This is a genomic window from Agromyces sp. NPDC052230 (assembly GCF_040679595.1).
GTDB lineage: Bacteria > Actinomycetota > Actinomycetes > Actinomycetales > Microbacteriaceae > Agromyces.
On sequence record NZ_JBFAVC010000007.1, the window covers coordinates 57,320 to 111,825 of the forward strand.

The following is a 54,506-nucleotide window of genomic DNA, read 5'->3' on the forward strand; positions in this document are numbered from 1 at the left end:
TGAAGTCGTGGATCACGCTCGAGACGTACAGGCCCGAACCGCCGACGAGGAGCGCGACCCCGTCGCGGGCGAGGATGTCATCGACGGCGGCACGCGCGTCACGCTGGTAGGCGGCGACCGAGGCCTCCTCGGTGACGTCGAGCACGTCGAGCAGATGGTGCGGCACGCCGCGCCGCTCGGCGACGGTGAGCTTCGCGGTGCCGATGTCCATGCCGCGGTAGAGCTGCATGGCGTCGGCGTTCACGACCTCGGCCGCGCGGCCGAGGCGACCGAACGCCTCGGCGAGGTCGAGCGCGAAGTCGGACTTGCCGGTGCCCGTCGCCCCGACGATCGCGATGAGCGTCACGTCAGCGCTGGGCGTCGCTCGGGTCGTAGATCGGCATGGTGCCGACGCCGGGTGCCACGAGCGGTTCGGTGCCGTGTGCGCGGAGCGTCGGCAGTCCGAGCGAGACCCGGCCGGCAGATGCCCCGGACGCCGCCGGAACCGCGCAGCTCTCGGCCTCGGCGCGCTCCCACGCATCGCCCGCCCGGGTGCGGCGGATCTGCAGCGGGGCGTCGTCGAGCGAATCGGCGAGCAGGTGGAACGGCGCGGCCTGCGTGATCGTGACCGAGATGACATCGCCGGGGCGCGGCAGTTGGGAACCGGCCGGCACCTCGAAGTGCACGAGTCGGCTGTCTTCGGCGCGCCCGCTCAGCCGGTGCGTTTCGGCGTCCTTCTTGCCCTCGCCCGTGGAGACGAGCACCTCGACGGTCCGACCGATGAGCTTCTGGTTCTCCTCCCAGGAGATGCGCTCCTGCAGGGCGATGAGACGCTCGTAGCGCTCCTGCACGACCTCCTTGGGCACCTGCTCCTCCATCGTTGCGGCAGGAGTCCCCGGGCGGATGGAGTACTGGAACGTGAAGGCGGACGCGAACCGCGCAGCCTCGACCACTCGAAGGGTCTCCTGGAAGTCCTCCTCGGTCTCGCCGGGGAACCCGACGATGATGTCGGTCGAGATGGCGGCCTGCGGGATGCGCGCGCGAACGCGGTCGAGGATGCCGAGGAACTTCTCGGACCGGTACGAGCGACGCATGGCTCGCAGGATGCGGTCGGAGCCCGACTGCAGCGGCATGTGCAGCTGGGGCATGACCGCCGGCGTCTCGGCCATCGCGTCGATGACGTCGTCGGTGAAGGCCGCGGGGTGCGGGCTCGTGAAGCGGATGCGCTCGAGCCCCTCGATCTCGCCGGCGGCTCGCAGCAGCTTGCCGAATGCCTCACGGTCGCCGAACTCGACGCCGTAGGAGTTCACGTTCTGGCCGAGGAGGGTGACCTCGACGGCGCCGTCGTCGACGAGGGCCTGGATCTCGGCGAGGACCTCGCCGGGACGGCGGTCCTTCTCCTTGCCGCGGAGGGCCGGCACGATGCAGAAGGTGCACGTGTTGTTGCAGCCGACGGAGATCGACACCCAGCCGCTGTAGGTGGAGTCGCGCTTGGTCGGCAGCGTCGACGGGAAGACCTCGAGTGCGTCGAGGATCTCGAGCTGGGCCTCGTCGTTGTGGCGGGCCCGCTCGAGCAGGCTCGGGAGCGAACCCATGTTGTGCGTGCCGAACACCACGTCGACCCACGGCGCCCTCTCGAGGATGACGTTCTTGTCCTTCTGGGCGAGGCATCCGCCGACGGCGATCTGCATGCCGGCGTGGCGGCGCTTGACGCCCGCAAGGTGGCCGAGGTTGCCGTAGAGCTTGTTGTCGGCGTTCTCACGCACCGCGCACGTGTTGATGACGACGATGTCGGGCTCGGCGCCGTTGGCGGGGATGTATCCGGCCGCCTCGAGCGAGCCGCTGAGGCGCTCGGAGTCGTGCACGTTCATCTGGCACCCGAAGGTGCGGACCTCGTAGGTCCGCGCCACGGGCGCGGTCTCGGTGGCCTCGACGGGCGAGACCTCGTGAAGGGTGCTCATGATCGCACCAGTTTACGAGCCCTCGGCTGTGAGCGCGGCCGTCACCGCCTCACGGATGACGTCGGACGGATACCCCCTGCGCTGCAGGAACGCCGACAGCCGTCGTTCGGCCGTCTGCCGATCGAGCCCGCTGAGCTGCCGTGCGCGTCGTTCGGCGACGGTGAGGGCGTTCTGACGCTCGAGGTCTGGGTCGAGCGAGTCGATGGCGGACCGCGCGGCCGAGTCGTCGACGCCACGACGACTGAGCTCCTGGAGGATCGCACCGCTCCCGCGCCCGCGGCGGGACCCACTGACGTGCACGAGCTGCTCGGCGAGGCGGGCATCGTCGAGGTAGCCGAGGCGCTCGTAGCGCTCGATCCACTCCTCGATCTCGGCGTCGTCGAGCCCGTGCTCGGCGAGGACCGCGCGTACCTCGGCGACCGACAGTGCCGAGCGGCGGAGCCGCGAGACGACGAGTCGGTCGATGCGCGCGTCTCGTTCGGGCCCCGTCTCATCGGGATCGTCGTCGACGATCGTGATTCGCCCACGGCGCCGCAACGAACCGGCGGGATGACGGCTGAGGGCGCTCCGCTCGCCGCGCTGCCACTCCCCGGCGCGAGACGTGGACCGGCGGGCGCGCTCAGTGGCCGGGTCGGGCTCGTCATCGAGGCCGGGCTCGAGTTCCGGCTCGAGCTCGGACACCGCATCGAGCTCGGGCTCGACGGCGCCTTCGGACGAGATGGCCGGATCGGCGACCGGTTCGCTCGGCACCACCCACGGCAGGTACGAGACCGGGGCGAGGTGTTCGGCTGCGTCGGTCATCTCACTCCCCTCCCGGTCTCGTCGCTGCATGAGTTCAGGCGCCCTTGCGCCCGAGCTTGGGTTCGATCGATTCGACGTTCGACAGCACCGGCGCGGCGCCCGCGGGCTGACCGATGCCGAGCTTCACGAGGATCTTCTTCTCGATGTCGGCGGCGATGTCGGGGTTCTGGATGAGGAAGTTGCGGGCGTTCTCCTTGCCCTGACCCAGCTGGTCGCCGTCGTAGGTGTACCAGGCACCCGACTTCTTGACGATGGCCTGATCGACGCCGTAATCGATGAGGCTGCCCTCGCGCGAGATGCCGACACCGTAGAGGATGTCGAACTCGGCCTGCTTGAAGGGCGGCGCCATCTTGTTCTTCACGACCTTGACGCGCGTGCGGTTACCCACCGCCTCGGTGCCGTCTTTGAGCGTCTCGATGCGGCGGATGTCGAGGCGGACCGACGCGTAGAACTTCAGCGCCTTGCCGCCCGCCGTGGTCTCGGGACTGCCGAAGAACACGCCGATCTTCTCGCGCAACTGGTTGATGAAGATCATCGTGGTGTTCGTCTGGTTGAGACCGCCCGTGAGCTTGCGCAGCGCCTGCGACATGAGGCGAGCCTGCAGGCCGACGTGCGAGTCGCCCATCTCGCCCTCGATCTCGGCCCGCGGCACGAGCGCGGCGACGGAGTCGATGACGACGAGGTCGATCGACCCGGAGCGCACGAGCATGTCGGCGATCTCGAGTGCCTGCTCGCCCGTATCGGGCTGCGACACGAGGAGCGAGTCGATGTCGACCCCGAGCTTCTTCGCGTAGTCGGGATCGAGCGCGTGCTCGGCGTCGATGAACGCGGCGATGCCGCCGGCTCGCTGGGCGTTCGCGATGGCGTGCAGGGTGAGCGTGGTCTTGCCCGACGACTCGGGACCGTAGATCTCGATGATGCGGCCGCGGGGAAGCCCGCCGACGCCGAGCGCGACATCGAGCGCGATGGACCCGGTGGGAATGACTTCGACCGGGGCGCGATCTTCGCTGCCGAGCCGCATGACCGACCCCTTGCCGAACTGTCGGTCGATCTGGGCGAGTGCCGTCTCGAGTGCTTTCTCGCGGTCTGCGGGTGATGGCATGTGCTGGCTCCTTCGATGCTCGATGCTGCTGCCTGTAGGCTGTCGTTCCACGTTGCGGGCCCCGACTCTTCGGTGCTGACCCGCGGCGTCTCGCGACAAGGCGTTTGCGGTGTGTTCCGACGCATCGACCGTATGGCCGACCTCCGACATCCGTCGCCCCGCGGGGCTGGATGTGGAGGGATGCGTCATTCCTCCTGCTGTCGAGGACGAGCCTAGCCGAGCATCCGAACGCATGTTCGAAGCGACACGCGCGTGTCGAACACGTCTTCGGGCCGCATGCGGGGGTCAGTGCGTGCCGCGTCGCCCGGGCTCGCGACGGCCCGCGCCGTGCCGGCGGGCGGGCGGGACATCCGTCGCCTCGCAGAGGGCGAGCCAGACGTCACGAGGCGGCACCCCGGCCGCCAGCGCCTCACGAGCGGTGCGGTCGCCCATCGCCGCCAGGACGAGGTCGTTCACGACCACGCTGCCGTAGCCCGCGCCGAACTCCTGGTCGACGGCCACCTGGAACTCGCTCAGCTTCATCGATCGTCTCCGGAAACGACATCGGCCGGTCCGAAGACCGGCCGATGCACAACGACGTACTGGGTCAGCGGACCATCATGTCCGCGTCGAACTCGGCGACGAGCTCGTCGGGAACGCTCTCGGGAACCACGGTCATGCCCTCGAGCACCGCGATGCGGTCGCCGACTTCGTGCATGATCACCGAGATGGGCGTGTCGAGTGCCTCGGCGACGGACGCGAGGATCTCTGACGAGGCCTCCTTCTGGCCGCGCTCCACCTCGCTGAGATAACCGAGGGCGACACTCGCCTTGGACGCCACCTGGCGAAGGGTGCGCCCCTTCTGCAGACGGAAGTCCCTGAGAACGTCGCCGATCTCCTGTCGGACCAGAACCATCGGGAACCTCCTTCATTCTGCCTGCGACTCCGCCGGAGTCGGAAACGGGAGCGCCAGTCTAGCTGACTCTCAGTGCTTCCAATCTAGCGTTGCACACTGGGGCTTTCGTGTGAACCTGCCACGTGTAACAGGGTGTTCACGATCCTTATTCCACCCGCTCGGCGTCTCGGGCGGGCTGATCGACCGGAATCGGGGCGGATGCCTCGAGCCGCGCCTTCCTCCGTTTCAGCCACACGCCCAGCCCGATGATGACCCCCAGCGTCGTGTAGGCGATGATCGCGAAGGGGCTGTGCACGAGGTACGACAGGTCTCCCTGGCTGATCGCCATCGACTTGCGGAGCTGCTCCTCGGCCATCGGCCCGAGGATGCCGCCGACGACCATGGGCGCGACAGGATACCCGTAGCGACGCATCATGAAGCCGACGATCCCGATCACGAGCAGGCTCAGCGTGTCGAGCACGTTGAAGTGCAGCGCGTACGCCCCGAGCCCGGCGAAGGCGAGGATGCCGGCGTAGAGGTACGGCCGCGGAATCCGGAGCACCTTGACCCACATGCCCACGAGCGGCAGGTTCAGCACGAGCAGCATGACGTTGCCGAGGTAGAGGCTCGCGATGAGCGCCCAGACGAGCCCCGACTGGTTCTCGAAGAGCATCGGACCCGGCCTGATGCCGTACGACTGGAATGCCGAGATGATGATCGCCGCCGTCGCGGTCGTCGGGAGCCCGAGGGTCAGGAGCGGCACGAGCACGCCCGCGGCCGCCGCGTTGTTCGCGGCCTCCGGGCCGGCGACGCCCTCGATGGCGCCGCGACCGAACTCGCCCTTGGCCTCGCCGCGCGCGAGCTTCCGCTCGGCGGCGTACGACAGGAAGGTCGCGACATCCGCCCCGCCCGCCGGAATGGTGCCGATCGGGAAGCCGATGGCCGTGCCGCGCAGCCAAGGGCGCCACGACCTGGCCCAGTCGCGCCGGGTCATCCACGTGCGCCAGCCGCGCGTCACGGGGATGACGCGCACGGGTCCGTGCCGGAGCCTCGAGGCCACGTACAGCGTCTCGCCGAGCGCGAAGAGCCCCACCGCGATGATGACGACGTCGATGCCGTCGGCCAGGCTCGGGATGCCGAACGTGTACCGCTGCTGCCCCGAGAGCACCTCGGTGCCGATGAGTCCGACGAGGAGCCCCAGTCCGAGCGAGACGAGCCCGCGCGGCACGCTCGATCCGAGCAGGGCACCGACGGTGAGGAACGCGACCACGATGAGCGCGAAGTAGTCGGCGGGGCCGAGCTGCACCGCGAGCTTCGCGATGCCCGGGGCGAGGAAGGTGAGCGCGAGCGTCGCCGCGGTCCCGGCGACGAATGAGCCGATCGCGGCGGTCGCCAGCGCGGCGGCGCCGCGACCGGCCTTGGCCATGCGATTGCCCTCGAGTGCGGTCACGATCGACGCGGACTCTCCCGGCGTGTTCAGCAGGATGGAGGTCGTCGACCCGCCGTACATGCCGCCGTAGTAGATGCCGGCGAACACGATGAGCGCACCCGTGGGGTCGAGCGAGTAGGTGAGCGGCAGGAGCAGCGCCACGGTCATGGCGGGTCCGATGCCGGGCAGCACGCCGACGGCGGTGCCGATGAACACGCCGAACAGCGCGTAGAGGAGGTATTGGGGCTGCAGCGCGGTGGCGAAGCCCTCGAGGAGTGCGGTGAGGCTATCCATGGAAGATCGGGATCCAGTCGAGGAGCGGGCCGGCGGGCAGCGAGAGCCCGAGCCAGGCGCCGAAGACGAGTTGCGTCACGAGCCCGAGCCCGAGCCCGACGAGCACGGCGACCCACCAGCGCTTGGCGCCGAGCGACCACGCCGCGCCGGCGAAGAGCACGGCCACGGCGATGGGCCAGCCCGTCCACTCGATGAGCACGAGCTGCGAGAGGAAGCACACGATGAGCTTCGCCACCGTGAGCCAGTCGGTCGGCGCATCGGGATCGATGTCCTCGCCGTCGTCGGGCACGCCGCGACGACCTCGGACCACCTGCACGATGACGGCGACGGATGCCGCGACGAGCAGCACCCCGACGGCGTACGGGAAGACCCGGGGCCCGAGCACGCTCGCCGATCCCGGCGGAACGCGGATGAACCCGGCCCCCACGATGGCGTAGACGCCGAGCGCCGCGCACACGGCGGCGAAGGCGAACTCGCCGATGGGCCGGCGGGCCGCCCCGGGCACGGGTGCTCCCCCCGACGCCTGCGCGTCGAGGGGAGCCGGTGCGGCCTCGGTCACTTCGCCACCAGGCCGATGGACTGGAGCGTCTGCGTCACCTCGGCGATGTCGTCGTCGAGGAAGGAACGGAAGTCGTCGCCCGTCAGGAATGCGTCGGCCCAGCCCTTCTCCTCGAGCGTGGCGGTCCACGCCCCGGAGTCGTGCAGGTCGGTCACGAGGCTCGTGAGCGCCTCGACGTCGGCGTCGGAGATGCCGCCGGGAGCGAGCAGGCCGCGCCAGTTCGTGAGCTCGACGTCGTACCCCTCGTCGATGAGCGTCGGCGTGTCGCGAAGGAGTTCGACGGGCTCAGGCGACGACACGGCGAGCGCGCGCAGCTCCCCCGCCTCGATCTGCTCGACGAACTCGCCGACGCCCGAGATGCCCGCCTGCACGGTGTTGCCGAGCAGCATCGTGACGGCCTCGCCGCCACCCGAGTTCGGGATGTAGTTCAGCGTCGACGGGATGTCGGCCGGGTCGACGCCGGCCTCGGTGAGCAGCATGCCGGCCAGGATGTGGTCGGCACCGCCCGCCGAGCCGCCCGTGACCGAGATCGCGGCGCCCTCGTCGATGATCGCGTCGACGAGGTCCTCCGTGGTCTCGTACGGCGACGACGCCGGCACGACGAGGACGAGCGCCTCCTCGGTGAGCCTCGCGATCGGGGTCATGTCCTCGATGCGCACCTCCGACGCGTTCGTCTCGACGGCGCCGACCATGACGAGCCCCGTGACCATGAGCGTCGCCGGGTCCTTCTCGTTGGCGAGCGACGCGAGTCCGACGGTGCCGCCCGCGCCGCCGATGTTCTCCACCGGAGCCGAGCCGACGAGTCCCTCGTCGGTGAGCACCTGGGACAGGGCGCGCGCGGTCTGGTCCCAGCCGCCGCCCGGGTCGGCGGGGGCGATGAGGTGCACGGTGTCGAGGGATGCCGCGGCGGCATCCGTCTCGGCATTCGCACCGCCGGCGGGTGTGCTGCAGGCTGCGAGGCCGAGCATCGCGACGACACCGGCGGCGGCGAGGGTGCCGCGCGTGGCCATTCGGATCGGGCTGTGGATTCCGGCCGACGTGCGCGGCCTGCGGTGTGATCGCAACGTTCTCCTCCTTGAGCGCCCGGCGGCATCGCCGGGCGACGATCGATGTGCGGACGACGCTACGGACGCCCCGGGGGCCAGGGAATGCTGCGTTCGTAAGGGTCGTAATGGTCGTTTCGGTCGATTCGGTCGTATTGGTCACGGGCCCGGATGCCCCGTCGACGACCCGGTGCGTCACACTTGACGGGTGGGCCGGTCGATGACGCTTGGCATGCAGCTGTTGCTGCTGCAGGTCGCCATCGTGCTCACGACCGTCGTCGGAACCGGGCTCACGGCCGTGTGGCTGCAGGAGCAGCAGCTCCGCGACGCCTACCAGGACCGCATGATCGCGGTCGCCCAGTCCGTCGCCGGTCTCCCGGTCATCACGGAGGCGTTCGACGACGCCGACCCGTCGGCCACGATCCAGCCGGTGGCCGAGGTGATCCGCAAGGCGTCGGATGTCACGTACGTCGTCGTGGCGAACGACCGCGGCATCCGCTATTCGCACCCGAACCCCGACCGGATCGGCGAGAAGGTGTCGACCGACCCGGCGATCCCGCTCTCGGGCGAGGTCTACGTCGGCACCCAGACCGGCACGCTCGGCGAGTCCTGGCGCGTGAAGGTGCCGATCTTCGCCGCCGACGGCGAGGTCATGGGCCAGGTGTCCGTGGGCATCCTGGAGTCAGAGCTCCGCGCCGACTTCGTCGGCGGCCTCAGCGGCCTGCTCGCGGCACTCATCGTGGCGGCGATCGTCGGCGTCGTGGGATCGGCGTGGATCGGACGGGTCATCCGCCGCCGCATCTACGGCCTCGAACCCGACGAGATCCGGGCCATGCTCGAGACGCGCGAAGCCATGCTGCACGGCATCCGCGAGGGGCTCGTCGCGGTCGACGACTCCGGGCGGATCGTGCTCATCAACGACGCGGCCGCTCGTCTCCTCGGCATCGCGGATGCGCACGCGGTGCTCGGCAGCGACGTCGGCGCCGTGCTCGACCGCGAGCTGGCGACTTTCATCGCCTCGGGCGAGAACCGGGAGACGCCCGTGCTGTCGGGCGAACGGGTACTGCTCGTGCACGGCGACCGCGTGCGCGTCGACGGGCGCGAGGTCGGCTCGATCGCGATCCTGCGCGACCGCACCGAGCTCGAGACCATGCTGCGCGAGCTGCAGGGCGCGCAGGGCCTCGCGGAGGGGCTGCGCGCCCAATCGCACGAGTTCTCGAACAAGCTGCACGTCGTGAGCGGTCTCCTCGAGCTCGGTCACGTCGACGCGGCGATCTCGTTCATCGAACGGGTCGGCAGCGGCGGCGCACTGTCGTCGCTCGACGAGCACGACGGCCTCGCCGATGTGGAGACGGCGGCGCTGGTGCTGGCCAAGCGCTCGCGCGCGCAGGAGCTCGGCATCGCCCTCGACCTCGACCCCGCCTCGCACCTCGATGTCGTGACCGGCGACCTGCCGCGCACCGACCTGCTCACGGTCGTCGGCAACCTGCTCGACAACGCGATCGAGGCCTGCATGCTCGGCGGTCGGGTCACGCTGACGATCCGCGACGACCTCGAGCCCGGTGCTGTGGTCGTTCGCGTGGACGACGACGGACCCGGCGTGCCGTCCGAGCTCCGCGACGCGATCTTCGAACCCGACGTGAGCGGCAAGACCGCGGTGCCCGGCAAGGCGAGGCGCGGCATCGGGCTCACCATCGTGCAGCGCGTCGCCGCCCGGCTGGGCGGCAGCACCACCGTCGGCGGCTCCCCCACGGGCGGCGCGCGATTCACCGTGGTGCTGCCGTGGGCGCCGCCACCGGCACGCCCCGCCGAGCCGAGTCCGATCGGGGTGCGCCGGTGAGCGACATCCGTGCCGTGATCGTCGACGACGACTTCGCCGTCGCGCACGTCAACCGCGCCTTCGTCGACGCGCAGCCCGGCTTCACGGTGGTGGCGGAGGCGCACACGGGCGCCGCCGCCCTGGCGGCCATCGAGCTGCACCGCCCGCAACTCGTGCTGCTCGACGTGTACCTGCCCGACCTCGGCGGCCTCGACGTGCTGCGGCGGCTCCGAGCTATCGGCGACGACGTGGAGGTCATCGCCGTCACCGCGGCACGCGACCTCGACACCGTGCGACGCGCGCGCCTCCTCGGCGTGCGGCACTACCTCGTCAAGCCGTTCTCGGGTGCGAGCCTCGGCGAGCGGCTCGAGGACGTGCGCCGCGGCATCGCCGCCGACCGGCTCGCCCCCGGCACCGCGCTCGACCAGCGAGCGGTCGACCAGGTGCTCGGCGGCGTCGTCTCGGCACGTCGCGCGACGCTGCCGAAGGGGCTGTCAGCGGTGAGCCTCGCGCGGGTCGCGGACCGGCTCGGTGAGTGCCGCACGGATGCCTCGGCAGCTGAGATCGCCGAATCGCTCGGCATGAGCCGCGTGAGCGCGCGCCGCTACCTCGAGCACCTCGTCGCCACGGGCGCCGCGGAGGTGGCACCGCGGTACGGTTCGGCCGGACGGCCGGAGCACCGGTACCGCGCGCCCGGGCGCTGAGGTCGGACCCACCGACCGACGGTTCGGCGGATGTGCGCGTATCCGGGTCAGCCCGGACCGTCGGGATGCGCGAGATCGTAGGCACGCGAGAGCTTGGCGGGGACGACCATGCGCCACGCGTCGACGACGAGCTCGCGTGCCTCGGACGGTTCCAGTGACGCAAGAACTGCGTGGACCCAGTTGAAGCGCAGGTCCGACGCGGATGGCATCTGGAACGTGTGTGGATAGCTCGCGACCAGCGCCGCCCGCTCCTCCTTCGGGAACGCGAAACCCATCACGGTCTCGTCGAGGGAGAACGCCACGTACACCAGCTGACCGACGCGGAATTTCAACCTCCCGCGCACGTACACCGGGTAGGAGCGCTCCAACTCCGCGCCCAGCGCTCGAACATCCTCGACCTCCGCCATGATTCAGAGCCGATCCAGCAGCGCCCCGATGGCGGCCCGCACGGTCGCGGAACGGATCTCGGCGCGATCCCCGGGCAGGTCGAGGGGGATCGCCTCGATCTCGTCGCCCATCGCGACGCCGAGGAAGACCGTGCCGACGGGCTTGCCGTCCTGCGGATCGGGCCCTGCGACTCCGGTGGTCGCGATGCCGAGGTCGGCCGGGCGCCCGTCGACCGCGAGCACGCCTCGCACCCGATCCGCCATCTGCCGCGCGACTTCGGGGTGCACGGCCCCCTCGCGCTCGAGGAGCTCCGCCGAGACGCCGAGGACCGTGTGCTTCACGCCAGTGTCGTACGCGACCACGCCGCCGTTCACCACGAGCGAGGCGCCGGGGATCCGGGTCAGCTCGGCGACCACGAGGCCGCCCGTGAGCGATTCGGCGACGGCGATGCGGAGCCCGCGGCGGGTGAGTTCGGCGACGACGGCCGCCGCCCGATCAGCGGGCTGGGGCATCCGCTCGGCCACGTCAGCCCTCGTGCTGCTCGTGACGCTCGCGCGCCAGCCGGACCGCGTCGCGCACGTAGAGCAGGCCCGACCAGACCGTGAGAATGACCGCCGCGGTCATGAGGATGCCGTTCACCCAGTGGATCCAGGCGTCGCCCACGATCGTCCAGAACGGAAGGAGCGCGAACGAGATGGCGAACGACTGCACGAGGGTCTTCAGCTTGCCGCCCGACGACGCGGGCACGACATTGCCGCGGCCGAGCTCGACGAATCGCCAGATCGTGATGCCGACCTCGCGCACCACGATGATCGCGGTGACCCACCACGGCAGCTCGCCGAGGATCGAGAGGCACACGAGGGCGCCGCTCGTGAGGAGCTTGTCGGCGATCGGGTCGAGGATCTTGCCGAGATCGGTGACGAGGCCGCGCGACCGGGCGAGGTACCCGTCGAGGCTGTCGGTCGAGATGCCCACGATGAAGACCACGGCGGCCACCCACCGGAGCCAGCCGTCCTGCCCGGCATCGGCGAGCAGCATCCAGAAGAAGATCGGAGCGACGATGATGCGGACGACGGTGATGGCGTTCGGAAGATTCCAGTTCGCCGATCGCTCGGAACCGCCGGCGGGAGAGGTCATGGGACCAAGGATAGCGGGCGCGGATGCCGCGTCACCGACCACGCGCGACGGGTCGCGCCGCGCGCGTCACTCCCGCCCCGTGAGCCCCCACGCGTCCTCGTCGGCGTCGCCCTCGACCTCGGGAAGGCCGTGGGTGCGCCGCTCGACGGGATCGTCGTCGTAGCGGTCATCGGGGTCGTCGGGCACCTGCGTCGGCGCGGGCGCGGGCGCGTTGCGCGGTGGTGCGGCGGAGGCGGCGGCGGTCGAGGACCCGGCCGGCTCCTCCCCACGGAGGCGCGCCAGCACCCCGGGCAGCTGCTCGGCGGTCACGAGCACGTCGCGCGCCTTCGAGCCCTCGGAAGGCCCGACGATCTCGCGGGACTCGAGCAGGTCCATCAGTCGTCCGGCCTTGGCGAAGCCCACGCGGAGCTTGCGTTGGAGCATCGACGTGGATCCGAACTGCGTCGACACCACGAGCTCGGCGGCCGCGAGGAGCAGCTCGAGATCGTCGCCGATGTCCGCGTCGATCTCCTTGCGCTCGACGGCGGCCGCGACATCCTGCCGGTATTCGGGCCGCGCCTGACGGGTGACGTGCTTCACGACCCGCTCGATCTCGGCCTCGGTCACCCACGCGCCCTGCACCCGGATGGGCTTCGAGGCGCCCATCGGCAGGAAGAGCGCGTCGCCCTGCCCGATGAGCTTGTCGGCGCCCGGCTGGTCGAGGATGACGCGCGAGTCCGTGACGCTCGTGACGGCGAAGGCGAGCCGGCTCGGCACGTTCGCCTTGATGAGGCCCGTGACGACGTCGACCGACGGACGCTGGGTCGCCAGCACGAGGTGGATGCCCGAGGCGCGCGCCAGCTGCGTGATGCGCACGATCGAGTCCTCGACGTCGCGCGGGGCGACCATCATGAGGTCGGCGAGCTCGTCGACCACGACGAGGAGGTACGGATACGGCTTGAGGCGGCGCTCGCTGCCGGCGGGCAGCACGATCTCATCGTTCACGACGGCCTTGTTGAAGTCGTCGATGTGACGGAAGCCGAACGACGCGAGGTCGTCGTAGCGCATGTCCATCTCCTTCACGACCCACTGCAGCGCCTCGGCGGCCTTCTTGGGGTTCGTGATGATGGGCGTGATGAGGTGCGGGACACCCGCGTACGGGGCGAGCTCGACGCGCTTCGGGTCGACGAGCACCATGCGCACCTCGCTGGGCTTGGCGCGCATGAGGAGGCTCGTGATCATGGAGTTCACGAAGCTCGACTTGCCCGAGCCGGTGGAACCGGCGACGAGGAGGTGGGGCATCTTCGCGAGGTTGGCGACGACGTAGCCACCGCCGACATCCTTGCCGACGCCGATCGTCATGGGGTGCTTCGCATTCACGGCCGCACCCGAGCGCAGCACGTCGCCCAGGGTCACCGTCTCACGGTCGGCATTCGGGATCTCGACGCCGATGGCGCTCTTGCCCGGGATCGGCGAGAGGATGCGCACCTCGTTCGACGCGACCGCATACGCGAGGTTCTTCGACAGCGCCGTGACACGCTCGACCTTCACGCCGGGACCGAGTTCGATCTCGTACTGCGTCACCGTCGGGCCGCGCGAGAAGCCGGTGACCTTGGCGTCGACCTGGAACTGGTCGAGCACCGCCGTGATCTGGCGCACGACGTCGTCGTTCACGGCCGACCTGGCCTTCGCCGGCGGACCCGCGGCGAGGGTCGACGCCGCCGGCAGGTGGTAGGGGCGCTCGGGCACGGATGCCTCGGGCTCGTCGCCGCCCGCGAGGCTCGCGCCGGCCGCACCGGCGTGACCTGGCGCACCCGACTCGCCGTCGCCCGGCTCGTCGAACACCGAGAGCACGCTCGTGGCACCGCCGTCGTCGCCGCGGAGCCCGGTGCCGCCGCGCGGCACGTCACCCGTGAAGCGCTGCAACGCCGTCTCGGCGCGCTCGAGATCGCCGATCACCTCGCTGCCGTACGACGTGACCACGCCCTCGATGGGCGACTCGAAGCTGCCCGCCGCCGAGCCCGCACCGAACACCTCGGTGATGCCGTCGACGCCGGGCGCCTCGTACGCCGGATCCTCCTCGCGGTTCGACGCGTTCCGCCGCCACCACGGCACGAGGCCGCTGCGTTCGCCGTCGTCGCCCGCCCCGTCGATGCCGTCGAGTTCGGTCGGCACGGACCTGCGTCGGTCGCGCCGTGACGGCTTCGAGGCATCCGTCGCCTGCTCGTCGGGCTCGGGCGCGCCGAACAGCCACACGTAGAGCTCGCGGAACCGCGCCGGGACGCGGTTCGGCGGGGTCTTCGTGATGATGAGCAGCGACAGCAGGAGCAGCACGATCAGCACGACCGCGGCGCCCACCTCGGTGATCAGCAGGATGAGCGGCTGGGCGAGCATCCAGCCGAGGATGCCGCCGGCGCGCGCCAGCACGGCCATGCCCTCGCGCGGCTCGGGCTGGCCGCCGAACAGGTGGCTGAGCCCCGAGACGGCGAGGAGCAGCAGCCCCATGCCGATGCCGATACGCGTGTTGTCGTGCACCGAGCTCGGATGCCGGAACAGCCACACGGCGAAGCCCAGCATGATGACGGGCAGCGCGAACGCCAGCCGGCCGAACAGGCCGCCGAAGGTCCACGAGTCGAGCACCTGCGCCCACGAGTCGTTGATGAAGAACCACTCGACGACGGCGCCCGCGATGGCCAGCAGCACGAGGAAGAACGGCAGGCCGTCGCGGCGCTCCTCTTTCGCGAGCGTCTCAGGGCCGAGCGCGCGGGCCGCGCCGCCGGTGACGTGCGCGAGGCCCATCCAGGCCCGCACGAGCACATTGGGACGCTCGGATGCCGCGGGCCGCCGCTTCGGCACGCCCGCCGAGCCGCGCGCGGTGGCCGCCGGGAGCTTCTTGGTCGGAGCCGTCTTGGCGGTCGTCTTCGCGCTCGAGCCGCGCGCGGGCGTGCCCGAGGCACGCCCGTTCGACCTGGTGCGCGTAGCCATGCCCCCAACGTTACGGCCGACCACCCGCTCGGGCCGACAGGACGCGGCGAGTGTTCGCGATCGGCGCTACGCCTCGATGACGAGCGGCACCAGCATCGGGCGACGGCGCAGGCGGCGGTTCACCCATGTGCCCATCGTGCGCCGCACGATCTGCTGCAGCCCATGCTGATCGCGCACGCCGTTCTGGGCGGCCTCGAGGAGCGCCGCCGAGATCTTCGGCTTGACCTCCTCGAACACCGCGTCGTCCTCGGCGAACCCGCGGGCGTGGATCTCTGGTCCGACGATGATGCGGCCCGTCGAGGCATCCACCACGATGATGACCGAGATGAAGCCCTCCTCGGCGAGGATCCGGCGATCCTTCAGGTCGGCGTCGGTGATCTCGCCCACGGTCGTGCCGTCGACGTAGACGAAGCCGAGGTCGAGCTGCCCGGTCACCCGCACCTGGCCGTCGTGCAGGTCGTAGACCGTGCCGTTCTCGCCGATGAACGTGTTGCTCTCGGGGATGCCCGTGTCCTGCGCGAGCTTCGCATTGGCGAACAGGTGCCGGTACTCGCCGTGGATCGGCAGCACGTTCTTCGGCTTCAGGATGTTGTAGCAGTAGAGCAGCTCCCCCGCCGCCGCGTGGCCCGACACGTGCACCTTCGCGTTGCCCTTGTGCACCACGTTCGCGCCGAGCTTCGTGAGCCCGTCGATCACGCGGTAGACCGCGTTCTCGTTGCCCGGGATGAGGCTCGAGGCGAGGATGACGGTGTCGCCCTCGCCGACCTCGATCTGGTGATCGCGGTTCGCCATGCGGCTGAGCACCGCCATCGGCTCGCCCTGCGACCCCGTCGACATGTAGACGATGCGGTCGTCGGGCAGGTCGCCCGCCTTCTTGAAGTCGATGAGCACGCCCTCGGGCACCTTCAGGTAGCCGAGATCGGCGGCGATGGTCATGTTGCGCACCATGCTGCGGCCGATGAGCGCGACCCGCCGGCCGTTCGCGTGCGCGGCATGCAGCACCTGCTGGACCCGGTGCACGTGGCTGGAGAAGCTCGCCACGATGACCCGACGGGGGGCACGGGCGATGACCTCGTCGAGCACGGGGCCGATCGAACGCTCGAGCGGCGTGAAGCCCGGGACATCCGCGTTGGTGGAATCGACCATGAAGAGGTCGACGCCCTCCTCGCCGAGCCGCGCGAACTCGCGGAGGTCGGTGAGTCGCCCGTCGAGGGGCAGCTGGTCCATCTTGAAGTCGCCCGTGGCGAGCACAGTCCCCGCGCGCGTCTTGACCGCGACGGCCAGCGCATCGGGGATCGAGTGGTTCACCGCGATGAACTCGAGGTCGAACGGGCCGATCCGCTCGCTCTGGCCTTCGCTGACGGTGAGGCTGTACGGCTGGATGCGGTGCTCCTTGAGCTTCGCCTCCACGAGCGCGAGCGTCAGGGTCGAGCCGATCAGCGGGATGTCGGAGCGCATGCGCAGGAGATACGGCACCGACCCGATGTGGTCCTCGTGGCCGTGTGTCAACACCACGCCGACGATGTCGTCGAGGCGCTCCCGCAGGAACCCGAAGTCGGGCAGGATCAGGTCGACGCCGGGCTGGTGCTCCTCGGGGAAGAGCACGCCGCAGTCGATGATGAGGATCTTGCCGTCGATCTCGTAGCTCGTCATGTTGCGGCCGACCTCGCCGAGGCCGCCGATGGGGATGATGCGGAGCGTTCCGGGTTCGAGCGGGGTGGGATCGATGACGACGTCGGGCATGGGCCCTCCTCACGTTGCGGTGTTCAGTTCGGTTCGGCCGGTCGGGCGGATGCCCCGGCCCGCGCGTTCAGCGCGTGGTGCCCGCGATCTTCGGCAACGCGCCACCTGCTGCGGCGTTGCGGTCGGGGCGGAAGTAGTGGAAGTCGACGCCGGGGATGCCCTGCACGAGGTCGATCTCGTCCTCGATGAGTGCGGCCTCCCACTCCTCGGGGCCGACGAGGGGCAGCCGCACGCGCGGGCTTCCGATGCGGCCGAGGCCGTGCAGGATGTACTTCGTCGAGACGGTGCCCGGCACGTGGGTCATCACGGCGCGCACGAGCGGTTCGAGGCGCCGATGCTCGGCGGTCGCGGCCTTCAGGTCGCCGCGGTTCACGGCGTCGACCATGGCGCGGTACGGTGCCGGGGCGATGTTCGCGGTGACGCCGATGAGGCCCGTCGCGCCGATCGACAGGTGCGGCAGCACGTTCGCGTCGTCGCCCGAGAAGTACATGAGGTCGGTCTGGTTGAGCACCCGGCTCACCTCGGAGAAGTCGCCCTTCGCATCCTTGATGGCGAGGATGTTCGGATGCTTCGCGAGCCGCAGGATGGTCTCGTACTTGATGGGCACGCCCGTGCGGCCCGGGATGTCGTAGAGGATGACCGGCAGGTCGGTGGCGTCGGCCACGAGCCGGAAGTGCGTGAGGATGCCGGCCTGGGTCGGCTTGTTGTAGTACGGCGTCACGATCATGATGCCGTCGGCGCCGGCCTCCGCCGAGTGACGGTACAGCTCGATCGCGTGGGCGGTCTCGTTGGAGCCGCCGCCTGTGATGATCTTCGCGCGCCCCGCGGCGACATCCTTGCCGACCTCGACGAGCTTGATCTTCTCGGGGTCGGTGAGCGTCGAGGTCTCACCGGTGGTGCCCGTGACGACGATGCCGTCGGCGCCGGCCTGGATCACGTCGTCGATGTGCTTCTCGACCCCGGCCCAATCGACCTCGCCGTCTGCCGTCATCGGCGTGACGAGCGCGACGAGCACCTGTCCGAAGGGGTTTTCCTGAGCCACGCCCTCCAGCGTATCGGTTCGCGCGCCGCGCCCCGCGCGCTGCCCGCCCTCGCTCCGGTCACGCAAGCTCATGTCCATTCCTGCGGATATACGATCCGCCACCCCGCGTTTGCGGCCGTCGGCTCGGTGTGGCGGATCGTATATCCGCAGATTCGTACACGAGGGCTGGTTCAACCCGCACCCGGAAGACGGACGTCAGGCGGAGCGGAGGCGCTCTGCCCAAGGGTCGAGATGCAGCGCCCGCGCGACCTTCGCCAGGATGGCCGCCTCCACGATGGGCCAGTCGTTCACGACCATGTCGTAGTCGAACCGGAGCGTGTCGAAGCCGTGGGTCGCCGCGACCACGTCGCGCAGGAGGTCTTTGTGGCGGCTCTCAGGGCCCTCGTGCCCGGGTCCGCCATCGACCTCGAGGATGAGCCGGTCGCCGAGCACGAAGTCGACGCGGCCGACCCCGGGGATCTCGACCTGCGTGCGAAGTGAGATGCCGAGCCGGTGCAGGCGGACTCTGAGAAGGGATTCGAGCCCGCTCTCGGAGTCCGATCGGGCGAAATCGACCAGCCAGCGCGCCGACTCCGTGATCCGCCCACGCAACTCCGCGCGACCGGCCCGGGTGAGCACCCGCTTGTGCAGGGCGGACTCGAGTGTGGCGAAGAACGCGTCGTCACCGTGGCATCCGCGAATCTGCAGGAGGGCGTCCACGAGGGACACCTCGGTCGAGGTGAACTGCAGGGCATTCCAGTGCTGTACGCACGTGCAGTCGTCATGCGGATGCGAGTGCCCGTTCGGCGGTAGCGACACGTGCACGATGTGGTCGAGCGGCAGCACCCAGAGCCCGCGTGACCTCGCCACGGAGACGCAGGCGAGCGCGCCGCCATGGCGGAGCGCGATCCGAACCGGACTGGGAAGGCCGGGGTCGGCATAGTGGCCCGATCGAACGCGGATGAGGCGTCCAGCCGCCACCGCCCGCCGAACTGACCGCGCATCGACACCGAGCGCCGCGAACTCGCGGGCGCGGATGGCGCCGCCGCTGCCGCGACAGACCGCGGCCACGTCGTCAGGGGTCCATCGCATGCTGCGCACGCGGCCATGCTGTGCCGCCCGACGATCAGTCGCCTCGACGCGAGCCGGGATGTGCAACCCGGCTCCGGTCGGCCGCACGTGGAGGACGAGTCATCCGTCCGTATCTGCGGAGATACGATCCGGCACGCCGTCTCCCGGCCGAGATTGGCGGCGCGCCGGATCGTATCTCCGCAGAAGCGTGCAGTCACGGGCGCGCGCGGGCGGCGCGTGCGGGCGCGCGAGGGATCAGGCGCGGGTGCAGCGGAGGAAGCGGTACCGGATGCCGCTCGTCGACGTGTGCCAGCCCTCGGCCGGGTCGACGTCGGCGACCTGCCACGAGCCGTCGACGGCGGGCCCGAACGTGTCGCCATCGACGGCGAGGTCGAGCTCGGTGACCTCGAGGCGGTCGGCTCGATCCATCACGGCGGCGAAGATCTCGGCGCCGCCGATCACCCACACAGTGTCGGACGGCGTCGTGTCGGATGCCGCGAGCGCGAGCGCCTCGTCGACGGATCCGGCGACGTCGGCGCCCTCGTCCGACCAGCCGGTCTGCCGGGTCACGACGATGTTGCGCCGTCCGGGCAGCGGACGGAACCGCGGCGGCAGCCCGTCCCACGTCTTGCGTCCCATGACCACGGGCGCGTCGCCGGTGAGCTCCTTGAAGTGCGCGAGATCCTCGGGCACGTGCCACGGCATGCCGCCGCCGGCCCCGATCACACCGCCGCGCGCCTCGGCCCAGATCAGCCCGACCTCGGGCCCGGCGGCATCCGTCTCATCCGCGAGATCGGCGCCGCTCATACGGCGACGGCCGCGCGGATCGCCGGGTGGTGCCGGTAGTCCTCGACGACGAAGTCCTGGAACGCGTAGTCGAGGATCGAGTCGGGCCGTCGGGCGAAGCGCAGCGTCGGCGCCGGATACGGCGAGCGCGACAGCTGCTCGGTCACCTGCTCCAGGTGGTTGTCGTAGATGTGGCAGTCGCCGCCGGTCCACACGAAGTCGCCGACCTCGAGCCCGGTCTGCTGCGCCACCATGTGCGTGAGCAGGGCGTACGAGGCGATGTTGAACGGCACGCCGAGGAAGAGGTCGGCGCTGCGCTGGTACAGCTGGCACGACAGGCGCCCGTCGGCGACGTAGAACTGGAAGAACGCGTGGCACGGCGCGAGCGCCATGCGCGGGATGTCGGCCGGATTCCACGCCGAGACGATGAGCCGCCGCGAGTCGGGGTTGCGCCGGATCTCGTCGACCACCTGCGTGATCTGGTCGATCGTCTCGCCCGAGGGCGTCGGCCAGGAGCGCCACTGCACGCCGTAGACGGGCCCGAGCTCGCCCGAGGCATCCGCCCACTCGTCCCAGATGGTCACGCCGTGCTCCTGCAGCCAGCGAACGTTCGACTCGCCGCGCAGGAACCAGAGCAGCTCGTATGCGACCGACGGGAAGTGCACGCGCTTGGTCGTGACGAGCGGGAAGCCCTGTGAGAGGTCGAACCGCAGCTGGCGCCCGAAGACGCTTCGGGTGCCCGTGCCCGTGCGGTCGGACTTGGGGGTGCCGTGCTCGAGCACGTCGCACAGGAGGTCCTCGTAGGGCGTGGGAATCGTCTCGGCCATCGCGTCGATGCTACTCGCGCGAGGCGTTGGGTGGGCGGATGCCTCGGGCGCGCCGCGCACGTCACGCACCGTCACACGCGGCCGGCCGCAGGCGGTGCGCCGTAGCATCGCGACATGGACTGGCTCACGGCGATCATCGCGGGCCTCGGCCTGCCCGCCCTGGCCACGGCCATCGGCCTCGCCTGGCGGGCACGCACGGGTCGACTGCACGAGACGCGCGAGACTCGGAGCGTCGGCGGCGGCGACGGCGACGGCGGCGGTACCCGCAACGGCTCGGGCGTTGGCCCGACGGATGCCGCTGCGCTCGACCTCTCCCCCACGGCGCTCGGGTCGTCGGCGACGCTCGTGCAGTTCTCGACCGAGTACTGCAGCCGGTGCCCCGCGACCGCGCAGCAGCTCGCGGGCGTGGCGGCCCGATACGACGGCGTGCGGCACGTGGAGGTCGACCTCACCCACCGCGCCGACCTCGCCGACCGGTTCCGCGTGCTGCAGACGCCGACGACGCTCATCCTCGACGCACGGGGTCTCGCGAGCGCCCGCATCGGCGGCGTCCCGCGCCTCGACGCGGTGCACGAGCACCTCGAACGACTCACCCGGAGGACCCATGTCGCATCCTGAACGCACGGGCATCGACGCCGGCATCGATCCTCGCGGTCCCCGCTTCACGGCGAGCGTCACGGCGGTGCTGCTGCTCGCCACGGTGGTGCTCGGCGTCGGCGGCGCCACCCTTGCCGCCTGGATCCTGCTCACGGTGATCAGCCTCGTGTTCGCGTGGAGCGCCGTGGCCGGCATCCGCCGGAACCCGTTCGCGCTCGTGTTCCGCTCGCTCGTGCGGCCCCGGCTCCGCCCGCCCGCCGAGCTCGAGGACCCACGTCCGCCGACGTTCGCGCAGGGCGTCGGATTCGTGGTCACGATCGTGGGCGTCATCCTCGGGCCGCTCGGCGTGGCAGCAGCAGTGCCGATCGCGGCGGCCGCGGCGTTCATCGCCGCGTTCCTCAACGCGGTGTTCGGGTACTGCCTCGGCTGCCAGCTCTACCTGCTGCTCGTGCGTGCGCGCGTCATCGCCAGGACCTGAACCGGACGCGGCAAGGACCTGACCGCGGCGGCATCCTCCGGGCTAGGCTGGGAGCCCGGCTCGAGGAGGAGGACCACCATCATGGCACTGACCAGCGAAGCGACCGCCATCTGGAAGGGCACGTTGTTCGAGGGATCCGGGGATGTCGCCCTCGACTCCTCGGGGCTCGCCACGTTCCCCGTGAACTGGAAGGCCCGCACCGAGGGCGTCGCCAACACGACCAACCCCGAGGAACTGCTCGCAGCGGCGCACTCGTCGTGCTTCTGCATGGCCCTCTCCCTTGCGCTCGCGCAGGCCGGCCACCCGGCCGAGAGCATCCAGACGACCGCCGCGGTGACATTCGAGGCCGGAAAGGGCGTGCTCGGCAGCCACCTGCTCGTGAGCGCGCGGGTCCCCGGCATCACCGAGGAGGAGTTCGAGGCCTTCGCCGAGGACGCGAAGGAGAACTGCCCGATCTCGCAGGCGCTGTCCATCCCGATCACGATCGAAGCCGAGCTCGCCTGACCGTGCGGGTGCTCATCGCCGGTGCGTCCGGCTTCATCGGGACCGCACTCGTCGACCTGCTGACGGCCGACGGTCACGAGGTCGTGCGGCTGGTGCGGCGCCGAGCCCATGGTCCCGACGAAGCGTCGTGGTCGCCGGCCTCTGGCATCATCGACTTCGGGGTCATGGATCGGGTCGACGCGGTCGTGAACCTCTCGGGGGCGTCGCTGTCGCGGCTGCCGTGGACCAAGGGCTACCAGGGCGAGATCCTGGATTCCCGTGTCACGGCGACGCGCACCCTCACCGAGGCGATGCACAAGGCGAAGCGCCCGCCGACCGTGTTCCTCAGCGCCTCGGCCGTCGGCTTCTACGGCAACCGGCCCGGCGAGCTGCTCACGGAGTACTGCGCCGCCGGCTCGGGCTTCCTCCCCGAGGTGGTGCAGCGGTGGGAGGCCGCGGGGATGCTCGCCCCGAGCGAGACCCGCACCGCGATCTTCCGCACCGGCATCGTCATCGGTCATGGCGGGGCCATGCAGCGCGTCAGCACGCTCACGCGGCTCGGGCTCTCCAGCCGGCTCGGCACCGGTGGCCAGCACTGGCCGTGGATCTCGCTGCACGACGAGGTGGCGGCCATCGCGCACCTGCTCTCGTCGAACCTCGCGGGCCCCGTGAACCTCGTGGGACCCACGCCGGCGACCGCCGACCGCATCATGAACGCGATGGCCGAGCGGATGAACCGGCCCTACGCGTTCGCGGTGCCCGAGCGCATGCTCGGCCTCGCCCTCGGGCGTGCGGCCGACGAGCTCCTGCTCTCGAGCCAGAAGGTGCGTCCGCAGCGGCTGATCGATGACGGATTCCGCTTCACCCACGTGACCGTCGAGTCAGCGCTCGACGACATGCTCAGCGCTCCGCGCGCTCGAGCGTGATCGCCTGGCGCACGGCGCCCCGCGCCCGTCGACGATCGCCCGCCGCGTCGTAGGCGAGCCCGAGGCGCAGCCACGCCCGCCAGGATTCGGGCTCGGCCTCGGCCGCCGCCCGGAACGCATGGAACGCGGCATCCGCCGGCGCCCGCTCGGGCCGCCCGCTCGGGGTCAGGGGGATGCCCAGGTCGAGCCCATCCTCGGCCTCGAGCCGCCGCACGAGCGCCTGCGAGCGCACGCCGAACATGATCTCGCGCCAGAGCGCCCACGCCGCGATGACCGGGAGCACGATGAGCGCGACGCCCATGGCGACCGCGATCGGTTCGCCCGTGCCGAGGAACTGCATGGCCCGCCAACCGACCAGCACGATGTAGAGGGCGAGGAGCACGGCCATGATGATGGCCCCGACCTTGGCGCTCATGCGGTGGTGCCGGGGATGCCCAGGTCGAGCAGGGCGTCGAGCCCGACCGTCACGCCGGTCGCCCGGGGTGCGTGGCGGAGCGCCAGGAGGATGCCCTGCTCGTAGGCCGACGGCGATGCGGTGGAGTGCGAGATGGTGAGCGTCTCGCCGTCACCGCCCAGGATCACGCGCTGCTCGGCGGTCACACCGGCGAGGCGCAGGCTGTGCACCGGCACTCCCGACACCAGTTGCCCGCGCGCCCGCTGGTCGGCGTGTGGTGCGGCAACGGGGCCCGCGTCGCCGCGCGCCTCGCCGATGAGCTCGGCCGTGCGCACCGCGGTGCCCGACGGCGAGTCCACCTTGCCGGCGTGGTGCGCCTCGACGATCTCGATCGAGTCGAAGTAGGGGGCGGCGAGTGCCGCGAACGCGGTGCCGAGCACGCTGCCGATGGAGAAGTTCGGGATGAAGAGCACGGGCCCGGCGTCGTCGTGCCCGCGCACGAATGCGGAGATCTCCGCGATGCGATCGCGCGACCAGCCCGAGGTGCCCACGACGACGGGGATACCGGCGCCCGTGGCGAACTCCACGATGGCGGCGCTGGCGGCCGGATGGGTGACGTCGAATGCGACATCCGCGCCGAGCATCTCGTCGAGGCTCGACCGGGAGGTGAGCGCCGCGTGCAGTTCGAGGTCGTCGGCCTCCTCGATGAGCCGAATCGCCAACCGCCCCATCCTGCCCGTGGCCCCGGCCACGGCGACCCGTATCGTCACCGCTTCACCCTAGCAAGACCGCGGTCGTAGGCTGTCGGGATGCGGTTCCGTGAAGTCGACGTGGCAAGCGACGAGGCGCACACGCTGCTGGATGCGTACTTCGCCGAACGCGCAGCCGGGTTCCCGGCGGCGCAGGGCGAGTACCGGCCCACCTACCCGACCGCCGAGCAGTTCACGCCCCCTGCGGGTGCGTTCCTCGTCGTGGAAGACGACGACGGCGGCGTCATCGGATGCGGCGGGGTGCGCCGCATCCAGCGCCGGCCCGAGACGCTCGAGGTGCGTTTCGAGATCAAGCACCTGTGGCTCCGACCCGAGGCGCGCGGTCGCGGTTTCGGCCGACGCATCCTCGACGAACTGGAGCGTCGCGCCACCGGATTCGGCGCCGAGGAGCTCGTGCTCGATACCAACGCGAGCCTGGAGGCGGCGGGCGGCCTCTACCGGTCGAGCGGCTACGCCGAGGTCGCGCCGTACAACGAGAACCCCAACGCCACGCACTGGTACGCGAAACGCGTGCAGCCTCAGACCAGGTAGGGCTCGGGCATCCCGGTGCGGAGCTCGGGCGGCAGGTGAGCGAGGTCGTTGTGCGTGACGAGGCTCCACGGCCGACCCGACTTCTGGGTGAGCACCGTGAGGCCGCAGTTCGCCTGGTTGATCGAGAGCCAGCGCCAGTCGGGGGCTCCGAGTGCTTCGCGCACGAGCCATGCGATCACGAAGTTGTGGGTGATCAGCAGGTCGTGGCGGTCCTCGCGGTGCGAGCGCAGGAATTCGGCCGCGGCATCCGCCATCTGGGCGCTGCCCGCCTCGATCTCGGCCTCGGTGACCGATCCGAAGAACGGGTCGTAGACCTTCGGGGTCTCCGGCGCGGGACCCGACGGGATGCAGTCGAAGAGCAGTGCCGAGGGCTCCGGCGTCAGCGCCGGCATCTTCGCCGCGATGATGGCAGCCGTCTCGGCGGCCCGCTGCAGCGGCGAGTGCCACGCGTGGTCGAACGGCACACCGCCGAGCCGTTCGGAGAGCAGCTCCGCCTGACGCCGCCCACGGGGTGAGAGCGGTCCGTCGGGCATGCCGTGCTGGGCGTCGAGCTGTTCCCCATGGCGGACGAGGTAGAGGTGATGGGGCACGTTCCTGCTTCCTGGTGCGACGTCGTTGTCGGGCGTCAGGCGACGCCGAGGGACGGCGCGGCCCGATCGACCGCTCCGTTGAAGGCAGATTCCTCGGTCGCGCCGACGGCGACCAGGGAGAACGGCCTGGCGACGAGGTCCTGCGCGAGCGCCTGCACGTCGTCAGCGGTGACGAGCGCGATGCGTCGGAGGGACTCGTCGAGGTCGATGAACTCGCCGAGGGTCAGCTCGGCTCGTCCGAGTCGGGACATCCGGGTATCGGAGTCCTCGAGGGCGAGGGCGGATGCCCCGCCGAGTTGCCCCGCGGCCCGGTGGAGCTCATCGGGGGTGATGCCGTGTTCGGCGACGCGTTCGAGCTCGCTGCGCATGAGCGCGGCGACGGTGCTCGCCTTCGCGGGGGCGCAGCCGGCGTACATGCCGAACAGCCCGGCGTCGGAGTAGGCGGGGGCGAACGAGTAGACCGAGTACGCAAGCCCACGGCGCTCGCGCACCTGCTGGAAGAGGCGCGACGACATGCCCGAGCCGAAGGCGGCGTTGAGCACGCTCATCGTGGAGCGGCGCTCGTCGGTGGCGACCAGCCCCGGAACGCCGAGCAGCAGGTTGACCTGCTCGATGGGGCGTGGCACGACCGTGACGGCCGGACCGGTCTCGAGCACGGCGGGAGCGCTGTCGCGCCGTTCGACCGGGGCGGACTCGACCGTGAGATCCCACCCGGCGCGCGTGAGCCCGCGCTCGAGTTCACCGACGAGCACGTCGTGGTCGACGGCGCCCGCGACCGTGACGACGAGGTCCTGCGGCCGGTAGCTCGAACGGTAGTGCGCCCACACCGCCTCGCGCGTGGCCGCACGGATGGTGGCAGGGTCGCCGCCGATGGGCCGTCCGAGCGGATGCCGCCCCAGCACGGCCTCGAAGAAGCGCTCGTTCGCGACATCCGCCGGGTCGTCGCCGGCCATCGAGAGCTCCTCGAGGATGACTCCGCGCTCGTTGTCGAACTCGACGGGATCCAGCAGCGACGACGTGAACATGTCGGCGAGTACGGCGACGGCCATCGGCAGGTCGCGGTCCTGCACCTTGGCGTAGTAGCAGGTGTACTCCTTCGCCGTGAGCGCGTTGTGCTCGCCGCCGACGGCATCGAAGGAGATGGCGATGTCGAGCGCCGTGCGCTCGGCCGTGCCCTTGAACAGCAGGTGCTCGAGGAAGTGGGTGGACCCGTAGGTCGCCGGCACCGTGCCATCGGCGTGCTGCTCGTCTCGTGAGCCGACGGCGACCCAGAACCCGACCGTGACGCTGCGGCTGCCGGGAACCTGTTCGCTCAGCACGCGCACGCCCGACGGGAGCACGCTACGCCGAACCACGGCGTCACCGGCGGCGGTGAAGGAGAGTTCGGCCTGGCCGAGGGGGAGGTCGACAGCGCCGTTCATCCAGTCCAGCCTATGCCACGGGGGCGGGAACGGCGCCCGGTGGTCGAGTGGCCCCGCCGCTCGGCTCAGGCGGAGGCGCGGTCGAGTTCGACGATCTCCGAACGCTGCAGGTCGACGGATGCCGCGGCCACGAGCGCCTCGACCTGCCCGGGCGTGGTTGCACTCGCGACGGGCGCCACGACGGTCGGCTTGGCGAGGAGCCACGCGAGCGCGACGGTCGCGGGCTCGACCCCGTGCGCGAACGCGATCTCATCGAGCGCGGCGAGCACGCGGTACCCGCGACGGCCGAGGTGGCGTGCGACGCGCTCGCCGCGGGCATCGCGGCGCACGTCGGCGCGGCGTCGCACGCGGCCGCCGAGGAAGCCGTTCGCGAGCGCGAAATACGGGAGGACGGCGAGGTCCTGGGCGTGCGCGACCAGTTCGGTGGCGCCCTCGAACGGACGCCGTTGCATGAGGTTGTAGGAGGTCGTGAGCACCTCGAACCGCGGCAACCCGTTCGCAGCAAGGACGCGTGCCTCGATGAGCCGCTCGGGCGGGAAGTCGGAGGCGCCGAGTGCGCGCACCTTGCCCTCGGCCACGAGCGCCCCGATGGTGCCGAGGCTCTCCTCGAGCGGCACGGCGGGGTCGTCGCCGTGGAAGAACAGCACGTCGATGCGGTCGGTACGAAGGCGCGTGAGCGAGTCGTCGACGGCGGCGCGGAGCTCCGACGGCGCGAGGCCGGGGTGGTCGGCGTGGCGTCCGACCTTGGTCATGACATGCACCCGGTCGCGGCAACGGCGTGAGGCCAGCCAGGAGCCGATGATCGATTCGCTGCGGCCGGCCGAATAGCTGTCGGCCGTGTCGATCAGGTTTCCGCCGATGCCGGCGAAGCGGTCGAGCACCTCGAACGCCGCGTCGGGGCCGAGGGTCCAGCCGAAGGTGCTGGCGCCGAGGGCGAGGGGATGCGTGGCGATGCCGGTGTCGCCGAGGCTCCGGCGCACGGGTACGGTGATGGGGCCCGAGAGCGGGTTCGACTCCACCGTCTCGAGCCGGACCACCGGCCCGCTCGCGGACGTGGCCGGCTTGGGATTCCACGCCGGGGCGTCGATCGCGACCGAACGCTCCTCATCGGCGAGCAATGCCCCCATGCCGCCCGCCACGTGCGCTCGGTAGCTGTGCCGTCGTGCCACGCGCTCCTCCTCCCCAGGATTGATTCGACGATACGGCCTCGGGGTACCTGTCCCCCGACGGCACGCGCGAACCGTTACCGAATCGTTTGCGTTGTGTGCGTGTATGTCCCCCGAATGGGCGTAGTTCACCGCTATGAGTCCCACAACGGAGGACCGCTTCTTGCGGATCGACTGAACGTGCGTTTAGGATGATGAACGTGCGTTCAGTTCCGCTCGAAGATGCCACCGCCGCGGCTCGTATTCGCGAGGCCGCGATCGTGCGCTTCGGACGGCAGGGATACGAGCGCACGAGCGTGCGTGAGATCGCCGCCGACGCCGGCGTCTCGCCCGCGCTCGTCATCCACCACTTCGGGTCGAAGGAGGGCCTGCGCACCGCCTGCGACGAGACCCTCGTGCGCGAGCTGATGACCGAGAAGGCGAAGACCCGGGCGCCGGCCATCGCGGAGACCATGCGCGAGTGGCTCGACCGGCCCGAGCGGTTCGGCGCCTACATCGACTACTTCGCCACGATGCTCTCCGAGGGCAGCGAGGGCGGCAACCGCCTCTTCGACCGATTGCTGCGCGAGACGGCGACGATGCTCGATGAGGGCGTCGCCGACGGCACCATGCAGCCGTCGGCCGACCCCGAGATGCGCGCGATCATGATCACCCTCAACGGCCTCGCTCCCCTGCTCCTGCGCGACCAGCTCGTACGGGTCCTCGGCGTGCCGCTCTCGAGCCCGGCGGCGGTGCAGCGGATGACCCTGCCGATCCTCGAGCTCTACACCCACGGGCTCTACGCCGACAGCCGCATCCTCGACGCCGTGCGCGCCGCGCTCGAGGGCGAGTCCCCCACTCAGGCACCCACCTCACCCGATTCCGAAGGACCGGCATGACCGAACATTCCGCCGCCGTCACGACGCGCGGCCTCACCAAGCGCTACGGATCGCACACCGCGCTCCACGGCATCGACCTCGACATCCGCCGCGGCAGCGTATTCGGGATGATCGGCCCGAACGGGGCCGGCAAGACCACGACCATGCGACTCCTCCTCGACATCATCCGCCCGACGGGCGGCGAACTCCGCGTGCTCGGCGAGAGCCCGGGCGCCGGCGGAGCGGGCCTGCGGCGCCGCGTGGGCTACCTGCCCGGCGAGCTCCACCTCCAGGCGCGGGTGCGCGCGCGCGAACTGCTCGCGCACTACGCCGAGATCTCTGGCGACGTGCGTCCCGGCACGGTCGAGTCGCTCGCCGAGCGCCTCGGCCTCGACCTCGGCCGCCCGGTGCGCAGCCTCTCGAAGGGCAACAAGCAGAAGGTCGGTCTCATCCAGGCCTTCATGCACGAGCCCGAACTCCTCGTGCTCGACGAGCCGACGAGCGGCCTCGACCCGCTCGTGCAGCAGGAGTTCCACGCCATGCTGCGCGAGGCCAAGGCGAAGGGCCAGACCGTATTCCTGAGCTCCCACGTGCTGAGCGAGGTGCAGCAGACGGCCGACGACATCGCGATCCTGCGCTCGGGGCGCATCGTGAAGCAGTCGACGGTCGCGGCCCTCCGCGAGAGCGCGCTGCGCCACGTCCGCGTGGTCGTGGACGAAGCGGATGCCGCGGCGGCGCGTACGGCGATCGCCGCGTCGCCCGGCGTGGGCGAGATCACCGAGGTCGCCGATCCCGACGGCACGCGTTCCCTCACGACGACCCTCGACTCGCACGTCGATGCGTTCGTGAAGGCGATCGCGCCCGTGGCGCTCGTCGACCTCACGGTCGAGGAGCCCGACCTCGAGGAGACGGTGCTCGGCTTCTACGGATCCGAGGCCCGGGGAGAGGAGGAGGAGCGATGAGGCGCGTACTCCCCCTGTTTCGGCGCAACCTGGCCGACACCTGGCGCGGGCTCGTCGGCTGGACGATCGGCATCATGGCCGCCCTGTTCCTCTACCTGCCGCTGTACCCGTCGATCGCCGGCAACGGGCAGATGCAGGACATCCTCGCCTCGCTGCCTCCCGAGCTCGTGCAGACGCTCGGCTACGACGACATCACCTCGGGCCCCGGGTACGCGCAGGCGACCTTCTTCGGCCTCATCGGCTTCGTGCTCGTCACGATCGCCGCTGTCGGCTGGGGTACCGGTGCGATCGCGAACGACGAGGAAAACGGCCAACTCGAACTGACCCTCGCCCACGGCGTCACGCGAGGGCAGCTCTTCGCCGAGCGCACCGCCGCAGTGCTCGTGAAACTCCTCTGGCTCACGCTCGTTGCGGTCGCGGTGGTGCTTCTCCTCAACGAGCCTGCCGAGCTGGAGATCCCGCTCGACGGCCTGATCGCGGCCTCCACGGCCTTCTTCGGACTCGTCTCGCTCAGTGCGGCGGCGGCGATCTCCGTCGGCGGCATGACCGGGCGGCGCACCTGGGCGCTCGGCGCGGGCGCCGGCGTCGCGGTCTACGGATACGCAGTCAACGCGCTCGGCAACCAGAACGAGGACTTGGCGTGGCTGCACGACTGGTCGCCGTACAGCTGGGCCTACGCCGAGGACCCGATGTCCGAGGGGTGGGTCGGCCCGATCTGGCTGCTCTTCGCAGTCGCCGCGGCGCTGCTGCTCGTCGGCTGGCTCGTGTTCCGGCGGCGCGACGTGGCCGTGTGAGGCATGGCGTGCGGCGCGTGCGGCAGGCTCGCTCAGCCGCCCGCGCGCCGGACGATCGCCTCGGCCTGGCGCAATACGGGCGCGTCCACCATTCCGCCGCGGAACGTGAAGACCCCGCGGCCCTGCGCTCGTGCCTCGTCGAGCACGTCGCGCGCCCACGCGATCCGCTCGGGGCTCGGCCGGTACGCGTCGCGCACCACCTGGACCTGGGTCGGGTGGATGCACGCCGTCGCCGCGAACCCGAGCGCCGCGGCATCCTCCGCCTCGGCGGCGAGCCCGTCCGCGTCGCCGATGTCGAGGTGCACGGCATCGATCGCCGCGATGCCGTGGGCGCCGGCGGCGAGGAGCACGCGTGAGCGGGCGTAGGTCGCCACGTCGCGGAACCGGCCGTCGGCGTGGCGGCTCGAGGAGCCGCCGAGGGACGCAACGAGGTCTTCGGCACCCCACATGAGGCCCGACACGTTCGGCAGGTCCGCGAGCGCCTCAGCCGCCACGACGCCCCGTGCGGTCTCGCAGAGCGGGATCACCTCGAGCTCGGCCAGGTCGACGAGGTCGGCCGTGCCCTCGCACTTGGCGAGCATGACGGTGCGGTAGTCGGTGGCCAGCACCGCCGCAAGGTCGTCGGCGAAGTGCGGCGTCGAGGCCGGGTTGACCCGCACGATGACCCGCTCGGGGTCGAGGTTCGACTCGACGAGCGCGAGCCGCGCCTCGTGCTTGGCACCCTCGGCGACGGCATCCTCGAGGTCGATGATCACGGCGTCGGCGCGGTCGGCGGCCTTCTCGTAGCGGTCGGGGCGATCGGCGGGGCAGAACAGCAACGCCGGCCCGAAGCGGAACGACGGGTGCGTCACCGGTCGGCTCCGTCGGCGGTGACGGCTGCCCCGCCCGCACGAGATTCACCGGATGCCCCGCCGGCCCCCGCTGCCCGCTCGCCCGCCTCGCGGGTCCACACGAGCATGGTGCGCGATGCCGTGGCCACGACCACGCCGTCCTGGTTGCGGGCGGTGTGGGCGAGCACCACGATGCCCTCGCCCGGCCGCGACGACGACAGCCGCTTCGACTCGACGACACTCTCGCCGTAGAGCGTGTCGCCGACGAAGACGGGATGCGGGAACGCGACGGCGCCGAAGCCCAGGTTCGCCACGAGCGTGCCGCGGGTGAGTTGGCTCACCGACTGCCCCACGAGCGTCGACAGCGTGAACAGCGAATTGACGAGCGGCCGCCCGAACGGCTGTCCGGCCGACCAGGCCGCGTCGAGGTGCAAGGGCTGCGGGTTCATGGTCAGGGTGGTGAACAGCACGTTGTCGGCCTCGGTGACGGTGCGGCCCGGGCGGTGCAGGTAGCGCACGCCCTCCTCGAACTCCTCGAACCAGAGTCCTCGCTCAACGACCTCGCGCATGGGGACGTCCGACATGATGAACCTCCTAGCCGATGCCCAGCTCACGCGCGATGACCATGAGCTGCACCTCGTTCGTGCCCTCGCCGATCTCGAGGATCTTCGAGTCACGGTAGTGCCTGGCGACGAGCGTCTCGTTCATGAAGCCCATGCCACCGAAGACCTGGGTGGCGTCGCGGGCGTTCAGCATGGCGGCGTCGCTCGAGACGAGCTTCGCGATCGCCGCCTCCTGCTTGAACGGCCGACCCGCGTCGACGAGCCGTGCCGCGTGGTGCCAGGCGAGGCGAGCGGTGTGCACGCGCGCCTGCATCTGCGCGATGGTGAAGGCGATGTACTGGTGCGACGCGATGGGCACGCCGAAGACGTTCCGCGTCTTCGCGTAGGCGACGGCCTCGTCGAGGCAGCCCTGCGCGGCACCCGTGGCGAGCGCCGCGATCGCGATGCGACCCTCGTCGAGCGTGCGCAGGAAGTTCGCGAAGCCGCGGCCGCGCTCGCCGAGCAGGTTGGCCGCCGGTACGCGGACGTCCTCGAAGGTCAGCGGATGCGTGTCCGACGCACGCCAGCCCGACTTGTCGTAGCCCGGACCGACGGTGAAGCCCGGCGTGTCGTTCGGCACGATGATGGTCGACAGTTCCTTGTCCGTGGAGCCGTCGGGACGCGTCCGCTCACCGGTCACCGCCGTGACGGTGACGAACCGGGTGATCGGCGTGCCCGAGTTGGTGATGAACTGCTTCGAGCCGTTCACGAGCCAGTCGTCGCCGTCGAGCACCGCGGTCGTGCGTGTGGCTCCGGCATCCGACCCCGCCTCGGGCTCGGTGAGGCCGAACCCGGCGAGCGCACGCCCGGCGAGGAGGTCGGGCAGGTACTCGGCCTTCTGCTCGTCGGTGCCGTGCCGGTAGATCGGCATCGCCCCGAGTCCCACGGCGGCTTCGAGCGTGATCGCGATCGACTGGTCGACACGACCGAGCGCCTCGATCGCGAGGCACAGGGCGAGGTAGTCGCCGCCCTGGCCGCCGACCTCCTCGGGGAAGGGCAGCCCGAACAGGCCCAGTTCGCCCATCTGGGCGACGACCTCCATCGAGAGTGTGTGGCTGCGGTCGGCCTCGTACGACTGCGGGGCGACCACGGTGTCGGCGAACTCGCAGACCGTGTCGTAGAGCTCCTGCTCCTCGTCGCTCAGCTGGTACTGCATGGGATGCTCCTCATTCGTGGGATCGGGTGTCGTCTGCGCCCGCAAGGGCCTCGATGCGGGCGACGGCCTGGTCGCGTGACACGAGGTCGCCGACGGCGACGGCGACCCTGACGATGCCGTCGAGGCCTGCGACCACGCGGTGCTCCATCTTCATGGCCTCGATGGCGACGATCGCGTCGCCCTCCTCGACGGTGTCGCCGTCGGCGGCGAACACGGCCGTCACCGTGCCGGGCATGGGTGCACGGAGCTCGGGCTCGGCGGCGAGCCCGCCTCGCTCGGCGGCGTCCCGGCGTCGCTGCGCATGGGTGCGACGGTCGAGGCGCACGAAGGCCGCCGCGTCGCCGTCGTGGTGCACCCAGACGGCGCCGTCGTCGCCCACGCGCACGATGGGGGCGTCGGTTCCGGATGCCGCCGCCGGCGCATCCGCCGTCGGAGCCACCGCGACCGTCCGCACGTCGTGGGGGTGGTCGCGGGGTGCGAGCAGCACTTCGGGTGCTCGAACGACGCCGGGGCGCCAGCCCGTTGCCGATCGCCAGGCGGTGGGGCCCGAGGCATCCGCCGCCACCCGCTCGCGGGCCTCGTCGTCGGCGAACCGGCGCGCCGCCGCCTCGACGAGGGTGGGCGAGGGATCCACGACAGCAGCGCCGGCCTCTGGCATGCGGTCGATGAGCCCGGTGTCGAGGCGTCCCGCCTGCACGTCGGGCTCGGCGATGAGGCGCCTGAGGAACCCGACGTTGGTGTCGACGCCGAGCACGATCGTGTCGGCGAGAGCCCGGTCGAGCCGTTCGAGCGCCTCCGCGCGATCGGCGCCGTGGGCGATGACCTTCGCGATCATGGGGTCGTAGTGGGCGGTGATCTCCTGGCCCTCGGCGATGCCGGCGTCGACGCGAACCCCGTCGGCCCGGGGCTGGCTCCAGGCGAGGACGGCACCGGTCGACGGGAGGAACCCGCGGTGCGGGGTCTCCGCGTAGACACGCGCCTCGATCGCGTGACCAGTGTGGTGCACGTCATCCTGCGTGAGGGCGAGCGGCTCACCCGCGGCGATCCGCAGCTGCTGTTCGACGAGGTCGACACCCGTGACGAGCTCCGTCACGGGGTGCTCGACCTGGAGCCGGGTGTTCATCTCGATGAAGAAGAACTCGTCGGGCGATGCATCCGACACCAGGAACTCCACCGTGCCGGCGCCGAGGTAGGCGACGCTCCGGGCCGCGTCGCACGCAGCCAGACCGATGCGCTCGCGCGTTGCGGCGTCGAGAAGCGGTGACGGGGCCTCCTCGACGACCTTCTGGTGCCGACGTTGCAGCGAACACTCGCGCTCGCCGAGGTGGATCACGGTGCCCGCGGCATCCGCCAGCACCTGCACCTCGATGTGCCGGGGGCGTTCGATCAGGCGCTCGAGGAGCAGCGTGTCGTCGCCGAACGCCGCGGTCGCGACACGGCGTGCGGCGCCGATCGCGGCCCCGAGCTCGGCCGCGTCGCGGGCCACCTGCATGCCCTTTCCGCCCCCGCCCGCCGACGGCTTCACGAGCAGCGGGAAGCCGACCGCCTCGCCGGCGGCCACGAGTGCCGCGTCGTCGAGGGCGGGGTCGGCGACGCCGGGCACGATGGGCACTCCGGATGCCGCGACGTGGCGCTTCGCGCGGATCTTGTCGCCCATGACGTCGAGCGCCTCGTCGCCGGGGCCGACGAACACGATGCCGGCCTCGCGGCAGGCGCGGGCGAACCCGGCGTGCTCGGAGAGGAAGCCATAGCCCGGGTGCACGGCCTGCGCGCCCGTGGCGACGGCGGCGGCGATGATGCGGTCGGGATCGAGGTAGCTCTCGGTCGCGGGCGCCGGCCCGATGTGCACCGCCTCGTCAGCGAGGCGCACGTGTGGTGCGCCGGCGTCGGCGTCGGAGTAGACGGCGATCGCGCGAATCCCGAGCCGCTTCAGCGTGCGGATGACCCGCACCGCGATCTCCCCGCGGTTCGCCACGAGCACGCGGTCGAATGGGCGGGAGAAGCGGCCGGCGGTCGACGCTGCGATCGTCGCGAGGTCGGGCGTGCTCATGAGCGTTCGATCCGCCTCTCTGCAGGACGCGCGCCACGATCAGTTAGCGCGCACTAACTGGAACCGATGTTAGTGGGCGCTAACTGAATTGACAAGAGCGTCACGGATCAGTGCTAAGCTATTGTTCTTAGCTTTTCGCGAATGTATCGTAGCCATTGCCACCCCGTCACCATCGAGGAGACACCATGAAGCTCGCCCCCGCCCTCCACCGGGTCGGCAACGACCTCGTCGCGGTCTACCTCGTCGACGCGCCCGAAGGCGTGACGGTCATCGACGCGGGTCTCGCCGGCCAGTGGAAGGAGTTCCTCGCCGAGCTCGAGGCCATGGGCCGTTCGCTCGACGACGTGCGCGGCGTCGTGCTCACGCACGGCGACTCCGACCACATCGGCTTCGCCGAGCGACTCCGTCGCGACCACGGTGTGCCGGTCCACGTTCACGAGGCCGACGCAGCCCGCGCGCGCGGTGAGGAGTCGAGCAAGCCCTCCTGGGGCCACGTGAAGCTCGGTGCCGTGGCCCGGTTCCTCTGGTACGCGGTGCGGAAGAACGGCCTGAAGACCATACCCCTCACCGAGGTGGTCCCGGTGCGCGACGGTGACGTGCTCGACCTGCCCGGTTCGCCGCGCGTCATCGGACTGCCCGGGCACTCTCCCGGCTCGATCGCGATCCACGTGCCGGCCGTCGACGCGGTCTTCGTGGGCGACGCCCTCACCACGCGGCATGTGCTCACGGGTGCCGAGGGACCCCAGCCCGCGCCGTTCACCGACGACCCCGGCGGCGCCGTCGAGTCGCTCACACGCCTCCAGGGCCTCGGCGCGACATGGGTCCTGCCCGGCCACGGCACCACGTGGAACCGCGGAGTCGACGAAGCCGTGCGCGAGGTGCAGCGCGCCGCCGCGGCATCCGGTTCCTGAAGACGCGGCGACTACATCCGGAACAGGCCGAACCGCGGCTCGGGCAGCGGCGTGCGGCTCGCGAGCTCCAACGCGAGGGCGAGCACCGTGCGCGTGTCCGCGGGATCGATGATGCCGTCATCCCAGAGCCGCGCCGTCGAATGGTACGGGCTGCCCTGTTGCTCGTACTGGTCGCGGATCGGCTCGCGGAACGCCTGCTCCGCGGCATCCGCCCACTCCTCGCCGCGAGCCGCGAGCTGGTCGCGTTTCACGGTCGAGAGCACGGATGCCGCCTGCTCGCCGCCCATCACCGAGATGCGTGCGTTCGGCCACATCCAGAGGAACCGGGGCGAGTACGCGCGCCCGCACATGGAGTAGTTGCCCGCGCCGAACGAACCGCCGATCACCACGGTGAGCTTCGGCACGCGCGTCGTGGCCACGGCGGTGACCATCTTGGCGCCGTGCTTGGCGATGCCGCCCGCCTCGGCGTCGCGGCCGACCATGAAGCCCGAGATGTTCTGCAGGAACAGCAGCGGGATGCCGCGCTGGTCGCAGAGCTCGATGAAGTGCGCGCCCTTCATCGCCGACTCGCTGAACAGCACGCCGTTGTTCGCCACGATGCCGACCGGGTGTCCGTCGAGGTGGGCGAAGCCGGTGACGAGGGTGTCGCCGTACTCGGGCTTGAACTCGGCGAACTCGCTGCCGTCGACGAGCCGTGCGATGACCTCGCGGACGTCGTACGGCTGCTGCACGTCGACGGGCACCGCCGAGGTGAGCCCCGCCGGGTCGACGAGAGGCGGACGCGATTCGCGCACCGTCCAGGCTCGCGGCGCCTGCTCGGGGAGGGTGGCGACCATGTCGCGCACGAGCTCCAGCGCGTGCTCGTCGTCGTCGGCGAGGTGGTCGGTGACGCCCGACACCCGAGAGTGCAGCTCGCCGCCGCCGAGCTCCTCCGGGGTGACGACCTCGCCGATGGCGGCCTTCACGAGCGGTGGCCCGCCGAGGAAGATGGTGCCCTGGTTGCGCACGATCACGGTCTCGTCGCTCATCGCGGGCACGTAGGCGCCGCCGGCCGTGCACGAGCCGAGCACGGCGGCGAGTTGCGGGATGCGCATCGACGACAGCTGCGCCTGGTTGTAGAAGATGCGCCCGAAGTGGTCGCGGTCGGGGAACACCTCGTCCTGGAGTGGCAGGAAGGCGCCGCCCGAATCGACGAGGTACACGCACGGCAGGCGGTGCTCGCGGGCCACCTCCTGTGCTCGGAGGTGCTTCTTCACCGTCATCGGGTAGTAGGTGCCGCCCTTCACGGTGGCGTCGTTGCAGACGACCACGACGGGTCGGCCGTGCACGAGGCCGATGCCCGTGATGATGCCGGCCCCGGGCGAGCCGCCGTCGTAGAGACCGTCGGCGGCGAGCGGCGAGAGCTCGAGGAACGGGCTGCCCTCATCGAGGAGGCGATCGACCCGGTCGCGCGGCAGGAGCTTGCCGCGTGCCACGTGGCGCTCCCGAGAGGTCTCGGGTCCACCGAGCGCTGCCGTCGCGACCTTCTCGCGGAGCTCGCGCACGAGCTCGGCGTGCTCGGTCACGTTGCGCCGCGACGACTCGCTCGTCGGGTCGATGGCCGTCGTGAGGGTGGTCATGCGTCCGCCTGTCTCCGTCGACGCTGCGCCCTCTTGTGCGGGGCACGCGATTTCGGTTAGTGTGCACTAACTCGATTCCCGATGTTAGCGAGCACTCACCGACATGGCAAGCACCCTCGACGCGCACGACGCGGTCGCCGACGGCGAGCTGCCGCGCACCGAGCGGGGGCGCCAGAAGGCCGATCGCCGTGCCGCGATCCTCGCCGCCGCCGCCACGCTCTTCGCGGAGCGAGGGTACGCCGGCGTCACCATCGAGGACCTCGGGACCGCGGTCGGCGTGAGCGGACCGGCCGTGTACCGGCACTTCCCCGGCAAGGCCGCCGTGCTCGCCGCGATCCTGCAGGGTGCGAGCCGGGTGCTGCTCGAGGGCGCGGAGCGGGTGCTCGACTCCTCGTCCGACCCGGCGGAGGCGCTGCGCTCCCTCATCCGCTTCCACGTCGACTTCGCGCTCGGCGAGGCCGACGTCATCGTCGTGCAGGATCGCGAACTCGATCGACTCGACCGCGAAGCGAGGCACGACGTGCGCTCGCTGCAGCGGCGCTACGTCGAGCACTGGGTCGACACGCTCTCCCGACTCCGGCCCGATCGGGCCGAGGCGGAGCTCAGGTTCCGGGCGCACGCCGCCTTCGGACTCCTGAACTCCACTCCGCACAGCGCCCGCATCCCTGGGCGCCGACTCGCCGACGGCACCATCCGCGGCATCCTGGAGGAGATGACATGGGCCAGCCTCATGTCGTGACCCTGCGCGCGACCCGCGCTGGGGATCTCGATGCACTCTTCGCGTTCGGTCGGCACGAGGAGGCCGTGCGCATGGCGGCATTCACGTCAGCCGACCCTGCCGATCGGGCGGCGTTCGACGCGCACTGGCGTCGGCTCCTCGCCGATGCCACGGTCGACGCCCGCACGGTACGCGCCGACGGTGTGATCGTGGGCAGTGTCGCCCGGTGGTTCGACGACGGCGAAGCCGAGATCACCTACTGGGTCGATCCCGCGCGCTGGGGGCAGGGCATCGCCACCCGTGCCATGCGCCTCTTCCTCGACGTCCTGCGCGACCGACCCGTGCGCGCCCACGTCGCCGCCGACAACGCCGCCTCCATCGCGGTGCTGGAACGGCTCGGGTTCCGGCGGGTGGGCAGCGAGCTCAGCCACGCGAACGCACGCGGCGTCGAGATCGAAGAGCACCTCTACCGGCTCGACTGAGCTCAGGCGGGCTTCGCGCCGTGCTGCTCGGCGATCTCGCCCACCCGGCGTGCCAACTCGACGTCGCGCCGGGTGACCCCGCCCGCGTCGTGCGAGGTGAGCGCGAACTCCACCCGGCCCCAGCCGAGCCGCACGTCGGGGTGGTGGTTCAGCTCATCGGCGACGACCGCGACCGCGTCGAGCAGGCGCACCGCACTGCGGAAGTCGGCCGTCGTGAAGGCGCCGACCAGGTGATCCTGCGTGTGCTGGAACGGTGTGCCGTCGAGTTCGTCGGACGTGTCCGCCGGCGAGAGGATGATGCGTTCGTCCATACGCCCATCCTCTCGCCGAACGGTGCATCACGCCATGGTCAGGGCGAGACCCGGCTCCCGGAGGATCGCGCCGATGTCGGCCAGGAAACGCGAACCCTGCTGGCCGTCGACGAGCCGGTGGTCGAACGACAGCGAGAGCGTCATGACCTCGCGCAGCGCGATCTCGCCGCGATGCTCCCACGGCTGGCGGCGCACGGCACCCATCGCGATGATGGCCGCCTCCCCCGGATTCAGGATCGGCGTACCCGCGTCGATGCCGAACACGCCGATGTTGGTGATCGAGATCGTGCCGCCCGTGAGATCTGCGGGGCTGGTCTTGCCGGCCCGCGCGGTGTCGGCGAGCGCGGCGATGGCGTCCGCGAGTTCGATGAGCGTCATCCGCTCGGCGCCCTTGACGTTGGGCACCACGAGCCCGCGCTCGGTGGCCGCGGCGATGCCGAGGTTGACGCCGCCGAACTGCACGATCTCCTGCGCCTCCTCGTCCCACCGCGAGTTGACCTCGGGGGTGCGCGCCGCGGCGATGCACACGGCCTTGGCCACGACCGTGAGCGGCGTCACCTTGTGGCCCGCGAAGGCGCGGTCGTCGCGGATGCGTCGCAGCAGCTCCATGGTCGCGGTGACGTCGACCGTGAGGAACTCCGTCACGTGCGGGGCCGTGAACGCGCTCCGCACCATCGCGGCGGCGGTGTGCTTGCGCACACCCTTGATCGGGACGCGGGTCTCGGCGGGGCGCTCGCGCGCGGGCTCGGGACGGCCCTCGGCCTCCTCGACCACCGCAGGCGCGCCGGATGCCGCAGCCTCCACGTCGGCGCGCGTGATGAGGCCGTTCTCGCCGGTACCGGTCAGCTCGGCGAGGTCGATGCCGAGGTCGCGGGCGAGCTTTCGCACTGGCGGCGTCGAGCGCGGGCGCTCGGGACGCATGGGCGGCTCGAGTCGACGCTCGGTCGTGCTCACCTCGTCGATGGCGACCGGCGCCTCGGGCACGAGGTCGGCGGCGAGCGCGGTGCGCCTCGCGCGGCGCTTGGGCCCGCCCTCGTCGCGAGCGCCGTAGCCCACGAGGTTCGGTTCCAGCGCCGCATCCAGCGCTTCGCTCCCCGATCCCGTCGAGGCCCCGGCCGCTTCGGCAGGCTCGGCGACCGCGGCTGGTGCCGATGCCGGCTCCTGCGGCGCCGCTCCCCCATCCGTCTCGCACGAGAAGAGCAGCTCGCCGACGTTCACGACCTCGCCCTCCTTCGCGTGCAGCGCGGTGATGACGCCCTCGTACGGCGAGGGCAGCTCGACGACGGCCTTGGCGGTCTCGACGTCGGCGATGATCTGGTTGAGTTCCACGTGATCGCCCACGGCGACGCGCCAGGCGACGATCTCGGATTCGGTGAGGCCCTCACCGAGGTCGGGCAGTGGGAATTCCTTGATCATCGGGCTCCCGCCTCCACTCCGCTCAGCGAGTTGGGCCGGCCGAGCACCCGGTCGACCCCGTCGAGGATGCGGTCGAGGTCGGGCAGGTGGTGCCGCTCGAGCTTCGCAGGCGGGTACGGGATGTCGTGCCCCGTCACCCGTACGGGCGCGGCCTCGAGGTACTCGAAGCACCGCTCCGTGATGCCCGCGATGAGCTCGCCGCCGAGGCCGCCCTGCTGGCCGGCCTCGTGTGCGACGACCAGGCGACCGGTGCGGCGCACGGATGCCGCGACCGATTCGTAGTCGATGGGCGCGAGCGACCGCAGGTCGATGACCTCGATCGAGATGCCGTCCTCGGCGGCGGCGATGGCCGCGTCGCGTGCGGTCTGCACGAGCCCGCCGTAGGTCACGAGGGTCACGTCGTCGCCCTTGGCGATGAAGGTCGCGAGCCCCATGGGCTTCGCGTCGGCGAGGCTCGCATCGAGGTCAACCTCGCCCTTCACGTGGTAGCGCCGCTTCGGCTCGAAGAACAGCACGGGGTCGTCGCTCGCGATGGCCTGCTGGAGCATCACGTACGCGTCGGCCGGGTTCGAGCACGCGACGACGCGAAGGCCGGCGGTGTGCGCGAAGTACGCCTCGGGCGACTCGGAGTGGTGCTCTGCCGCGCCGATGCCGCCGCCGAACGGCACCCGGATCGTGAGCGGCATCCGCACGTTCCCTCGCGAGCGGTAGTGGAGCTTCGCGACCTGCGCGATGAGCTGGTCGAAGGCCGGGTAGATGAACCCGTCGAACTGGATCTCGACCACCGGCCGGAAGCCGCGGTACGCGAGCCCGACCGCGGTGCCGACGATGCCCGCCTCGGAGAGCGGGGTGTCGACGACGCGGTTGGGCCCGAACTCGGCCTTGAGGCCGTCGGTCACGCGGAATACGCCGCCGAGCGTGCCGATGTCCTCGCCCATGAGCACGACCTTCTCGTCGCCCGCGAGCGCGCGCCGCATCGCCTCGTTGAGGGCCTTCCCGAGCGTGAGGGTGGTCATCGGGCGCCTCCCTCGGCACCGGATGCCGCGGCGGCATCCGCCTCCTCGAACATCGCGAGGTAGCGCGCATAGTGGTCGCGCTGGCGCGCGAGGTGTGTGTTGGGCTCGGCGTACACGTGGTCGAACACGCTCATCGGCTCGGGATCGGGGATGGTGGTGACCGCGGCGCGCAACTCGGCCGCGGCGGCACGGGACTCCTCGGCGACCTCGGCCTCGAGTGCGTCGGCGTCGGTGCCCATGGCCCCGAGCAGGCCCAGCACGCGCGCGAGCGGGTCGCGGGTGCGCCAGTCGGCGAGCTCGTCGTCGGTGCGGTAGCGCTTGGGGTCGTCGGCCGTGGTGTGCGGACCCATCCGGTAGGTGACGGCCTCGATGAGGGTCGGGCCCTTGCCGCGGCGCGCGCGATCGAGGGCGATGCGGGTGGCGGCGAGCACCGCCAGCACATCGTTGCCGTCGACGCGGATGCCGGGCATGCCGAAGCCGTCGGCTCGGCGGGCGAGGTGCTGCTTCGACTGCAGGTCGACGGGTTCGGAGATGGCCCACTGGTTGTTCTGGCAGAAGAACACGACGGGAGCGTCGAAGCTGGAGGCGAACACGAACGCCTCGTTCACGTCGCCCTCGCTCGTGGCGCCGTCGCCGAAGTAGGAGATGGCGGCGGCATCCGACTCCTCCCACGTCAGGCCCATGGCGTAGCCGGTGGCGTGCAGGGCCTGGGCGCCGATGATGATCTGGGGCACGGCCATGGCGTACTCGAAGGGGTTCCATCCGGATGCTGCAGAGCCGCGCCACACGGTGAGGAGCTCGGCGGGCCCGACACCGCGGCACCAGGCCACGGCGTGCTCGCGGTAGCTCGAGAACACGAAGTCGTCGTCGCGGAGCGCGCGGGCGGAGCCGATCTGGGCGGCCTCCTGGCCCGCAAGCGGCGGCCACAGGCCGAGTTCTCCTTGGCGCTGCAGCGCGGTGGCCTCGGCGTCGAGCCGACGCACGATCGCCATGTCGCGGTAGAGGCGCGCGAGCGCGTCGGCGTCGACATCGGCGACCCACGGGTCGTACTCGGGGTCGTGGCGCCGCTCACCCGTAGGGGTGATGAGCTGCACGTACTGGTCGCGTCGGGTGAGGAGCCCGGTGGCGTCTCGGTCGGATGGGGTCATCGTCGATCCTCGCGTTTCGGCGGGTTCGCCTCGTGAGCTCGTCCCGCGCCCGGCGACCTTGCCGGATACTGCGAGAGTACGTCGATCGCTCACCTAGCTCAAGCATTCGGTGGACGGTTGAGCATGTTGCACAGTCGACACCCAGCTCTGGTGGTATCGTGCGACGTTATGAGAGGCTACGACGCCGTCGACCGATCGCTCCTGACTGCGCTCACGGCCGACCCCCGTGCCACCGTCGTGGCGCTCGCCGATCGGCTCAACCTGTCGCGCAACACGGTGCAGGCGCGGATGTCGCGGCTCGAGGCATCCGGCGCCTTCCTCTCGTTCGAGCGCAGCATCGATCCGGTGCCGCTCGGCTTCCCGCTCGAGGCGTTCATCTCGGTGCACGTGCAGCAGAAACGGCTCGCCGAGGTGGTCGACGAGATCGGCGGGATCCCCGAGGTGATCCAGGCGCACGGCCTCTCGGGGTCGGTCGACCTGCTCGTGCGCGTCGTCTGCCGCGACGCGCACGACCTGTTCCGCATCGACCGGGACATCCTCGCCATCGGCGGCGTGGAACGCACCGAGACGTCGCTCGCCATGGGCGAGCTCATCCCGTTCCGGCTGCGGCCGCTCCTCGACCGGCGGAAGTGAGCCATGCGGGTCGCCGTGCTCCGCTGCCGGCGACTCCCGCGCTTCGTGACGTGGGAGATCCCCGACCCCGACGCGCTCTTCACCGACGATCGGCTGCTCATCACGGCGTTCGCGTCGCTCGGCGTGAAGGCCGAGTCGGTCGTCTGGGCGGATGCCGACGCCGACTGGAACGAATTCGACGTCGCCCTGATCCGGAGCACGTGGGACTACGTGGACGAGACGGCCGCCTTCCTCGACCGGCTCGCGGACATCGAGGCGTCGTCGTGCAGGCTGTTCAACTCCGCCGCCGTCGCGCGGTGGAATGCCGACAAGGGCTATCTCCTCGACCTGGAGCGGTGGGGCGTGCCCATCGTGCCCACGCTGCGTGCGTCTGCTGCGACTCGGCACGACGTACTCGAGACGGTCGCCCAGTCCGGCTGGCAGGAGCTGGTGCTGAAGCCCGTGATCGGCGCGGGCGCCATGGAGGTGCGTCGTCTTCCCGCCAGAGGGCTCGCGGGCGTTCTCGATGCCCTGGAGCCGGGGAGGGAGCTCCTGGTGCAGCCGCTCGCCGAAGCCGTCATGTCCGATGGCGAATGGTCCCTGATCTACATCGACGGACGACGCAGCCACGTGTTGCGCAAGGCGCCGGCGCCGGGGGACTTCCGCGCCCACGGCATCTATGGCGGATCGGTCGAGCCCGGCCACCTCCCTGCAACGGACCTGGCCGAGGTGGACGACATGCTCGCCCGTATCCCCTTCGACCTGCTGTACGCCCGGCTCGACCTGGTCCGGATCGACGACCGGCTCGCGGTGCTGGAACTCGAGGCGATCGAGCCCATGCTCTACTTCGACCGAGCGTCGGGCGCTGCCGATCGCCTGGCTCGGGCGGCACTGACCCGCATCGGTGCATCGTGACCGACACGCAAAGGATTCGTTGCAAATAAATACTTGCAAAGTATTCTTTGCATCGGTATCTTTGCATCATGAACACGACGCCAGAGAACCTCGAGTCCCAGCCGAGCAGCACGCGGCACCCTGGCATCGACCACGTTCTCACGAGCTCGAGCCTCAAGAGCCTCGGGCACCCGCTGCGCGTGCGCATCTACGATGAACTCTCGGCATACGGCCCCCTGACCGCGAGCGGGCTCGCGGAACGGCTCGGCGAGTCGAGCGGCGCGACGAGCTACCACCTGCGCCAGCTCGAGCGGGCCGGCCTCGTGCGCGAGGACGAGACGCGCGGCAAGGGCCGCGAACGATGGTGGGAGCGACGTCCGGGCTCCATCGCCATCCCCGACGCCCGCAACCTGCCACCGGGCAGCGCCGAGCGCCTCGCCGTGAAGCTCGTCGAAGACGAGTGGTACCGCTCGCGGGAACAGAACTTCCGCGAGTACACCGCCGAGGGCGAGCAGGTGTTCGGGTCCGAGTGGCTCGACGTCGCGACATCCGACACCATCAACCTCCGCCTCACGCCCGAGCAGCTGCACGGCCTCGTGACCGACATCGACGTCGTGCTGAAGAAGTACATCGACGCGTACAAGCGAACGCCGTCGGCGGGCTCACGCCCGGTGCAGATCCACATCAACGCATTCCCGCTCGTGCGCGGCGAGCCCACGAGCGAACCCCCCTCGAAGGAGGAACGATGAACTCCGCAACCCTCTCCCCCGCCTCCGGCCGTCTCGCCGGATGGGCGGTGCGGGCAGGCCTCGCGCTGGCGCGCTGGGGCCGGCGTCGCGCGATGCGCCGCACCGACCGCGAACGGATCCTGCGCCGCATGGCGGAGCGATCCGCCGCCGACGCCGCACTCGCCGAACGCGACGCCGCCCTCCGCGCCACGTTCCCCCTGCTGTAGCGAGACGACGGATGCCCCGCCCGGACGAATCGGGCGGGGCATCCGTGCGTCAGGGTGAGGCCTAGACCTCGACGCCCTCTGCGGGCTCTTCGCTGTGCGCGCGGGCGGTGCCGCCGCCGTTGGCGTCGCCACCCTCGGCACCGGCCTCCTCGGCCAGCACCGGGGCGAGCGAGAGCTTGCCGCGGTCGTCGATCTTCGTGATCTCGACCAGGATCTTCTGGCCGACGCCGAGCACGTCCTCGACGTTCTCGACGCGCTTGCCGCCGGCGAGCTTGCGCACCTCGGAGATGTGCAGCAGGCCGTCCTTGCCGGGCAGCAGCGAGATGAATGCGCCGAACGCGGCCAGCTTCACGACCGTGCCGAGGAACTGCTCGCCGACCTCGGGGTTGGTGGGGTTGGCGATCGCGTTCACCTGGGCACGGGCGGCCTCGGCCGACGGGCCGTCGGTCGCGCCGATGTAGACGGTGCCGTCCTCCTCGATGGAGATCTCGGCGCCGGTCTCGTCCTGGATGGCGTTGATCGTCTTGCCCTTGGGCCCGATGAGCTCGCCGATCTTGTCGACCGGGATCTGCACGCTGATGACGCGCGGCGCCGTGGGCGCCATCTCGTCGGGACCCTCGATGGCGGCGTTCAGCACGGTGAGGATCGTGGTGCGCGCCTCCTTCGCCTGCGTCAGCGCGCCGGCCAGCACCGAGGCGGGGATGCCGTCGAGCTTGGTGTCGAGCTGGATCGCGGTGACGAACTCGCTCGTGCCGGCGACCTTGAAGTCCATGTCGCCCAGCGCGTCCTCGGCACCCAGGATGTCGGTGAGCGCCGCGTAGCGGGTCTCACCGTTCACGGTGTCGGAGATGAGCCCCATCGCGATGCCCGCGACGGGTGCACGCAGCGGCACGCCCGCGTTCAGGAGCGACAGCGTCGAAGCGCAGACCGACCCCATCGACGTCGAACCGTTGGACCCGAGCGCCTCGGAGACCTGACGGATCGCGTAGGGGAACTCCTCGCGGGTGGGCAGCACCGGCATGAGGGCGCGCTCGGCGAGGGCTCCGTGCCCGATCTCACGACGCTTCGGCGACCCGACGCGACCGGTCTCACCGGTCGAGTAGGGCGGGAAGTTGTAGTTGTGCATGTAGCGCTTCTTGGTGACCGGGCTCAGCGAGTCGATCTGCTGCTCGAGCTTCAGCATGTTCAGCGTGGTGACCCCGAGGATCTGGGTCTCACCGCGCTGGAAGATGGCCGAGCCGTGCACGCGCGGCACGACCTGCACCTCGGCGTCGAGCGGGCGGATGTCACGGAGGCCACGACCGTCGATGCGCACGCCCTCCTCGAGCACGCGCGAACGGACGACGTGCTTCGTGACCGACTTGTAGGCTGCGGACACCTCGGCGTTCGCCGACTCGGGGAGCTCCCCCGCCTCGACCTTCGCCGCGACGTGCTCCTTGACACGAGCCTTGAGGGCGTCGTCGGCGTCCTGACGCTCGGTCTTGCCGGCGATCTGGTAGATGCCCTTGAGCTCCTCGAGCGCGAACGCCTCGACGACGCCCTTCGTCTCGTCCTGGTAGGGCGGGAACGTCGGGTAGTCGGCGGTCGGCTTCGCCGCGGTGGCCGCAACCTGCTGCTGCGCCTCGACGAGCTGCTTGATGAACGGCTTCGACGCCTCGATGCCCTGCGCGATGACGTTCTCGTCGGGCTTGACGCCGCCGGCCTGGATGAGGTTCCAGGCGTTGTCGGGCGCCTCGGCCTCGATCATCATGATCGCGACATCCTGCGATCCGTCGGCCTCGGTGATCACGCGGCCGGCGACGACCATGCTGAACACGGCCTCGTCGATCTGCGAGTACTTCGGGAACCCGACCCACTGGCCGTCGATGAGGGCGACGCGCACCCCGCCCACCGGACCCGAGAACGGGAGGCCGGAGAGCTGCGTGGAGAGCGACGCCGCGTTGATCGCGAGGACGTCGTAGTACTCGTCGGGCTCGATGGCGAGCACGGTGACGACGACCTGGACCTCGTTACGGAGGCCCTCGACGAACGAGGGGCGCAGCGGGCGGTCGATGAGACGGCACGTGAGGATCGCCTCGGTGGAGGGGCGGCCCTCGCGGCGGAAGAACGAGCCGGGGATGCGCCCCGCGGCGTACATCCGCTCCTCGACGTCGATCGTGAGCGGGAAGAAGTCGAAGTGCTCCTTCGGCTGCTTCGAGACCGAGGTCGCCGAGAGCAGCATGGTCTCCTCATCGAGGTAGGCCACGGCGGAGCCCTGTGCCTGCTGGGCGAGGCGCCCGGTCTCGAAGCGGACGGTGCGGGTGCCGAACCTGCCATTGTCGATGACGGTTTCGGCGAACGTGATTTCAGGACCTTCCAAGAGGTCGTCTCCTTTGTTTTACGTCGCACCCCGTATGGGCACGACTCAACGTCGGAGCAGGAACAGGCATTACGAAACGCATCAGGGCGACGCGCTCACGCTGGCCACCAGTAGAAGTTCACCAAGCCGCGCTTGGTAATCCACCACAGGGGACCAGCTTCCTGCCGGCCTGCTCCATGGGTGCTCGATGTTCGGTTGTGGCCTGCATCCGAAGCGGATGTCGCACCGCTTCGCGGCGCATCAGACGACGGCGTCCATCGGACAACCGCTCCAACTCTAGCAGGTGCCGGGTTTCGGCCCACGGTCGGGTGCCGTGGTGCAGCGGCATCCATGCCAGACTCGAACCCATGACGTCCGACGAGCAGAGCAGCACCGGCCCCTCCGACGAGACCAAGCGCAAGTTCCGGGAGGCGCTCGAGCGCAAGAACTCGGCCGCCAAGGAGCGCGAAGGCGAGTCGCACCTCGACGGTGGCGGCGCGGCTCGGCAGACCCAGGGTCCGGCCGATCACAAGCGCGAGTTCCGCCGCAAGAGCGGCTGAGCGCTCGGCCGCCACCGGTTACCCCGCCCGAACGCCGCGGTCGGCGATGTCGAGGACCCGCCGGCGCGCGGGCCCGGCCATGGCGATCGCATCCCCGTAGTGGGCGATGAGCTCGTCGCCCAGCACGTCCCAGCCGCGCCCCCGAACCGAAAGCCGCGCGCGAGCGCCGAATGCGCGCCGCTTGGCGTCGTCGCCCACGAGGTCGCGCACTCGCTCCCGGAGCTCGACGAGGTCGCCCGGCCGGTACAGCCAGCCGTCGACGCTCGAGTGCACGAGGTCGAGCGGTCCGCCGCGGCCGGTCGCCACGACCGGCACACCGCTCGCGAGTGATTCCTGGATCGTCTGGCAGAACGTCTCGCTCTCCCCGGGATGCACGAACACGTCGAGGCTCGCCATCGCCTCGGCGAGCGCGTCGCCGCCGAGGAAGCCCGTGAAGTGCGCCTCGGGCAGGAGCCGTTCGAGCGACGGACGCGACGGACCGTCGCCGATGACGACGAGGCGCGTGCGCGGCAGGTCGGCGATCGCCCGCAGGTCCTCGACCTGCTTCTCGGGCGCGAGCCGCCCGACGTACCCGACGAGCACCTCCCCTTCGGGCGCGATCCGGCGCCGCCAGTGCTCGCTGCGACGGCCCGGGGCGAATCGCTCGGTGTCGACGCCGCGTCCCCAGCGTCGAAGGCGGTCACCGTCGACGCCGAGCTCGCCGAGCCGGTCGAGCGCCGACGTCGACGGGGCGAGCGTGAGCGTGGCGCGACGGTGCAGCCGACCGAGGTGCCGCGTGAGCGCGGGCGCCGCGCCCGGCACGCCGTAGCGTTCGGCGTAGGAGGGGATGTCAGTCTGGTACACGGCGACCGACGGGATGCCGAGCGGCTCCGCGGCCACGATCCCCCGCCAGCCGAGCACGAACGGCGAGGCGAGGTGCAGCACGTCGGCGCCGTGGTCGCGCATGACGCCGGCGAGCCGGTGCGCACCCGAGAGCACCACCCGCACGTCGGGGTAGCTCGGCAGCGGTATGGAGGGCAGCAGCACGGTGCGAGCGCGGTACAGGGACCGATCGACGGGCCCGGACCGGGGCGCGATGACGAGCGCCTGGTGGCCTCGGCGCTCGAGGTGACGCAGCACCTGCAGCAGGGAATGGGTCACGCCGTTCATGTGCGGGAGGAACGATTCTGCGAGGAGGGCGACATTCACGACTCCAGCGTGGGTGCCCTCGAGCGGCGCCGGTGACGGATCGCGGCTCCGACGCCGAGGATTCATCGGATCGTCGGATGCCGTTCCCCGGTGCGATCCCGAAGGTCGGCTCGTGGCATCCGTTCGTCAACCCCTCGCGGGGGAACCGGCCTGGGAGCAGTATGGGGCGCGAATGGAACACCCGTTGATTCGAGGAGGAAACATGTCATCCGTCGCAAGGGTCACCACGATCACCGCCTATTCAGAGAAGAGCTTCGACGACGCGGTCGCGGTCGGCATCGGACGCGCCGCAGCCACGCTGCGCGGCGTCAAGGGCGCCTGGGTGAAGGAACAGAAGGTCAAGGTCGAGGGAGACCGCGTGATCGAGTGGTCGGTCACGCTCGAGGTCACGTTCGTCCTGGACGACTGAGCTCCGTCGCCCGCCGTTCACCCGGGCAGGGTGGAGCGGCCCGGGTGACGATCGCGGTCGTCGTCGGCATCCGACGGCTCGTCCTCGCGGTGGCGTCCCGAATTCGGGCCGCCACCGCGAGCCATGGCCGCCGCGGGCCGGTGCTACTGGCCGGTGAACCCGCCGACGAGGTGCCCGGCCGGGCGGTCGAGCGCGAACGGATCGTTCACCCGATCCGAACGGTCGGTGCGCTCCACCAGGTCGGCGAATTCCTTCGCGCCTCGGAAGATGCGATCGGGCAGCGAACGAACCCCATCGCCACCGGTGCCCCAGTCGCTCGTGGCGGCGAACACGCCCGTCGTGACCGGGATCGCGTGCAGGTAGGTGAACAGCGGCCGGATCGCGTAGTCGATCGCGAGCGAGTGGCGAGGGGTGCCGCCGGTCGCGCCGATGAGCACCGGCAGGTCGGTGAGCGCCTGCGGGTCGACCACGTCGATGAACGACTTGAAGAGTCCCGCATAGCTCGTCGTGAAGATCGGCGTCACCGCGATCAGCCCGTCGGCCCTCGAGACGGCCTCCAGCGCCTCCTCGAGCTTCGGCGGGGCGAAGCCCATGAGCAGGTTGTTCGTGATGTCGTGCGCGAGGTCGCGCAGTTCGAAGACCTGCGCCTCCACCTCGACGCCGCGTTCACGGAGGATCGCGGCCGCATCGGCGGTCAGACGATCGGCGAGCTGCCGGGTCGAGCTCGGCGTCGAGAGACCCGCCGAGATCACGACGATGCGCTTCGTGGTCATCGCACGAACTCCTTCCGGGTGGCGGCGGCGCCGAAGGCGGAGCCGGGCTTTGCAGACGTCACGGCTGCGGTGTCCTGGTAGGGCGATCCGAGGGTCAGGTTGTCGCCGCGGTTCGCGTTGGGCGTCGCCTGGCGGGGTGCGGCATCGCCGTACTTGGCCGTGACGAGCGACGCGTGGGTCGGGGCATCCGGAACCTCAGCGGGTCGGTTCTTCGCGAACTCCCTGCGGAGCACCGGCACGACCTCCTCGCCGAGCAGGTCGAGCTGCTCGAGCACCGTCTTGAGCGGGAGCCCGGCGTGGTCCATGAGCCAGAGCTGGCGCTGGTAGTCGCCGACGTAGTCGCGGTAGCCGAGCGTGCGGTCGATGACCTCCTGCGGGCTGCCGACCGTGAGCGGCGTCTGCTGCGTGAACTCCTCGAGGCTCGGGCCGTGGCCGTACACCGGGGCGTTGTCGAAGTACGGACGGAACTCGTCGACGGCGTCCTGCGAATTCTTGCGCATGAACACCTGCCCACCGAGGCCGACGATCGCCTGCGCGGCGGTGCCGTGGCCGTGGTGCTCGAAGCGCTGGCGGTAGAGGGCGATCATGCGCTGGGTGTGCGAGGCGGGCCAGAAGATGTGGTTCGCGAAGAAGCCGTCGCCGTAGAAGGCGGCCTGGTCGGCGACCTCGGGGGTGCGGATCGAGCCGTGCCAGACGAACGGGGGCACGTCGTCGAGGGGCCGCGGGGTGGCCGTGAACCCCTGCAGCGGGGTGCGGAAGTTGCCCGACCAGTCCACGACGTCCTCGCGCCACAGGCGGTGGAGGAGCTCGTAGTTCTCGAGGGCGAGCGGCAGGCCCTGGCGGATGTCCTGGCCGAACCAGGGGTACACCGGGCCGGTGTTGCCGCGGCCGAGCATGAGGTCGACGCGGCCGCCCGAGACGTGCTGCAGCATCGAGTAGTCCTCGGCGAGCTTCACCGGATCGTTGGTGGTGATCAGCGTGGTCGCGGTGGAGAGCTGCAGCGTCGAGGTCTGTCCGGCGATGTACGCGAGCGTCGTCGTGGGCGACGACGACCAGAACGGCGGGTTGTGGTGCTCTCCGATGGCGAAGACGTCGAGTCCGACCTCCTCGGCGTGCTTCGCGATGGTCAGCGTCGCCTGGATGCGCTCGGCCTCGCTCGGGGTATGACCGGTCGTCGGGTCCTGGGTGATGTCCGTGACGGTGAAGATTCCGAACTGCATCTCGCCCTCCTGGGCTTTCTTCCTGTTTCATGCGTTTGCATGCAAATGTATCGAACGGATGTCTCCCCGAATCTATTCCCGCATTCGTCGTCCGAGTTCCACCACTCGTTCTGCGGCCTCCGCGAGGGCCACGCCGTAGCCCCGGCCGTGCCCCGCCGCGTGCACCGCGAGCGGATGCAGCTGGTGCAGCGGCACCCGGTCGCGCCATCCGTCGCGCAGCGGCGCCGCCCGTTCGTAGGATTCCAGCATGTCGCCCAAGAAGGGGCAGCCGAAGAGCGCGAGCATCGCGAGGTCGGTTTCCTGGTGCCCGCCGTGCGCCGCGGGATCGATGAGCACCACACCCCCGGCCGACCACAGGACGTTGCCGTTCCACAGGTCGCCGTGGATGCGGGCCGGCGGCTCGTCGTCGTCGAAGGCGCCGGATGCAACGACCGCCGCCGCCCGCCCGACGAGGTCCGCCTCTTCGGGCGTGACGTTCCCGACCTCCTCGGCGATCTCGAGATAGGGCAGCACACGGTCGCGGGCGTAGAACGCGCCCCACGACGACTCGGCTGCGGCCGGGAGGGGCCGACGACCGATGTAGAGGGGTCCGTTCCACCCGTCGGGCGGCGCACCGAATGCCCGAGCGCCCGCCGCGTGCGTGCGGGCGAGGGCCGCACCGAACGACTGCGCGGCGGCCCGATCAGGTCGAACCTCCTCGACGCGCTCGAGTTCGATGCGTCCCGGGGCGACCGCGACGACCTCGACCGTGCGCGCGCCGCCCGCCGCCCCGAGCCACGCGAGGCCGGCAGCCTCGGCCTCGAAGAACCGGTCAGGGGCATCCGCCCGCCGCTTGACGATCGTCTCCACCCGCCCAGTGTGCCGCACGGGAACGGGGCCCGCCGCTCATTGCGACGGGCCCCGCTGGGTTCGATCGATCCGGACTACTCCGTCTCGGACGGCCCGTGGTCGTGGTCATGCACGAGGTCGGGGTCGAGGCCGCCGGCGTTGCCGCCGATGGTGCCCTCGGGTCCGGCCGCCTCGGGCAGGTTCAGACCGCCGGGGATGCTCACGCCCACGACGCCGTTCACCAACTCGGTCGAGTACGAGTATGCGAGTACGGCGAGCGCGACCGCGTCGGCGTTCACTTCGAGCGCGTGGGGGTCGAGGTTGGCGATGGTGTCGCACGCCTGGTGGTAGCAGGGGTCGTACGAGGCGCCCGCGGTGCCGCCCCAGATCGACGCCTGCTCCGCCGTCTTCACGACTTCAGCACCCGTGAACAGGCCACCTGCGGGGATACCGACCCGGATGAACGCGTCGTAGTCGCTGCGACCGCTGAACTGGGCGTCGTCGTAGGGCGCGCCCACGCTCGTGTAGTACCGCTCGAACAGGTCCTCGATCTGGATGGAGCCGTCGGGGATCGGGACGCCCTCGGGTGCGGTCCAGCCGGACTCGTCGCCGTCGTACACCATGAAGATGTAGTTGGGCGAGGCCACCATGTCGAAGTTCAGGTACAGCGCGATGCGGTCGCGCTCTTCCTGGCTCAACTCGGCGACGTACTCCTCGGAGCCGATCAGGCCGGATTCCTCGGCGCCCCACCACGCGAGGCGGACGGTGTTCTGCGGCTCGAGCTTCGAGATGGTCTGCGCGAGCTCGAGCAGCGCGGCCGAGCCGCTGCCGTTGTCGTTGATGCCGGGGCCCGCCTGCACCGAGTCGAGGTGCGCGCCCGCCATGACGACGTTGTCGTCGTTCACGCCGGTCTTCTCGGCGATCACGTTCTTCTGCGGCCGCGACTCGGGGAGCGGCACGAAGATGTTGGCCGTCGAGCCGGCCTGCGCGAGCGCCACGCCCTGGTCATAGCTCGCGCCGACGACGGGGATGCCGACCACATTCGAGCCGCCGAGCGTGCCGACGATGAGGCCCGTGCGGGCATCGGTGGCGGCGTCGCCCTGGTTGAAGATGACGGCGCCCGCTGCTCCGGCGGCTTCGGCGTTCAACGCCTTGGTGGCGAACGGGCACGTGCCGCGTTGCATCAGGGCGATGGTGCCCGCCGGGAAGCCGACGAAGTCCGCCGCCTCGCAGCCGCTCGTGCTCGTGTTGCCGAGGCCGAGCTGGAGGTCGACCGGCGTCACCGCGGCCGTGACGTTGCCGGGGCCACTGCCCGTGAAGGGGCCGGTCGGATACTGGGCATCGATCGGCGTGAGCTGCCTCAGCGTGGACGGACCCACGTACGTGTACGGGAACTCGTCGATCGTTACCGACCAACCCGCGCCCTCGAGCACCTCGACCACGTAGTCGACGCTCGCTTCGTAGCCGGACGTGCCGGCGGCACGGTTGTCGTCGTTCGCGTCCGCGATCGCCTGGAACGCCTCGAGGTGCTCCATCGCACCCTCGGCGCTCACGCATTCGAGCAGCTTGGTGACGGTGTTGTTGTTGCGCGTGTCGCACACTTGTGGCGCTGGCGCGGCGAGCGCAGCCCCCGTCGGCACGAAAGCGAATCCGGCGACCACGGCGGTCGCGATGGCGACCGTCCGTGCTCGCCGGGAAGGTGTGGCAGATGACTTCATCGTCTTCCTTTCACTGGGGCACCCCTGTTCGGGTGCCACGGTTGGACCGAAGCCTATGGGGCATTGCACCGGCTGGGACAGTGCTCGTCGGAAACTCCCTCGCACGCGCACGAATCGTGCATGGCGCTCGGCCCGCGTGGCTAGACTCGCCGTGATGGGCACGATTTCGGTCATCGTTCCGAGTCTCAACGATGCGGAGTACCTCGTCGCCTGCCTCGATGCGCTCGCTCAGCAGACGCGGCCCCCCGACGAGGTCATCGTGGTCGACAACGGCTCCACGGA

58 protein-coding genes (2 of these 58 running past the window's edge) are annotated in these 54,506 nt (G+C 70.7%); 20 read left to right on the top strand and 38 right to left on the bottom strand.

The window, feature by feature from the left end; all coding sequences use genetic code 11:
- From miaA to AB0K73_RS15590, 9 genes are all read right to left on the bottom strand, one after another.
- Positions 1-346, bottom strand: partial view of a tRNA (adenosine(37)-N6)-dimethylallyltransferase MiaA gene (miaA, locus tag AB0K73_RS15550; protein WP_360515354.1) — the 5' portion only. The gene continues 575 nt to the left of window position 1, outside the view; the window shows 346 of its 921 coding nt (coding positions 1-346); it begins with the start codon at positions 344-346; its stop codon lies off the left edge, out of view.
- Between the two features lies 1 nt (position 347).
- Complete coding sequence (miaB, locus tag AB0K73_RS15555; RefSeq protein WP_360515351.1) at positions 348-1,940, bottom strand: tRNA (N6-isopentenyl adenosine(37)-C2)-methylthiotransferase MiaB; 1,593 nt, start codon at positions 1,938-1,940, stop codon at positions 348-350.
- A 12-nt stretch (positions 1,941-1,952) separates the two neighbouring features.
- Complete coding sequence (locus tag AB0K73_RS15560; RefSeq protein ID WP_360515348.1) at positions 1,953-2,741, bottom strand: regulatory protein RecX; 789 nt, start codon at positions 2,739-2,741, stop codon at positions 1,953-1,955.
- Positions 2,742-2,775: 34 nt separating this feature from the next.
- Positions 2,776-3,843, bottom strand: a complete 1,068-nt coding sequence (gene recA / locus AB0K73_RS15565) for a recombinase RecA (protein ID WP_360515345.1) — start codon at positions 3,841-3,843, stop codon at positions 2,776-2,778.
- A gap of 285 nt (positions 3,844-4,128) precedes the next feature.
- Positions 4,129-4,365: a DUF3046 domain-containing protein gene (locus tag AB0K73_RS15570; protein ID WP_360515342.1), complete on the bottom strand. Its 237-nt coding sequence runs from the start codon at positions 4,363-4,365 to the stop codon at positions 4,129-4,131.
- A gap of 64 nt (positions 4,366-4,429) precedes the next feature.
- On the bottom strand, positions 4,430-4,738 hold the full coding sequence (locus AB0K73_RS15575; RefSeq protein WP_188742899.1) for a helix-turn-helix transcriptional regulator: 309 nt from the start codon (positions 4,736-4,738) through the stop codon (positions 4,430-4,432).
- A gap of 145 nt (positions 4,739-4,883) precedes the next feature.
- Positions 4,884-6,440 carry a tripartite tricarboxylate transporter permease gene (locus tag AB0K73_RS15580; protein ID WP_360515337.1) on the bottom strand — a complete coding sequence of 519 codons (1,557 nt, stop codon included), beginning with the start codon at positions 6,438-6,440 and terminating at the stop codon, positions 4,884-4,886.
- Positions 6,433-6,999 carry a tripartite tricarboxylate transporter TctB family protein gene (locus AB0K73_RS15585; protein ID WP_360515334.1) on the bottom strand — a complete coding sequence of 189 codons (567 nt, stop codon included), beginning with the start codon at positions 6,997-6,999 and terminating at the stop codon, positions 6,433-6,435. The genes AB0K73_RS15580 and AB0K73_RS15585 overlap by 8 nt, the downstream gene beginning before the upstream one ends.
- Positions 6,996-8,009, bottom strand: a complete 1,014-nt coding sequence (locus tag AB0K73_RS15590; protein WP_360515331.1) for a tripartite tricarboxylate transporter substrate binding protein — start codon at positions 8,007-8,009, stop codon at positions 6,996-6,998. Before AB0K73_RS15590 ends, AB0K73_RS15585 begins: the two co-directional genes overlap by 4 nt.
- Positions 8,010-8,250: 241 nt before the next feature.
- Here AB0K73_RS15590 and AB0K73_RS15595 point away from each other — a divergent pair, with 241 nt between their 5' ends.
- Complete coding sequence (locus tag AB0K73_RS15595) at positions 8,251-9,882, top strand: sensor histidine kinase (protein WP_360515328.1); 1,632 nt, start codon at positions 8,251-8,253, stop codon at positions 9,880-9,882.
- Complete coding sequence (locus AB0K73_RS15600) at positions 9,879-10,565, top strand: response regulator (protein ID WP_360515325.1); 687 nt, start codon at positions 9,879-9,881, stop codon at positions 10,563-10,565. Before AB0K73_RS15595 ends, AB0K73_RS15600 begins: the two co-directional genes overlap by 4 nt.
- 47 nt (positions 10,566-10,612) lie before the next feature.
- Here the strand turns inward: AB0K73_RS15600 and AB0K73_RS15605 are convergent, their stop codons facing one another.
- The 9 genes from AB0K73_RS15605 to AB0K73_RS15645 all read right to left on the bottom strand — a co-directional run bounded on the left by AB0K73_RS15605 (position 10,613) and on the right by AB0K73_RS15645 (position 20,501).
- Positions 10,613-10,972: an MmcQ/YjbR family DNA-binding protein gene (locus AB0K73_RS15605; RefSeq protein ID WP_360515323.1), complete on the bottom strand. Its 360-nt coding sequence runs from the start codon at positions 10,970-10,972 to the stop codon at positions 10,613-10,615.
- Positions 10,973-10,975: 3 nt separating this feature from the next.
- Entirely contained in the window at positions 10,976-11,464 is a 489-nt protein-coding gene (locus tag AB0K73_RS15610) for a nicotinamide-nucleotide amidohydrolase family protein (protein ID WP_360515519.1), read from the bottom strand.
- A 13-nt stretch (positions 11,465-11,477) separates the two neighbouring features.
- On the bottom strand, positions 11,478-12,089 hold the full coding sequence (gene pgsA / locus AB0K73_RS15615) for a CDP-diacylglycerol--glycerol-3-phosphate 3-phosphatidyltransferase (protein WP_360515320.1): 612 nt from the start codon (positions 12,087-12,089) through the stop codon (positions 11,478-11,480).
- Between the two features lie 66 nt (positions 12,090-12,155).
- Complete coding sequence (locus tag AB0K73_RS15620) at positions 12,156-15,053, bottom strand: DNA translocase FtsK 4TM domain-containing protein (protein WP_360515317.1); 2,898 nt, start codon at positions 15,051-15,053, stop codon at positions 12,156-12,158.
- 66 nt (positions 15,054-15,119) lie between these two features.
- A complete protein-coding gene (locus tag AB0K73_RS15625) occupies positions 15,120-16,796 on the bottom strand; it encodes a ribonuclease J (RefSeq protein WP_360515314.1) in 1,677 nt (558 codons plus the stop codon).
- Between the two features lie 67 nt (positions 16,797-16,863).
- Positions 16,864-17,838: a 4-hydroxy-tetrahydrodipicolinate synthase gene (gene dapA, locus AB0K73_RS15630; RefSeq protein WP_360515311.1), complete on the bottom strand. Its 975-nt coding sequence runs from the start codon at positions 17,836-17,838 to the stop codon at positions 16,864-16,866.
- Between the two features lie 195 nt (positions 17,839-18,033).
- Positions 18,034-18,909, bottom strand: coding sequence for a type IV toxin-antitoxin system AbiEi family antitoxin domain-containing protein (locus AB0K73_RS15635; RefSeq protein WP_360515516.1), 876 nt, complete (start codon positions 18,907-18,909; stop codon positions 18,034-18,036).
- Between the two features lie 234 nt (positions 18,910-19,143).
- Positions 19,144-19,695 (bottom strand): dihydrofolate reductase, encoded by a 552-nt coding sequence (locus AB0K73_RS15640; RefSeq protein ID WP_360515308.1) that lies wholly within the window; start codon positions 19,693-19,695, stop codon positions 19,144-19,146.
- Positions 19,692-20,501, bottom strand: coding sequence for a thymidylate synthase (locus AB0K73_RS15645; RefSeq protein ID WP_360515305.1), 810 nt, complete (start codon positions 20,499-20,501; stop codon positions 19,692-19,694). The genes AB0K73_RS15640 and AB0K73_RS15645 overlap by 4 nt, the downstream gene beginning before the upstream one ends.
- A 114-nt stretch (positions 20,502-20,615) precedes the next feature.
- Here AB0K73_RS15645 and AB0K73_RS15650 point away from each other — a divergent pair, with 114 nt between their 5' ends.
- From AB0K73_RS15650 to AB0K73_RS15665, 4 genes are all read left to right on the top strand, one after another.
- Positions 20,616-21,119 carry a thioredoxin domain-containing protein gene (locus AB0K73_RS15650; RefSeq protein WP_360515302.1) on the top strand — a complete coding sequence of 168 codons (504 nt, stop codon included), beginning with the start codon at positions 20,616-20,618 and terminating at the stop codon, positions 21,117-21,119.
- Positions 21,106-21,576 (top strand): DUF4395 domain-containing protein, encoded by a 471-nt coding sequence (locus tag AB0K73_RS15655; protein WP_360515299.1) that lies wholly within the window; start codon positions 21,106-21,108, stop codon positions 21,574-21,576. Before AB0K73_RS15650 ends, AB0K73_RS15655 begins: the two co-directional genes overlap by 14 nt.
- Before the next feature lie 81 nt (positions 21,577-21,657).
- Complete coding sequence (locus tag AB0K73_RS15660) at positions 21,658-22,080, top strand: OsmC family peroxiredoxin (RefSeq protein WP_360515296.1); 423 nt, start codon at positions 21,658-21,660, stop codon at positions 22,078-22,080.
- Positions 22,081-22,082: 2 nt separating this feature from the next.
- Entirely contained in the window at positions 22,083-22,985 is a 903-nt protein-coding gene (locus AB0K73_RS15665) for a TIGR01777 family oxidoreductase (RefSeq protein ID WP_360515293.1), read from the top strand.
- On the opposite strand, the gene AB0K73_RS15670 is transcribed toward AB0K73_RS15665, so the two are convergent.
- Both AB0K73_RS15670 and dapB read right to left on the bottom strand, forming a co-directional pair.
- Positions 22,960-23,400: a hypothetical protein gene (locus AB0K73_RS15670; protein ID WP_360515290.1), complete on the bottom strand. Its 441-nt coding sequence runs from the start codon at positions 23,398-23,400 to the stop codon at positions 22,960-22,962. The genes AB0K73_RS15665 and AB0K73_RS15670 overlap by 26 nt on opposite strands.
- Positions 23,397-24,149, bottom strand: coding sequence for a 4-hydroxy-tetrahydrodipicolinate reductase (dapB, locus tag AB0K73_RS15675; protein WP_360515287.1), 753 nt, complete (start codon positions 24,147-24,149; stop codon positions 23,397-23,399). The genes AB0K73_RS15670 and dapB overlap by 4 nt, the downstream gene beginning before the upstream one ends.
- Positions 24,150-24,188: 39 nt before the next feature.
- Here dapB and AB0K73_RS15680 point away from each other — a divergent pair, with 39 nt between their 5' ends.
- Positions 24,189-24,680: a GNAT family N-acetyltransferase gene (locus AB0K73_RS15680; protein ID WP_360515284.1), complete on the top strand. Its 492-nt coding sequence runs from the start codon at positions 24,189-24,191 to the stop codon at positions 24,678-24,680.
- On the opposite strand, the gene AB0K73_RS15685 is transcribed toward AB0K73_RS15680, so the two are convergent.
- From AB0K73_RS15685 to AB0K73_RS15695, 3 genes are all read right to left on the bottom strand, one after another.
- Positions 24,668-25,270 (bottom strand): histidine phosphatase family protein, encoded by a 603-nt coding sequence (locus AB0K73_RS15685; RefSeq protein ID WP_360515281.1) that lies wholly within the window; start codon positions 25,268-25,270, stop codon positions 24,668-24,670. The genes AB0K73_RS15680 and AB0K73_RS15685 overlap by 13 nt on opposite strands.
- 35 nt (positions 25,271-25,305) lie before the next feature.
- Entirely contained in the window at positions 25,306-26,691 is a 1,386-nt protein-coding gene (locus AB0K73_RS15690; protein WP_360515278.1) for a pitrilysin family protein, read from the bottom strand.
- 65 nt (positions 26,692-26,756) lie between these two features.
- Positions 26,757-27,860, bottom strand: coding sequence for an aldo/keto reductase (locus AB0K73_RS15695; protein ID WP_360515275.1), 1,104 nt, complete (start codon positions 27,858-27,860; stop codon positions 26,757-26,759).
- 197 nt (positions 27,861-28,057) lie between these two features.
- Between AB0K73_RS15695 and AB0K73_RS15700 the strand changes: the two genes are divergently transcribed.
- From AB0K73_RS15700 to AB0K73_RS15710, 3 genes are read left to right on the top strand one after another with little or no spacing between them, the layout of a single operon-like run.
- Positions 28,058-28,735 (top strand): TetR family transcriptional regulator, encoded by a 678-nt coding sequence (locus AB0K73_RS15700; protein WP_360515272.1) that lies wholly within the window; start codon positions 28,058-28,060, stop codon positions 28,733-28,735.
- Positions 28,732-29,676, top strand: a complete 945-nt coding sequence (locus AB0K73_RS15705) for an ABC transporter ATP-binding protein (protein ID WP_360515269.1) — start codon at positions 28,732-28,734, stop codon at positions 29,674-29,676. The genes AB0K73_RS15700 and AB0K73_RS15705 overlap by 4 nt, the downstream gene beginning before the upstream one ends.
- Positions 29,673-30,470, top strand: coding sequence for an ABC transporter permease subunit (locus AB0K73_RS15710; protein WP_360515266.1), 798 nt, complete (start codon positions 29,673-29,675; stop codon positions 30,468-30,470). Before AB0K73_RS15705 ends, AB0K73_RS15710 begins: the two co-directional genes overlap by 4 nt.
- 32 nt (positions 30,471-30,502) lie before the next feature.
- Here the strand turns inward: AB0K73_RS15710 and AB0K73_RS15715 are convergent, their stop codons facing one another.
- From AB0K73_RS15715 to AB0K73_RS15730, 4 genes are read right to left on the bottom strand one after another with little or no spacing between them, the layout of a single operon-like run.
- A complete protein-coding gene (locus tag AB0K73_RS15715; protein WP_360515263.1) occupies positions 30,503-31,321 on the bottom strand; it encodes a CoA ester lyase in 819 nt (272 codons plus the stop codon).
- Positions 31,318-31,884: a MaoC family dehydratase gene (locus tag AB0K73_RS15720; protein ID WP_360515260.1), complete on the bottom strand. Its 567-nt coding sequence runs from the start codon at positions 31,882-31,884 to the stop codon at positions 31,318-31,320. The genes AB0K73_RS15715 and AB0K73_RS15720 overlap by 4 nt, the downstream gene beginning before the upstream one ends.
- Before the next feature lie 10 nt (positions 31,885-31,894).
- Positions 31,895-33,058: an acyl-CoA dehydrogenase family protein gene (locus AB0K73_RS15725; RefSeq protein ID WP_360515257.1), complete on the bottom strand. Its 1,164-nt coding sequence runs from the start codon at positions 33,056-33,058 to the stop codon at positions 31,895-31,897.
- A 10-nt stretch (positions 33,059-33,068) separates the two neighbouring features.
- Complete coding sequence (locus AB0K73_RS15730; RefSeq protein ID WP_360515254.1) at positions 33,069-35,108, bottom strand: biotin carboxylase N-terminal domain-containing protein; 2,040 nt, start codon at positions 35,106-35,108, stop codon at positions 33,069-33,071.
- Positions 35,109-35,293: 185 nt separating this feature from the next.
- Between AB0K73_RS15730 and AB0K73_RS15735 the strand changes: the two genes are divergently transcribed.
- Complete coding sequence (locus AB0K73_RS15735; protein WP_360515251.1) at positions 35,294-36,019, top strand: MBL fold metallo-hydrolase; 726 nt, start codon at positions 35,294-35,296, stop codon at positions 36,017-36,019.
- Between the two features lie 11 nt (positions 36,020-36,030).
- Here AB0K73_RS15735 and AB0K73_RS15740 read toward each other — a convergent pair whose 3' ends face one another.
- Positions 36,031-37,638 carry a carboxyl transferase domain-containing protein gene (locus tag AB0K73_RS15740; RefSeq protein ID WP_360515248.1) on the bottom strand — a complete coding sequence of 536 codons (1,608 nt, stop codon included), beginning with the start codon at positions 37,636-37,638 and terminating at the stop codon, positions 36,031-36,033.
- Between the two features lie 103 nt (positions 37,639-37,741).
- Here AB0K73_RS15740 and AB0K73_RS15745 point away from each other — a divergent pair, with 103 nt between their 5' ends.
- Complete coding sequence (locus AB0K73_RS15745; RefSeq protein ID WP_360515245.1) at positions 37,742-38,377, top strand: TetR/AcrR family transcriptional regulator; 636 nt, start codon at positions 37,742-37,744, stop codon at positions 38,375-38,377.
- Positions 38,356-38,838: a GNAT family N-acetyltransferase gene (locus AB0K73_RS15750; protein ID WP_360515242.1), complete on the top strand. Its 483-nt coding sequence runs from the start codon at positions 38,356-38,358 to the stop codon at positions 38,836-38,838. The genes AB0K73_RS15745 and AB0K73_RS15750 overlap by 22 nt, the downstream gene beginning before the upstream one ends.
- Before the next feature lie 2 nt (positions 38,839-38,840).
- Here AB0K73_RS15750 and AB0K73_RS15755 read toward each other — a convergent pair whose 3' ends face one another.
- The 4 genes from AB0K73_RS15755 to pdhA are packed head-to-tail and all read right to left on the bottom strand — an operon-like array spanning position 38,841 to position 42,729.
- Complete coding sequence (locus AB0K73_RS15755; protein WP_360515239.1) at positions 38,841-39,149, bottom strand: 4a-hydroxytetrahydrobiopterin dehydratase; 309 nt, start codon at positions 39,147-39,149, stop codon at positions 38,841-38,843.
- A 27-nt stretch (positions 39,150-39,176) separates the two neighbouring features.
- Positions 39,177-40,565: a dihydrolipoamide acetyltransferase family protein gene (locus AB0K73_RS15760; RefSeq protein WP_360515236.1), complete on the bottom strand. Its 1,389-nt coding sequence runs from the start codon at positions 40,563-40,565 to the stop codon at positions 39,177-39,179.
- Positions 40,562-41,581, bottom strand: coding sequence for an alpha-ketoacid dehydrogenase subunit beta (locus AB0K73_RS15765; protein ID WP_360515233.1), 1,020 nt, complete (start codon positions 41,579-41,581; stop codon positions 40,562-40,564). Before AB0K73_RS15765 ends, AB0K73_RS15760 begins: the two co-directional genes overlap by 4 nt.
- The gene (pdhA, locus tag AB0K73_RS15770) at positions 41,578-42,729 is read right to left on the bottom strand and encodes a pyruvate dehydrogenase (acetyl-transferring) E1 component subunit alpha (protein WP_360515230.1); all 1,152 of its coding nucleotides are present in this window, start codon (positions 42,727-42,729) and stop codon (positions 41,578-41,580) included. Before pdhA ends, AB0K73_RS15765 begins: the two co-directional genes overlap by 4 nt.
- A gap of 168 nt (positions 42,730-42,897) precedes the next feature.
- On the opposite strand from pdhA, the gene AB0K73_RS15775 reads away from it, so the two are divergent.
- From AB0K73_RS15775 to AB0K73_RS15790, 4 genes are all read left to right on the top strand, one after another.
- A complete protein-coding gene (locus AB0K73_RS15775) occupies positions 42,898-43,362 on the top strand; it encodes an Lrp/AsnC family transcriptional regulator (protein ID WP_360515227.1) in 465 nt (154 codons plus the stop codon).
- A gap of 3 nt (positions 43,363-43,365) precedes the next feature.
- Positions 43,366-44,256: a hypothetical protein gene (locus AB0K73_RS15780; protein WP_360515224.1), complete on the top strand. Its 891-nt coding sequence runs from the start codon at positions 43,366-43,368 to the stop codon at positions 44,254-44,256.
- Between the two features lie 68 nt (positions 44,257-44,324).
- A complete protein-coding gene (locus AB0K73_RS15785) occupies positions 44,325-44,984 on the top strand; it encodes a helix-turn-helix domain-containing protein (protein WP_360515221.1) in 660 nt (219 codons plus the stop codon).
- Positions 44,981-45,190, top strand: coding sequence for a hypothetical protein (locus tag AB0K73_RS15790; protein WP_360515218.1), 210 nt, complete (start codon positions 44,981-44,983; stop codon positions 45,188-45,190). The genes AB0K73_RS15785 and AB0K73_RS15790 overlap by 4 nt, the downstream gene beginning before the upstream one ends.
- A gap of 61 nt (positions 45,191-45,251) precedes the next feature.
- On the opposite strand, the gene AB0K73_RS15795 is transcribed toward AB0K73_RS15790, so the two are convergent.
- Positions 45,252-47,549 carry a polyribonucleotide nucleotidyltransferase gene (locus AB0K73_RS15795; RefSeq protein WP_360515215.1) on the bottom strand — a complete coding sequence of 766 codons (2,298 nt, stop codon included), beginning with the start codon at positions 47,547-47,549 and terminating at the stop codon, positions 45,252-45,254.
- 347 nt (positions 47,550-47,896) lie between these two features.
- Between AB0K73_RS15795 and AB0K73_RS15800 the strand changes: the two genes are divergently transcribed.
- Positions 47,897-48,088 carry a DUF5302 domain-containing protein gene (locus tag AB0K73_RS15800; protein WP_360515212.1) on the top strand — a complete coding sequence of 64 codons (192 nt, stop codon included), beginning with the start codon at positions 47,897-47,899 and terminating at the stop codon, positions 48,086-48,088.
- A gap of 18 nt (positions 48,089-48,106) precedes the next feature.
- On the opposite strand, the gene AB0K73_RS15805 is transcribed toward AB0K73_RS15800, so the two are convergent.
- Positions 48,107-49,276 carry a glycosyltransferase family 1 protein gene (locus AB0K73_RS15805; RefSeq protein WP_360515209.1) on the bottom strand — a complete coding sequence of 390 codons (1,170 nt, stop codon included), beginning with the start codon at positions 49,274-49,276 and terminating at the stop codon, positions 48,107-48,109.
- Between the two features lie 202 nt (positions 49,277-49,478).
- Here AB0K73_RS15805 and AB0K73_RS15810 point away from each other — a divergent pair, with 202 nt between their 5' ends.
- On the top strand, positions 49,479-49,685 hold the full coding sequence (locus AB0K73_RS15810) for a dodecin family protein (protein ID WP_360515206.1): 207 nt from the start codon (positions 49,479-49,481) through the stop codon (positions 49,683-49,685).
- Between the two features lie 143 nt (positions 49,686-49,828).
- On the opposite strand, the gene AB0K73_RS15815 is transcribed toward AB0K73_RS15810, so the two are convergent.
- From AB0K73_RS15815 to AB0K73_RS15830, 4 genes are all read right to left on the bottom strand, one after another.
- Positions 49,829-50,458 carry an FMN reductase gene (locus tag AB0K73_RS15815; protein ID WP_360515203.1) on the bottom strand — a complete coding sequence of 210 codons (630 nt, stop codon included), beginning with the start codon at positions 50,456-50,458 and terminating at the stop codon, positions 49,829-49,831.
- A complete protein-coding gene (locus AB0K73_RS15820; RefSeq protein ID WP_360515200.1) occupies positions 50,455-51,678 on the bottom strand; it encodes an LLM class flavin-dependent oxidoreductase in 1,224 nt (407 codons plus the stop codon). The genes AB0K73_RS15815 and AB0K73_RS15820 overlap by 4 nt, the downstream gene beginning before the upstream one ends.
- Before the next feature lie 72 nt (positions 51,679-51,750).
- Positions 51,751-52,518, bottom strand: coding sequence for a fructosamine kinase family protein (locus tag AB0K73_RS15825; RefSeq protein ID WP_360515513.1), 768 nt, complete (start codon positions 52,516-52,518; stop codon positions 51,751-51,753).
- 83 nt (positions 52,519-52,601) lie between these two features.
- On the bottom strand, positions 52,602-54,224 hold the full coding sequence (locus AB0K73_RS15830) for a M28 family peptidase (RefSeq protein WP_360515197.1): 1,623 nt from the start codon (positions 54,222-54,224) through the stop codon (positions 52,602-52,604).
- A 154-nt stretch (positions 54,225-54,378) separates the two neighbouring features.
- Between AB0K73_RS15830 and AB0K73_RS15835 the strand changes: the two genes are divergently transcribed.
- Positions 54,379-54,506, top strand: partial view of a glycosyltransferase family 2 protein gene (locus AB0K73_RS15835; protein WP_360515194.1) — the start only. Its footprint extends 664 nt past the window's final position; 128 of the gene's 792 nt are visible here — the first part of the coding sequence; the start codon lies at positions 54,379-54,381; its stop codon lies beyond the right edge, outside the window.

Excerpts from the sequence above, each read along its gene's own strand:
- AB0K73_RS15750 (WP_360515242.1), top strand. The coding sequence starts at position 38,356 with ATGGGCCAGCCTCATGTCGTGACCCTGCGCGCGACCCGCGCTGGGGAT.
- AB0K73_RS15580 (WP_360515337.1), bottom strand. The coding sequence starts at position 6,440 with ATGGATAGCCTCACCGCACTCCTCGAGGGCTTCGCCACCGCGCTGCAG.
- AB0K73_RS15650 (WP_360515302.1), top strand. The coding sequence starts at position 20,616 with ATGGACTGGCTCACGGCGATCATCGCGGGCCTCGGCCTGCCCGCCCTG.
- AB0K73_RS15660 (WP_360515296.1), top strand. The coding sequence starts at position 21,658 with ATGGCACTGACCAGCGAAGCGACCGCCATCTGGAAGGGCACGTTGTTC.
- AB0K73_RS15785 (WP_360515221.1), top strand. The coding sequence starts at position 44,325 with ATGAACACGACGCCAGAGAACCTCGAGTCCCAGCCGAGCAGCACGCGG.
- AB0K73_RS15710 (WP_360515266.1), top strand. The coding sequence starts at position 29,673 with ATGAGGCGCGTACTCCCCCTGTTTCGGCGCAACCTGGCCGACACCTGG.
- AB0K73_RS15755 (WP_360515239.1), bottom strand. The coding sequence starts at position 39,149 with ATGGACGAACGCATCATCCTCTCGCCGGCGGACACGTCCGACGAACTC.
- AB0K73_RS15655 (WP_360515299.1), top strand. The coding sequence starts at position 21,106 with ATGTCGCATCCTGAACGCACGGGCATCGACGCCGGCATCGATCCTCGC.
- AB0K73_RS15735 (WP_360515251.1), top strand. The coding sequence starts at position 35,294 with ATGAAGCTCGCCCCCGCCCTCCACCGGGTCGGCAACGACCTCGTCGCG.
- AB0K73_RS15605 (WP_360515323.1), bottom strand. The coding sequence starts at position 10,972 with ATGGCGGAGGTCGAGGATGTTCGAGCGCTGGGCGCGGAGTTGGAGCGC.
- AB0K73_RS15775 (WP_360515227.1), top strand. The coding sequence starts at position 42,898 with ATGAGAGGCTACGACGCCGTCGACCGATCGCTCCTGACTGCGCTCACG.
- AB0K73_RS15725 (WP_360515257.1), bottom strand. The coding sequence starts at position 33,058 with ATGCAGTACCAGCTGAGCGACGAGGAGCAGGAGCTCTACGACACGGTC.
- AB0K73_RS15620 (WP_360515317.1), bottom strand. The coding sequence starts at position 15,053 with ATGGCTACGCGCACCAGGTCGAACGGGCGTGCCTCGGGCACGCCCGCG.
- AB0K73_RS15670 (WP_360515290.1), bottom strand. The coding sequence starts at position 23,400 with ATGAGCGCCAAGGTCGGGGCCATCATCATGGCCGTGCTCCTCGCCCTC.
- AB0K73_RS15740 (WP_360515248.1), bottom strand. The coding sequence starts at position 37,638 with ATGACCACCCTCACGACGGCCATCGACCCGACGAGCGAGTCGTCGCGG.
- AB0K73_RS15570 (WP_360515342.1), bottom strand. The coding sequence starts at position 4,365 with ATGAAGCTGAGCGAGTTCCAGGTGGCCGTCGACCAGGAGTTCGGCGCG.
- AB0K73_RS15590 (WP_360515331.1), bottom strand. The coding sequence starts at position 8,009 with ATGGCCACGCGCGGCACCCTCGCCGCCGCCGGTGTCGTCGCGATGCTC.
- pgsA (WP_360515320.1), bottom strand. The coding sequence starts at position 12,089 with ATGACCTCTCCCGCCGGCGGTTCCGAGCGATCGGCGAACTGGAATCTT.
- AB0K73_RS15690 (WP_360515278.1), bottom strand. The coding sequence starts at position 26,691 with ATGAACGGCGCTGTCGACCTCCCCCTCGGCCAGGCCGAACTCTCCTTC.
- miaB (WP_360515351.1), bottom strand. The coding sequence starts at position 1,940 with ATGAGCACCCTTCACGAGGTCTCGCCCGTCGAGGCCACCGAGACCGCG.
- AB0K73_RS15810 (WP_360515206.1), top strand. The coding sequence starts at position 49,479 with ATGTCATCCGTCGCAAGGGTCACCACGATCACCGCCTATTCAGAGAAG.
- AB0K73_RS15745 (WP_360515245.1), top strand. The coding sequence starts at position 37,742 with ATGGCAAGCACCCTCGACGCGCACGACGCGGTCGCCGACGGCGAGCTG.
- AB0K73_RS15760 (WP_360515236.1), bottom strand. The coding sequence starts at position 40,565 with ATGATCAAGGAATTCCCACTGCCCGACCTCGGTGAGGGCCTCACCGAA.
- AB0K73_RS15645 (WP_360515305.1), bottom strand. The coding sequence starts at position 20,501 with ATGGCCGAGACGATTCCCACGCCCTACGAGGACCTCCTGTGCGACGTG.
- AB0K73_RS15790 (WP_360515218.1), top strand. The coding sequence starts at position 44,981 with ATGAACTCCGCAACCCTCTCCCCCGCCTCCGGCCGTCTCGCCGGATGG.
- AB0K73_RS15765 (WP_360515233.1), bottom strand. The coding sequence starts at position 41,581 with ATGACCACCCTCACGCTCGGGAAGGCCCTCAACGAGGCGATGCGGCGC.
- AB0K73_RS15625 (WP_360515314.1), bottom strand. The coding sequence starts at position 16,796 with ATGCCCGACGTCGTCATCGATCCCACCCCGCTCGAACCCGGAACGCTC.
- AB0K73_RS15575 (WP_188742899.1), bottom strand. The coding sequence starts at position 4,738 with ATGGTTCTGGTCCGACAGGAGATCGGCGACGTTCTCAGGGACTTCCGT.
- AB0K73_RS15720 (WP_360515260.1), bottom strand. The coding sequence starts at position 31,884 with ATGTCGGACGTCCCCATGCGCGAGGTCGTTGAGCGAGGACTCTGGTTC.
- AB0K73_RS15830 (WP_360515197.1), bottom strand. The coding sequence starts at position 54,224 with ATGAAGTCATCTGCCACACCTTCCCGGCGAGCACGGACGGTCGCCATC.
- AB0K73_RS15800 (WP_360515212.1), top strand. The coding sequence starts at position 47,897 with ATGACGTCCGACGAGCAGAGCAGCACCGGCCCCTCCGACGAGACCAAG.
- AB0K73_RS15680 (WP_360515284.1), top strand. The coding sequence starts at position 24,189 with ATGCGGTTCCGTGAAGTCGACGTGGCAAGCGACGAGGCGCACACGCTG.
- recA (WP_360515345.1), bottom strand. The coding sequence starts at position 3,843 with ATGCCATCACCCGCAGACCGCGAGAAAGCACTCGAGACGGCACTCGCC.
- AB0K73_RS15820 (WP_360515200.1), bottom strand. The coding sequence starts at position 51,678 with ATGCAGTTCGGAATCTTCACCGTCACGGACATCACCCAGGACCCGACG.
- AB0K73_RS15635 (WP_360515516.1), bottom strand. The coding sequence starts at position 18,909 with ATGCGATGGACCCCTGACGACGTGGCCGCGGTCTGTCGCGGCAGCGGC.
- AB0K73_RS15730 (WP_360515254.1), bottom strand. The coding sequence starts at position 35,108 with ATGAGCACGCCCGACCTCGCGACGATCGCAGCGTCGACCGCCGGCCGC.
- AB0K73_RS15610 (WP_360515519.1), bottom strand. The coding sequence starts at position 11,464 with ATGCCCCAGCCCGCTGATCGGGCGGCGGCCGTCGTCGCCGAACTCACC.
- AB0K73_RS15705 (WP_360515269.1), top strand. The coding sequence starts at position 28,732 with ATGACCGAACATTCCGCCGCCGTCACGACGCGCGGCCTCACCAAGCGC.
- AB0K73_RS15815 (WP_360515203.1), bottom strand. The coding sequence starts at position 50,458 with ATGACCACGAAGCGCATCGTCGTGATCTCGGCGGGTCTCTCGACGCCG.
- AB0K73_RS15640 (WP_360515308.1), bottom strand. The coding sequence starts at position 19,695 with ATGAGCGGCGCCGATCTCGCGGATGAGACGGATGCCGCCGGGCCCGAG.
- AB0K73_RS15560 (WP_360515348.1), bottom strand. The coding sequence starts at position 2,741 with ATGACCGACGCAGCCGAACACCTCGCCCCGGTCTCGTACCTGCCGTGG.
- pdhA (WP_360515230.1), bottom strand. The coding sequence starts at position 42,729 with ATGACCCCATCCGACCGAGACGCCACCGGGCTCCTCACCCGACGCGAC.
- AB0K73_RS15780 (WP_360515224.1), top strand. The coding sequence starts at position 43,366 with ATGCGGGTCGCCGTGCTCCGCTGCCGGCGACTCCCGCGCTTCGTGACG.